Source organism: Nocardiopsis nanhaiensis, from assembly GCF_054778635.1.
The window spans coordinates 1-55,411 of the sequence record NZ_BAAGZJ010000052.1; the positions used below are offsets into that span (position 1 = coordinate 1).

At 69.5% G+C, this 55,411-nt stretch carries 47 protein-coding genes and 2 pseudogenes; 18 read left to right on the forward strand and 31 right to left on the reverse strand.

The features are described from left to right. Positions 1 to 263 precede the first annotated feature (263 nt). The 5 genes from ACYVD1_RS22390 to moeZ form a co-directional block, all read right to left on the reverse strand. Positions 264 to 3,707 (reverse strand): ATP-dependent helicase, encoded by a 3,444-nt coding sequence (locus ACYVD1_RS22390; RefSeq protein WP_460776207.1) that lies wholly within the window; start codon positions 3,705 to 3,707, stop codon positions 264 to 266. Next, positions 3,700 to 6,840, reverse strand: coding sequence for an ATP-dependent helicase (locus ACYVD1_RS22395; RefSeq protein WP_460776318.1), 3,141 nt, complete (start codon positions 6,838 to 6,840; stop codon positions 3,700 to 3,702). Before ACYVD1_RS22395 ends, ACYVD1_RS22390 begins: the two co-directional genes overlap by 8 nt. A gap of 62 nt (positions 6,841 to 6,902) precedes the next feature. After that, complete coding sequence (locus tag ACYVD1_RS22400) at positions 6,903 to 7,304, reverse strand: MGMT family protein (protein ID WP_460776209.1); 402 nt, start codon at positions 7,302 to 7,304, stop codon at positions 6,903 to 6,905. A 291-nt stretch (positions 7,305 to 7,595) separates the two neighbouring features. Then, positions 7,596 to 7,991, reverse strand: coding sequence for a hypothetical protein (locus ACYVD1_RS22405; protein WP_460776212.1), 396 nt, complete (start codon positions 7,989 to 7,991; stop codon positions 7,596 to 7,598). Between the two features lie 194 nt (positions 7,992 to 8,185). Beyond that, positions 8,186 to 9,349, reverse strand: coding sequence for an adenylyltransferase/sulfurtransferase MoeZ (gene moeZ / locus ACYVD1_RS22410; RefSeq protein ID WP_460776215.1), 1,164 nt, complete (start codon positions 9,347 to 9,349; stop codon positions 8,186 to 8,188). A 270-nt stretch (positions 9,350 to 9,619) separates the two neighbouring features. Between moeZ and ACYVD1_RS22415 the strand changes: the two genes are divergently transcribed. The 3 genes from ACYVD1_RS22415 to ACYVD1_RS22425 all read left to right on the forward strand — a co-directional run bounded on the left by ACYVD1_RS22415 (position 9,620) and on the right by ACYVD1_RS22425 (position 11,890). After that, on the forward strand, positions 9,620 to 9,850 hold the full coding sequence (locus tag ACYVD1_RS22415) for a hypothetical protein (RefSeq protein WP_460776217.1): 231 nt from the start codon (positions 9,620 to 9,622) through the stop codon (positions 9,848 to 9,850). 263 nt (positions 9,851 to 10,113) lie between these two features. After that, positions 10,114 to 10,761, forward strand: a complete 648-nt coding sequence (locus ACYVD1_RS22420; RefSeq protein WP_460776221.1) for a TetR/AcrR family transcriptional regulator — start codon at positions 10,114 to 10,116, stop codon at positions 10,759 to 10,761. 316 nt (positions 10,762 to 11,077) lie between these two features. Beyond that, positions 11,078 to 11,890 (forward strand): mechanosensitive ion channel family protein, encoded by an 813-nt coding sequence (locus ACYVD1_RS22425; RefSeq protein WP_460776223.1) that lies wholly within the window; start codon positions 11,078 to 11,080, stop codon positions 11,888 to 11,890. A 147-nt stretch (positions 11,891 to 12,037) separates the two neighbouring features. Here ACYVD1_RS22425 and ACYVD1_RS22430 read toward each other — a convergent pair whose 3' ends face one another. From ACYVD1_RS22430 to ACYVD1_RS22440, 3 genes are all read right to left on the reverse strand, one after another. Next, positions 12,038 to 12,280, reverse strand: a complete 243-nt coding sequence (locus ACYVD1_RS22430; protein WP_460746638.1) for a hypothetical protein — start codon at positions 12,278 to 12,280, stop codon at positions 12,038 to 12,040. Positions 12,281 to 12,547: 267 nt separating this feature from the next. Beyond that, positions 12,548 to 12,859, reverse strand: a complete 312-nt coding sequence (locus ACYVD1_RS22435; RefSeq protein ID WP_460746282.1) for a DUF6401 family natural product biosynthesis protein — start codon at positions 12,857 to 12,859, stop codon at positions 12,548 to 12,550. Between the two features lie 172 nt (positions 12,860 to 13,031). Next, a complete protein-coding gene (locus ACYVD1_RS22440; RefSeq protein WP_460776227.1) occupies positions 13,032 to 13,727 on the reverse strand; it encodes a ferritin-like fold-containing protein in 696 nt (231 codons plus the stop codon). 592 nt (positions 13,728 to 14,319) lie between these two features. Here ACYVD1_RS22440 and ACYVD1_RS22445 point away from each other — a divergent pair. Next, a complete protein-coding gene (locus ACYVD1_RS22445) occupies positions 14,320 to 15,846 on the forward strand; it encodes a DEAD/DEAH box helicase (RefSeq protein ID WP_460776230.1) in 1,527 nt (508 codons plus the stop codon). Positions 15,847 to 15,925: 79 nt separating this feature from the next. Next, positions 15,926 to 16,834, forward strand: coding sequence for an alpha/beta fold hydrolase (locus tag ACYVD1_RS22450; protein ID WP_460776233.1), 909 nt, complete (start codon positions 15,926 to 15,928; stop codon positions 16,832 to 16,834). A gap of 313 nt (positions 16,835 to 17,147) precedes the next feature. Here ACYVD1_RS22450 and ACYVD1_RS22455 read toward each other — a convergent pair whose 3' ends face one another. From ACYVD1_RS22455 to ACYVD1_RS22490, 8 genes are all read right to left on the reverse strand, one after another. After that, on the reverse strand, positions 17,148 to 18,062 hold the full coding sequence (locus ACYVD1_RS22455; RefSeq protein WP_460776236.1) for an MBL fold metallo-hydrolase: 915 nt from the start codon (positions 18,060 to 18,062) through the stop codon (positions 17,148 to 17,150). A gap of 107 nt (positions 18,063 to 18,169) precedes the next feature. Then, positions 18,170 to 19,045, reverse strand: a complete 876-nt coding sequence (locus ACYVD1_RS22460) for a PHP domain-containing protein (RefSeq protein WP_460776238.1) — start codon at positions 19,043 to 19,045, stop codon at positions 18,170 to 18,172. Positions 19,046 to 19,106: 61 nt separating this feature from the next. After that, entirely contained in the window at positions 19,107 to 19,772 is a 666-nt protein-coding gene (locus ACYVD1_RS22465) for a DUF6758 family protein (RefSeq protein WP_460776241.1), read from the reverse strand. Positions 19,773 to 19,896: 124 nt separating this feature from the next. Further along, a complete protein-coding gene (gene typA / locus ACYVD1_RS22470; protein WP_460776243.1) occupies positions 19,897 to 21,789 on the reverse strand; it encodes a translational GTPase TypA in 1,893 nt (630 codons plus the stop codon). A gap of 168 nt (positions 21,790 to 21,957) precedes the next feature. Next, a complete protein-coding gene (locus tag ACYVD1_RS22475) occupies positions 21,958 to 22,386 on the reverse strand; it encodes a (deoxy)nucleoside triphosphate pyrophosphohydrolase (RefSeq protein ID WP_460776246.1) in 429 nt (142 codons plus the stop codon). Positions 22,387 to 22,731: 345 nt separating this feature from the next. Next, a complete protein-coding gene (gene recD2 / locus ACYVD1_RS22480) occupies positions 22,732 to 24,981 on the reverse strand; it encodes an SF1B family DNA helicase RecD2 (RefSeq protein ID WP_460776249.1) in 2,250 nt (749 codons plus the stop codon). Between the two features lie 18 nt (positions 24,982 to 24,999). Beyond that, complete coding sequence (locus ACYVD1_RS22485) at positions 25,000 to 25,401, reverse strand: MmcQ/YjbR family DNA-binding protein (protein WP_460776251.1); 402 nt, start codon at positions 25,399 to 25,401, stop codon at positions 25,000 to 25,002. Positions 25,402 to 25,497: 96 nt separating this feature from the next. Further along, entirely contained in the window at positions 25,498 to 25,965 is a 468-nt protein-coding gene (locus tag ACYVD1_RS22490) for a hypothetical protein (protein WP_460776254.1), read from the reverse strand. Positions 25,966 to 26,133: 168 nt separating this feature from the next. On the opposite strand from ACYVD1_RS22490, the gene ACYVD1_RS22495 reads away from it, so the two are divergent. Then, on the forward strand, positions 26,134 to 27,183 hold the full coding sequence (locus ACYVD1_RS22495; protein ID WP_460776257.1) for a serine/threonine-protein kinase: 1,050 nt from the start codon (positions 26,134 to 26,136) through the stop codon (positions 27,181 to 27,183). 40 nt (positions 27,184 to 27,223) lie between these two features. Here the strand turns inward: ACYVD1_RS22495 and ACYVD1_RS22500 are convergent, their stop codons facing one another. Next, entirely contained in the window at positions 27,224 to 27,781 is a 558-nt protein-coding gene (locus tag ACYVD1_RS22500) for a hypothetical protein (RefSeq protein ID WP_460776259.1), read from the reverse strand. A 311-nt stretch (positions 27,782 to 28,092) separates the two neighbouring features. On the opposite strand from ACYVD1_RS22500, the gene ACYVD1_RS22505 reads away from it, so the two are divergent. After that, complete coding sequence (locus ACYVD1_RS22505; RefSeq protein ID WP_460776263.1) at positions 28,093 to 30,204, forward strand: bifunctional metallophosphatase/5'-nucleotidase; 2,112 nt, start codon at positions 28,093 to 28,095, stop codon at positions 30,202 to 30,204. A 135-nt stretch (positions 30,205 to 30,339) separates the two neighbouring features. Here ACYVD1_RS22505 and ACYVD1_RS22510 read toward each other — a convergent pair whose 3' ends face one another. Together ACYVD1_RS22510 and ACYVD1_RS22515 are read right to left on the reverse strand one after the other, a co-directional pair. Then, positions 30,340 to 30,792 (reverse strand): hypothetical protein, encoded by a 453-nt coding sequence (locus ACYVD1_RS22510; RefSeq protein WP_460776267.1) that lies wholly within the window; start codon positions 30,790 to 30,792, stop codon positions 30,340 to 30,342. Between the two features lie 182 nt (positions 30,793 to 30,974). Continuing rightward, positions 30,975 to 31,553: a hypothetical protein gene (locus ACYVD1_RS22515; protein ID WP_460776270.1), complete on the reverse strand. Its 579-nt coding sequence runs from the start codon at positions 31,551 to 31,553 to the stop codon at positions 30,975 to 30,977. Between the two features lie 364 nt (positions 31,554 to 31,917). Here ACYVD1_RS22515 and ACYVD1_RS22520 point away from each other — a divergent pair, with 364 nt between their 5' ends. Continuing rightward, on the forward strand, positions 31,918 to 32,586 hold the full coding sequence (locus ACYVD1_RS22520; RefSeq protein WP_026128827.1) for a response regulator transcription factor: 669 nt from the start codon (positions 31,918 to 31,920) through the stop codon (positions 32,584 to 32,586). A gap of 64 nt (positions 32,587 to 32,650) precedes the next feature. Beyond that, complete coding sequence (locus ACYVD1_RS22525; protein ID WP_460776273.1) at positions 32,651 to 33,937, forward strand: sensor histidine kinase; 1,287 nt, start codon at positions 32,651 to 32,653, stop codon at positions 33,935 to 33,937. Between the two features lie 25 nt (positions 33,938 to 33,962). Here ACYVD1_RS22525 and ACYVD1_RS22530 read toward each other — a convergent pair whose 3' ends face one another. The 3 genes from ACYVD1_RS22530 to wecB all read right to left on the reverse strand — a co-directional run bounded on the left by ACYVD1_RS22530 (position 33,963) and on the right by wecB (position 39,341). After that, positions 33,963 to 36,158 (reverse strand): glycosyltransferase, encoded by a 2,196-nt coding sequence (locus ACYVD1_RS22530; RefSeq protein WP_460776321.1) that lies wholly within the window; start codon positions 36,156 to 36,158, stop codon positions 33,963 to 33,965. A gap of 82 nt (positions 36,159 to 36,240) precedes the next feature. After that, the gene (locus tag ACYVD1_RS22535) at positions 36,241 to 37,992 is read right to left on the reverse strand and encodes a hypothetical protein (protein ID WP_460776278.1); all 1,752 of its coding nucleotides are present in this window, start codon (positions 37,990 to 37,992) and stop codon (positions 36,241 to 36,243) included. 239 nt (positions 37,993 to 38,231) lie between these two features. Further along, the gene (gene wecB / locus ACYVD1_RS22540; protein WP_460776281.1) at positions 38,232 to 39,341 is read right to left on the reverse strand and encodes a non-hydrolyzing UDP-N-acetylglucosamine 2-epimerase; all 1,110 of its coding nucleotides are present in this window, start codon (positions 39,339 to 39,341) and stop codon (positions 38,232 to 38,234) included. A 248-nt stretch (positions 39,342 to 39,589) separates the two neighbouring features. On the opposite strand from wecB, the gene ACYVD1_RS22545 reads away from it, so the two are divergent. From ACYVD1_RS22545 to ACYVD1_RS22570, 6 genes are all read left to right on the forward strand, one after another. Beyond that, positions 39,590 to 41,338, forward strand: coding sequence for a glycosyltransferase family 4 protein (locus ACYVD1_RS22545; RefSeq protein ID WP_460776283.1), 1,749 nt, complete (start codon positions 39,590 to 39,592; stop codon positions 41,336 to 41,338). A gap of 101 nt (positions 41,339 to 41,439) precedes the next feature. After that, positions 41,440 to 42,810 carry a nucleotide sugar dehydrogenase gene (locus tag ACYVD1_RS22550; protein ID WP_460776285.1) on the forward strand — a complete coding sequence of 457 codons (1,371 nt, stop codon included), beginning with the start codon at positions 41,440 to 41,442 and terminating at the stop codon, positions 42,808 to 42,810. Positions 42,811 to 43,091: 281 nt separating this feature from the next. Beyond that, positions 43,092 to 44,294 (forward strand): glycosyltransferase, encoded by a 1,203-nt coding sequence (locus ACYVD1_RS22555; RefSeq protein WP_460776288.1) that lies wholly within the window; start codon positions 43,092 to 43,094, stop codon positions 44,292 to 44,294. Between the two features lie 109 nt (positions 44,295 to 44,403). Continuing rightward, positions 44,404 to 45,009, forward strand: a complete 606-nt coding sequence (locus ACYVD1_RS22560) for a malonic semialdehyde reductase (protein ID WP_460776291.1) — start codon at positions 44,404 to 44,406, stop codon at positions 45,007 to 45,009. Positions 45,010 to 45,180: 171 nt separating this feature from the next. Further along, positions 45,181 to 45,405, forward strand: coding sequence for a hypothetical protein (locus ACYVD1_RS22565; protein WP_460776294.1), 225 nt, complete (start codon positions 45,181 to 45,183; stop codon positions 45,403 to 45,405). Further along, a complete protein-coding gene (locus ACYVD1_RS22570; RefSeq protein WP_460776297.1) occupies positions 45,402 to 45,749 on the forward strand; it encodes a hypothetical protein in 348 nt (115 codons plus the stop codon). Before ACYVD1_RS22565 ends, ACYVD1_RS22570 begins: the two co-directional genes overlap by 4 nt. Before the next feature lie 56 nt (positions 45,750 to 45,805). On the opposite strand, the gene ACYVD1_RS22575 is transcribed toward ACYVD1_RS22570, so the two are convergent. The 9 genes and pseudogenes from ACYVD1_RS22575 to ACYVD1_RS22615 all read right to left on the reverse strand — a co-directional run bounded on the left by ACYVD1_RS22575 (position 45,806) and on the right by ACYVD1_RS22615 (position 53,384). Continuing rightward, positions 45,806 to 46,123, reverse strand: coding sequence for a hypothetical protein (locus tag ACYVD1_RS22575; RefSeq protein WP_460776300.1), 318 nt, complete (start codon positions 46,121 to 46,123; stop codon positions 45,806 to 45,808). Between the two features lie 41 nt (positions 46,124 to 46,164). Continuing rightward, positions 46,165 to 46,995, reverse strand: a complete 831-nt coding sequence (locus ACYVD1_RS22580) for a glycosyltransferase family 2 protein (protein WP_460776323.1) — start codon at positions 46,993 to 46,995, stop codon at positions 46,165 to 46,167. Positions 46,996 to 47,290: 295 nt separating this feature from the next. Then, on the reverse strand, positions 47,291 to 48,061 hold the full coding sequence (locus tag ACYVD1_RS22585) for a CDP-alcohol phosphatidyltransferase family protein (protein WP_460746363.1): 771 nt from the start codon (positions 48,059 to 48,061) through the stop codon (positions 47,291 to 47,293). Then, positions 48,039 to 49,088: an iron-containing alcohol dehydrogenase family protein gene (locus ACYVD1_RS22590; protein WP_460746365.1), complete on the reverse strand. Its 1,050-nt coding sequence runs from the start codon at positions 49,086 to 49,088 to the stop codon at positions 48,039 to 48,041. The genes ACYVD1_RS22585 and ACYVD1_RS22590 overlap by 23 nt, the downstream gene beginning before the upstream one ends. Before the next feature lie 5 nt (positions 49,089 to 49,093). Beyond that, the gene (locus tag ACYVD1_RS22595) at positions 49,094 to 49,825 is read right to left on the reverse strand and encodes a phosphocholine cytidylyltransferase family protein (RefSeq protein ID WP_460776304.1); all 732 of its coding nucleotides are present in this window, start codon (positions 49,823 to 49,825) and stop codon (positions 49,094 to 49,096) included. Between the two features lie 33 nt (positions 49,826 to 49,858). After that, positions 49,859 to 50,623, reverse strand: a complete 765-nt coding sequence (locus tag ACYVD1_RS22600) for a DUF5941 domain-containing protein (RefSeq protein ID WP_460776306.1) — start codon at positions 50,621 to 50,623, stop codon at positions 49,859 to 49,861. Next, entirely contained in the window at positions 50,620 to 51,348 is a 729-nt protein-coding gene (locus ACYVD1_RS22605; RefSeq protein ID WP_460776309.1) for a hypothetical protein, read from the reverse strand. The genes ACYVD1_RS22600 and ACYVD1_RS22605 overlap by 4 nt, the downstream gene beginning before the upstream one ends. Before the next feature lie 237 nt (positions 51,349 to 51,585). After that, positions 51,586 to 52,341 (reverse strand): annotated as a pseudogene (locus tag ACYVD1_RS22610) (ABC transporter ATP-binding protein); the annotation flags it as partial. A gap of 197 nt (positions 52,342 to 52,538) precedes the next feature. Further along, on the reverse strand, positions 52,539 to 53,384 hold the full coding sequence (locus tag ACYVD1_RS22615; RefSeq protein ID WP_460746371.1) for an ABC transporter permease: 846 nt from the start codon (positions 53,382 to 53,384) through the stop codon (positions 52,539 to 52,541). A gap of 371 nt (positions 53,385 to 53,755) precedes the next feature. Between ACYVD1_RS22615 and ACYVD1_RS22620 the strand changes: the two genes are divergently transcribed. The 3 genes and pseudogenes from ACYVD1_RS22620 to ACYVD1_RS22630 form a co-directional block, all read left to right on the forward strand. Continuing rightward, positions 53,756 to 54,508 (forward strand): IspD/TarI family cytidylyltransferase, encoded by a 753-nt coding sequence (locus ACYVD1_RS22620; RefSeq protein WP_460776313.1) that lies wholly within the window; start codon positions 53,756 to 53,758, stop codon positions 54,506 to 54,508. Beyond that, complete coding sequence (locus tag ACYVD1_RS22625; protein WP_460776315.1) at positions 54,505 to 55,275, forward strand: glycerophosphodiester phosphodiesterase; 771 nt, start codon at positions 54,505 to 54,507, stop codon at positions 55,273 to 55,275. The genes ACYVD1_RS22620 and ACYVD1_RS22625 overlap by 4 nt, the downstream gene beginning before the upstream one ends. Positions 55,276 to 55,319: 44 nt before the next feature. Beyond that, positions 55,320 to 55,411, forward strand: a pseudogene (locus ACYVD1_RS22630) (IS982 family transposase); the annotation flags it as partial.

Sequence of the window (55,411 nt, forward strand, 5' to 3'; positions counted from 1 at the left end):
GAGCGGGTCAAGGTGGAGCGCCGTTGACGCGCGAAGCGCTCGATGGCGACGACCTTGAGGCGCGCAGCGGAGACGGCCACAATCGGGCGGCGGGAAAGGAGGGAACCCCACCCCGAAAGGCAACCCCCACCAGAGCAGGCAACCCCGAACGCCCCAGACTGTCCCGAGCCTGGTCCCAGAGCACAGAGCACCACCCCCTGACCACAGCGGCTCGTCCTCCTCTCCCCCCTCTTACCTTCACCTCACTTACCTTCACCCTTGACTCAGTCCGGTTCGGGAACACCGGTGATCAGCGCGGCCAGCCCTTCGGCGTCCAGCAGGTCGGCGGGGCGCACGGTCTCCCCCGCCCTGACGTAGTGGAAAGCGGCCCGGACCTCCCCCAGCGGCACCCCGGCGAGGTCGGCCCAGGCCAGACGGTAGGCCGCGAGCTGCACGCCCACAGCGCGGCGTTCGGCGTCGTTTCCGGGTGGGCGACCGGTCTTCCAGTCCACGACGTCGTAGCGCCCAGTGTCCCCGTCGTGGAAGACAGCGTCCATACGCCCCCGGATCAGCCGGTCCCCGATGACCGTCTCGAAAGGCACCTCCACCTCGACCGGTACGAGGGCACCCCACTCGCTCTGTTCGAACATCCGCTGGAGTTCGGTCAGGTCCTGGTCCTCCCCCGCCGTGTCGTCGGCGGCCCCGGGCAGCTCGTCGAGCAGCGCGGCGTTCTGGCCGAAGCGCTGTTCGAGCCAGGCATGGAAAGCCGTGCCTCGGCGCGTGTGCGGCGCCGGCGGTCTCGGCAGGGGCCGTCGGATCTGGCGGGCCAGGGCGGACGGATCACGGGCCAGCCACACCATGGACGAGACCGACAGGTGGTCCGGCAGTTCGACCTGGATCGGGCCTTCCCCGGGCCCCGATGCGGCGCGCTCGCGGTGCGCGAGGAGCAGCTCGGTGTCCCGTTCCCAGCCTTGGAGGCGACGGCGCAGGCGCTCGGGTGGCGCGGTCGGCCCGACTGAATCACCGGCGCGGATCCGGGCCCGGGCACGCTCGACCCGCTCGGCCCCGGCGAGGATCTGGGCGCGGCGACCGTCCGGCTCGGCCCCCTCAACGGGGTCGGCTTCCCGAGGGCTCCCATCGGTGCTCTCAAGACGCTCTCCGGACTCCAACGCGGGCAGCTCGGCTGGCGGCCACACGGCGGAGGACTCCTCCTCATCGTGCGGGTTGGTGTCCTCCGGGTCCGGCGCAGGGGCCCACCGGACGACGGTCCCGGCGCCGTTGTCGCAGGCCGCGCGGACGTCCTCCAGGAACTCGGACGGACCACGCGGCGTGGTCCCCGTCCGGCCCCACCAGTGGCCGGTGCAGACCAGCGCGTAGGAGGCCCGCGTGACCGCGACATAGGCCAAGCGGCGCTCCTCCATCAGGTGGCGGGCGTCCTCGGCCGCCCTGAACTCGGCGATCGACTCCTTGTCGACCCCCTTGAGTTCGGGCAGGCTCCGGCGGTCCCCGCGCAACCGGTACGGCAGCAGGTGGTCGGCCTTCACCCAGGCGTGGGCGTCCCGCGGCTTGGCCGGGAACAGCGGCGCCTTCTTCCCCGCGCTGACCCCGGGAACGATGACGACCGGCCACTCCAGCCCTTTGGCGCCGTGCATGGTCATGAGCTTGACGCTGTCGGAGCCGCCCACCCGCTCTCCCGGGCTGAGCGCGCTCTCGTTCTCCTCAGCGGCATTGAGGTAGCCCAGGAAACTCCCGAGGCTGGGATCCTCGCTGTTGCCGACGAAGCGGACGGCGTGGTCGACGAAGGCGTCGAGGTCGGCCCGGGCCGACAGTGGATCGCGGTGGGTGCGCGAGCCCACCTCGATGTCGAGTCCCAGCATGCGCTCGATCTCGGTGATGAGGTCGGGCAGGGGCTGGCCGACGAGCTTGCGTAGGGAACGCAGTTCCTCGGCGAGGCGGCCCAGGCGCTCATAGGCGGCCTCGGAGTAGTTCCCGGCCGGGCCCGGATCGTCGACTGCGTCCACGAGACTGCCGCTCTCGGCGGTCAGATCGAGGACGGTCCGGCGCAGGAGGTCGTCGGTCGCCTCCGGGTCCTCTTCGGGTGCGGGGCCGGTGAGGTCGCGGCGGGTGTGCCGGGCGAGTTCGCTGGCCCGGGATCCAAGGGCCGCCAGGTCCCTCGGACCCATCCGCCATCGCGGCCCGGTGAGCAGGCGGGCCAGCTCGTTCCCCGCCGAGGCGTCGTGCACCACGCGCAGGGTGGCAATGATGTCGCGGACCTCGGGGACGAGCATGAGCCCGCCCAGCCCCACGACCTCCACGGGAATGTCGAGCGCTTCCAGGGCCTCCCGCAGCGGCGGGAACTGGGAGCGCTTTCGGCACAGGATCGCGATGTCACCCGGGCTGACCGCGCCGTCGGAGGCTCCGCCTGACTCGCCTTCGGGCCAGGCCTGGAAGTCGGGGGCGAACACCGGCCCCCCGGGGTCGTCGGCGGTGGCCCTGACCAGGCGCCGGACCTGGTCGGCGATCCACGCCGCCTCCTCGGTCTCCGTGGTGAACAGTGCGGCCAGCGCGGTGCCCCTGCCCCGCCGGGACGGCCCCGGGTGCAGGACGGGCACGTCGGTGGCCTCGGCGCGCAGCGGCTCGGAGATCCGTTCGGCGACGTCGAGGACGCGCTGGCCGTTGCGGAAGCTGATGGACAGCCGACGGACCGGGGCGGGCCGTCCCGGCGCGACCGGGAAATCCGTGGGGAATCCGGTGAGGTTGGCGGCGATCGCGCCGCGCCACCCGTAGATGGACTGGCAGGGGTCGCCGACGGCGGTGACGGGGTGCCCGTCACCGAACAGGTGCCGGAGCAGCTCCAGCTGCGCGTGGCTGGTGTCCTGGTACTCGTCCAGAAGCACCACGCGGAAGCGGCCGCGCTCGATCAGGCTGGCCTCGGGGTGCCGCTGGGCGATACGGGCGGCCAACGCCATCTGATCGCCGAAGTCCATCGCCTCACGCATGTGCTTGGCGTGGCTGTACCGGTCGATCAGCGGGAGGAACTCCTCCCTGCGCCGCTGGGTCTCGACCAGGTCCCGGGTCTCCTTGGTGGGTTTGCGGGTCATCCGGTCCAGCTCGCCCTGGATCCACTTGCCGATACCGCGCACCTCGTCGGTACTGCTGAGGTGGTCGGCGATCTGCCCGGACAGGTCCAGGATCCTCCGGGTAACAGTGTCCGCACCGACGTTGACGTGCTCCATTGGGCCGTCGTACTCACCGACGATGCGTGCGGCCAGCTGCCAGGACTGGCCTTCGCTGAGCAGCCGCGAGGTGGGCTCGACCGCTTCACGCAGGGCGTGGTCGGCGACGATGCGTCCGGCGTAGGCGTTGTAGGTGGAGACGGTGGGTTCGCCGTCCAGCAGCTCCTCGGGGAACAGCTCGGTCTCGCGCAGCTGCTCCAGGCGCTTTCGGACGCGGTCGGCGAGCTCCGCGGTGGCCTTGCGGGTGAAGGTCAGGCCGAGGACCTGCTCGGGCCGGACGTGCCCGTTGGCGACCAGCCAGACCACGCGGGAGGCCATGGTCTCGCTCTTTCCCGAACCGGCCCCGGCGATGACCACGCCGGGTTCCAGCGGCGCGGAGATGACCTGGGCCTGCTCCGACGTGGGTTCGGGCCGTTTGAGGAGGCGGGCGAGCTCAGCGGGGCTGAGGCGCGGCCCGAGGTTCTCCGGTGTCTCGTGGATGGGTTCAGACATGTCGGCCCTCGTCCTGGACCGGGCAGCATGCGCGTACCGCGCACGAGTTGCATCCGGTGTTGCGGGTGGCGGCGAACCGGGCTCCGGCCATACCGGTGGCGACCTCGCGCACGAGGGTCTGCGCCCACTCGGGATCGGGGTCCTCGCCCAACGGGGGCTGGACCTGTTCGCGCGCCTTCTTGCTGAGTGACGCCTTACCGACCTGGACGAGTTCGGCGCCGCCGGGATCGGCCAGGCCGAGCTTGGCGAAGGCACCCTTGAGCACGGCCATCTGGTAGACGCCCAGCTGGGGGTGGCGGCCCAGGTCGTCGGCCTTCATGCCGCCAGTCTTGATGTCCACCACCACGGCACGGCCCCGGTCGTCGCGTTCGAGGCGGTCGACGCGGCCGGTGATCTCGATGCCGCCGACATCCACCTTGAATCCCTCCTCGGTGACGACCAGCTCGCGCTCGTTGGCGGTGTCCCAGTCCAGGAGTTTGCGGACCATCTCGTCGGCGCGGTCGCGCTGCTTGTCCGACTGCCAGGGACCGCCGAAGTCCAGGTCGGCCCAGATCTCGTCCATCCGTGTCTCGATTTCCCCGGCGGTGCTGCCCTGAGCAACCAGGACCGCCACGGCGTGCACCACGGTGCCCAACGCTGAGGCGGAGTCCCCGGAGGAGGCGCCGGCGGCACGCTCCAGCAGCCAGCGGAGCTCGCAGTTGGTGAAGCTCTCCACCTGCGAGGGCGACACCCGGATGGTGTCCTCCTCGTCGGAGAGCGGTCGCGCGTCGGTGAAGGGTGTGAGCGCGTACCACTCGGCGGGGTCGGCGCCCCGGACACCGTCCTGCGCGAGGCGCGCCAGGTGGGCCGCGGCCGCGTCGAGCAGCGGCTCGGGCGCGTCGGGGTCGGTGACCACCGAGCGCAGGTCGGCGACGAGTGCCGGCAGGGAGAGCCAGCGGCGGCCGGTACTGATCGGCTCCGGGGCGCCCGCGCCCGTCTCGTTGAGGAACCGGGAGGGGCGCTCGTCGGTGTCGTCACCCCCCACACAGGTGACGTAGAGGGTGCGGCGGGCCCGGGTGAGGGCCACGTAGAAGAGCCGGCGCTCCTCGTCCAGGAGCTTGGAGGCCAGAGCGGCACCGAAGGTGTCCGCCGAGTGGCTCCGGGCGTCGACGAGCTCCTCGACCCCGAGCAGGGAACCACGCAAGCGCAGGTCGGGCCACTCGCCTTCCTGGACCCCGGCGACCACCACCAGTCCCCATTCCAGTCCCTTGGATCGGTGCGCGGTGAGGATCCGCACCGCCTCGCCTTCGGGGGCGCGTTCAGCGAGGCTGTCACCGGGGATCTCCTGGGCCGCCAGGTCATCGAGGAAACCGCCGGGGCTGCCGGGCGGCAGGCGGTCGCAGTAGCGGGCGGCACTTTCGAACAGGGCCACGACGGCGTCAAGGTCGCGATCGGCCGCGGCTCCGCGGCGGCCCCCGTCCTGGCTGGAGCGCAGGAGGCGGTCGGCGAGGCCGCTGTCGCGCCACAGCTCCCACAGCACCTGCTCCGCGTCGGCGCCCTTCGCGGTGAGGTCGCGCACGGTCCGCAGGGCCTTGGCCACCCGGTTCGCGGGCGCGGCGACCGCCGGGTCGACCAGAGTGAGCTCGCGCGGGTCGCGCAGCGCGTCCACCAAGAGCCGGGCGGAGGGGCGGTAACCCGGGTCCGCGCCTTCCTCCGCGTCGCCGGCACGGTCCAGGTCCAAACGGCGCAGGGCACGCACCAGGCGGCGCAGCCGGACGGTGTCGGCCTCACCGAACGGGCTCATGAGGAGCTCGCGCGCGGAGTCGTCGTCCAGGTCCTCGGGGCGCAGGCCGTAGCGCACGAGCCCCAGCAGGGGGCGGACGATGGGTTCGGCGGCGACGGGGAGGTCGTCCGAGCCCACGACCACCGGCACCGAGGCCGCGGTGAGAGCTCTCCGAAGAACGGGGAGCTGGCGGCTGGAGGAGCGCACCAGAACCGCCATGTCCGACCACGGGACACCGTCGACCAGGTGGGCGCGGCGCAGGGTGTCCGCGATGACCGCGGCCTCCTGGGTGGCGCTCTCAGCCATCAGGACGTGCACCTCACCGTCGGGGACGCCTTCGGCCGGGGTGAGGTCGCGGTGGGCGTTGACCTGGCCGCTCGCGGAGGAGACGGCGGGCAGGCGGCGGGTGAGGCCGCGCGAGGCCGCGAGCAGGGCCGATCCGCTGCGGCGGCAGGTACGCAGGGCCACGACCGGTGCGTCGGCGCGCTCGACCGTGGGGAAGCGGTTGGGGAAGTCGAGGATGTTGTGGACCTCGGCGCCGCGGAAGGCGTAGATGGACTGGTCGGGGTCGCCGACCGCGACGAGGTCGCGGCCGTCCCCGGCCAGGGCGCGCAGGAGTTCCTCCTGGGCCGGGTCGGTGTCCTGGTACTCGTCCACGAACACCACCTCGTGGGCGGCCCGCTCGCGTTCCTGCGTCTCGGGGTCGGCGAGCATGTTCGAAGCTACGCGCACCAGCTCGGCGTAGTTGAGTGTGGGGACCGGAGCGATGTCGAAGCGGCCGTTCATGCGGGCGAGAAACCCCGCGGCGGCGGTCCAGTCGTCGCGGCCGCGCTCATGGCCCAGTTCAGCCAGCTGTTCGGGGCCGAGCCCGCGTTCCTGGGCCCGCATGAGGAAGTCGCGCAGCTCCTCGGCGAAGCCGCGGGTCTCCAGCGCCGGGCGCAACCGTTCGGGCCACCCGTGCGCGCCGTCCCGGGACTCCCAGGACAGCAGTTCGCGCACCTCCATGAGCTGTTCGGGGCCGGAGAGCAGCCGGGGCGGCAGGTCGCCCATGCGTTGGAACTCGCGCCGGATGAGGGCGTACGCGTAGCTGTGGAAGGTCAGCGCGAGGGGCTCGCGGGTGGTGCGCCGCAGGCGGGCGGTGATCCGCTCGCGCAGTTCCTGGGCGGCCTTTCGGCTGAAGGTGAGCACCAGGACACGCGAGGGGTCGACGCCCCGGTTCTCGATGCGGTCGACGACGGCCTCGACGATGGTGGTGGTCTTGCCGGTCCCGGGGCCCGCCAGCACGAGGAGCGGCCCGCCCGGGTGGTCGACCACGCGCTGCTGGTTCTCGTCCAGCACCGGCGGCGGCTGCACCTGGTGGGCGCGCCGCACTAGGCGGTACGGGGATGTGTTCACGTCACCAGTTCACCAGAGGTGGATGACTATCCCGGACGTCACCGGACGTCAGGGGAGGGGACGGACTGCTCTTCAGCCTCAGCTTCCCCGTCCCATCGGGCTTCGCGCATGTCCACACGGTCACTGCGCGGGCGCATCGGGGTGCCCTCGGACGCGTAGTGGGATCGGGCACGGACGAGGTGCCCCTCTGCGGGGCGGCCGTCCGCGCGCACCACCCGCCACCAAGGAACCGCACCGCCCCATCGGGACATGACCGCGCCCACCTGCCGCGGCCCGCCGCGGCCCACGTACTCGGCGATGTCGCCGTAGCTCATCACCCGGCCCGGCGGGATCCGCTCCACCACGGAGAGGACCTCCTCTGTGTAGTCGTCGACGGAGTCGTCGACGACCTCCGCCGGGTGCTCGCCGCCGGACTCGCGGGGGTGTGGTTCCTCAGGCATACAGCGAAGCCTAGGGCGTGTTCGGTGGATGCTGCGCGTCGCGAGCGGCGTATCCAGTGGTGCTGGCACAAGGCCGAAGAAGGAGTTCCCCTACTGTGCGCTGCCTCGCAAGCTCGGCAGCATCGCACAGCGGGGGCCCGCCCGGGTTTGGCTGTCGACTGAGAGATGCGCAGTGCAAGTGCCGCTGGGGCGACGCGCAGCAGGGTATGTGTCCGCCGAACACGCCCTAGGGCCCGGTAACGACGAAGCCGCCCCGTGTGGCGAGGGCGGCTCCGGTGTGCGGGTGGACAGTCAGGGAGTCCGCGAGGACACCCCCATGCTGTGGGTGGTCCATGCCGACTCGGGGTCGCGCTTGCGGGCCTGGTTGGCCATGGCCAACCCGACCAGGCCCAACAGGGCGATGGCACCGCCGCCGACCCACGCGGACAGTGCGGCCTCGAAGATGTGGGTGAACCCCAGGAGCCACGGCAGCGCGAAGATCAGCGCTCCCGCGGCGAAGACCCCGGCCTCGCTCGACACCGCCCCCGGGCGGGTCAGTGAGACCCCGGCGGCGAGGATGGCCACCAACCCGAGGATGAAGAAGACTCCCCCGGAGAAGCCGAGCATCCCGTGCCAGATCCAGCTGAACCCCACGGCGAGCCCGAGTACGACCGCGGCCCAGTCCGCCCAGCGTCCCTTCTCACGCATAACGCCACCTCCTTGCGGCGGGGACGCGCGCCGGTGGTCGGCGCCGCGACCCGTGAGTGACATCTACCCACTTCGGACCGCGGATAGGGGTCAGCGCGGAAAGCACCCGGGCGGAAATGACGGACGGCGCCGGGAAACCCGACGCCGTCCGCAAGGTCCGACCACTCCCGCTCAGGCGGGCAGCCGTACCGCCCCTAGTAGGTGGGCAGCTCCGGGTCGACCTGGTTGACCCAGGCCAGGACGCCGCCGCCCACGTGGACGGCGTCGGAGAACCCGGCGTCCTTGACCGCGGCCAGGGCCTCGGCAGAACGCACACCCGACTTGCAGTGCAGGATGACGCGCTTGTCCTGCGGCAGCTGCTCGAAGGCCTTGCCGTTGAGGAACTCACCCTTGGGGATGAGCGTCGCCCCGGGGATGTTGACGATCTCGTACTCGTTCTTCTCCCGGACGTCGACGAGGAAGACCTCGTCGGCCTTCTTGTCCAGGAGCTCCTTGAGCTCCGGGGCCGTGATGGTCGAGTCCGCGGCGGCCTCGGTGGCCTCCTCGGACACGGCGCCGCAGAAGGCCTCGTAGTCGATGAGCTCGGTGACCGGCTCGGTGTCCGGGTCCTTGCGGACCTTGACCTCGCGCCAGGACATCTCGAGGGCGTCGAAGATGAGGAGGCGGCCGACCAGCGGGTCACCGATACCGGTGATCAGCTTGATGGCCTCGTTGACCATCACCGAACCGACCGAAGCGCACAGCACGCCCAGGACGCCGCCCTCGGCGCAGGAGGGGACCATTCCGGGCGGCGGGGGCTCGGGGTATAGGTCGCGGTACTGCGGACCGTACTCGTTCCAGAAGACGCTGATCTGGCCGTCGAAGCGGTAGATCGAACCCCACACGTAGGGCTTGTTCAGGATGACGGCCGCGTCGTTGACCAGGTAACGGGTTGCGAAGTTGTCGGTGCCGTCCAGGATCAGGTCGTAGTCGGCGAGGATCTCCAACGCGTTGTCCGACTCGAGGCGCTCCAGGTGCAGGATCACCTCCGTGTTGGGGTTCACCTCCTTGATGCTGTCCCGGGCGGACTCGGCCTTGGGTCGGTCGACGTCACTCTGGCCATGGATGATCTGGCGCTGGAGGTTCGACTCGTCGACGACGTCGAAGTCGATGATGCCGAGCGTTCCCACACCCGCGGCGGCGAGGTAGAGCAGGGCCGGGGAACCGAGACCGCCCGCGCCAACGACCAGCACCTTGGCGTTCTTGAGGCGCTTCTGGCCGACCATGCCCACGTCGGGGATGATCAGGTGACGCGAGTAGCGGCGCACCTCGTCCACGGTCAGCTCGGCGGCTGGTTCGACCAGCGGCGGCAGCGACACGGTGACTCCTCATGAATGTTCGGGTCGCTTCGCGTCCACCCGCGAGGGGGCTGTGGCATCGCGCGAAGCTGCTTTCACTTATACCCAACCTAACGGGTGGGGTTTTCCATTCCCACCCCGGGGAGGCATGACCCGTATCGCTTTGCCGGGCCACCCCGACCTCCTCAACCACGGTGGACCGCGGGTTCATTCCGCACAGGTTCCCGGCCGCTGGAACACCTCGGGGGTACTCTCACTCATACGTTCCGCGACAACGCTAGGGAGGACCCCGTGGCATCTTCCGATCACAGTGCGGACAGTCGGCGCACCGGCCCGCAGGACGAGGACCCGGCCACTGCCGTCCCCGAGGCGGACGCGGCCGAACAGCGCACCGCGGCGAGCGACGACGGCCGTGAGGACTGGGTGGACGAGGCCTCCGCGGACGTGTTCGACCAGGCCAGCGAGGCGGACGTCATCGAGCAGGCACGCGAGGTCGGCTCGGACGACGACGAGCGCCGCTGAGCACCCCGCAGTGTGAACGCGGGCCGTGTGTATTCGGCTCTTCGACACCCGTTCCCTGCCCCTTCCCACCTGCGCGGCAGGTTTTCGGCCACGGCCTTCGGGGACCAGCGTTCACGTCATGCTGCCCACACTGAACTTACGCAGGAGTAAGATGGGAAAAAAGCTGCGGGCGCGCCCCAGAGCCACAGCGTCCGCCAGCGTTAGCCACGCAGATGTCCGGTGAATGGCGTGCATCTGCCATGCCGAGTTCGGAGGGTGTGGGTGTGACAGCTCCTTCAGACGCCCGCGCCCGGGGCACCCGTTTGCCCCGGGTCAGGCGCCGCCGCCAACTCCTGGCCGCAGCTCAGGAGGTTTTCGTCGCCCGCGGGTACCACGCTGCGGCGATGGATGAGATCGCGGACCGCGCGGGTGTCAGCAAACCGGTCCTGTACCAGCACTTTCCCGGGAAGCTGGAGCTCTACCTGGCCCTCTTGGAGGAACACTCCGAGGCCCTGGTCGAGAAACAGCGCGAGGCTTTGGAGAGCACCGACGACAACCGCCAGCGGGTCGCCGCCAGTTTCCAGGCGTACTTCGACTTCGTCGCGGGCGACGGTGAGGCGTTCCGGTTGGTCTTCGAGTCCGACCTGCGCAACCTGCCCGCTGTACGGGAGAAGAGCGAGCAGACGTTCCAACGCTGCGCCGAGCTGATCGGCAAGGTGATCAGCCAGGACACCAGCATCTCCGACGAGGAGTCGCACCTGCTGAGCATCGCTCTGGTCGGTATGGCCGAGACCAGCGCCAGGTACTGGCTGAACAACCACGGCTCGGTGCCCCAGCAGGCGGCCGAGCAGCTGGTGGCCAGGCTGGCTTGGCGCGGGCTCGCCGGCTGGGACCTCACCCGGGCGGCCGATGAGGCCGAGTCCCAGGACTGACACCGCGGGAGACCGGATCTCCCCGCGAACACGCCCCCCGGTGGCGCGAGAGCGCCGCCGGGGGTTTTACTTTTCCTTTACCTCTCCCTCTCAGGGAACCGCGAATTATCTCGACTAATGCCAACAAACTACACCACACCGAGTCAATTATTTCTCAAATATTCGGCAATTACCACCGCCGCTGAGCGCCACAAGGTTCGAAATCCATTCTCCGGGTAGTGCGAAACTGAGAAGTACCGCGCTTCTCTTCGCCGTATCCGCTCGTCGCCGTTCACCGGCGCACATGGCGGAACTAGCGATTCGGGGGTGAAGACGTATGGACATCGGTCAGGGCCTGATGGACGCCTGGCAGTCGATCGTGGGTTTCGCGCCACTGCTGCTCGGCTTCCTGGTGATCCTGGTTCTGGGCTGGATCATCGCCTGGTTCGTGGGCAAGGCGGTCGGCAAGGGCCTGCACAGCGTCGGACTGGACCGCGCACTGCACCGCGGTGGTGTGGGCGAGTACTTCGAGCGCGGCCGCTGGGGAGCCAGTGAGCTGTGCGGGAAGATCATCTACTACGTCGGACTGTTGTTCGTGCTGACGTTCGCGTTCAACGTCTTCGGACCGAACCCGGTCAGCACACTGCTCTCCGATGTCATCGCCTGGATTCCACACGGCATCGTGGCGCTCGTGATCGTCGTCGTGGCGGCCATGATCGCCAAGGCCGCCCGGGATCTCATCACGGGGGCTCTGGGCGGACTGTCCTACGGACGCGTCCTGGCCAACGTGGCCGCCGTGGCCGTCCTGGCCCTTGGTGCCATCGCGGCGCTGAACCAGATTGGCGTGGCCATGACCGTCACCATGCCGGTGCTGATCGCGGCGCTGGCCACGGTGGGCGGCATCCTGGTCGTCGGTGTCGGCGGCGGTCTGATCAAGCCGATGCAGTCCCGCTGGTCGCACTGGCTTGAGGTGGCCGAGCGCGAGACCGGCCGGATCGGTGACGAGAGCAGCTACCAGGCCGGCCGGGACGCCGCGATGAGCCGTCCGGGTACCGAGGCCAAGGAAGAGCGCGCAACCGACGAGGGAGCCAAGGAGGAGGCCTCCAGCCTGCCAGGACAGCGCGGCCGGGGCGGCGGGGCCACCTCGTAGCCGAGCGGCCGCCGACGGGCCGCCTCAGGCGGCGTCAGCGCCTTGAGGTGCGAGTCCCCGGAGGCGGGAACGGAACAGACGGAGTAAGAAGAGAGGGCGGGGCCGTGCGGCCTCGCCCTCGTCGTGTGTCGCCTCTGCGACATCCCGTCACAGAAACTCCGAGTCGCGCGCTTCCAGCCGCGCGAGGTGTTCAACGCGTCGAAACCCGAGCACGACGGTGGCGATCATCGGGAGGAAAGCCAACCAGAAGACAATGCTTCCGGGCCCGGTGAACACCATCGACGCGAGTGCGACGACGAAGATCAGTGCGAAAAGCGCGAAGTCGACGCGATCCTGATGGATCAGGACGCCGACCGGTGGGCGCGCCGCCCCGTGCCGACCGCTCCTCATTCGCATTCCTTTCTCGCGGCTCGTCCGTCCGCTCCGCATGTCACGGTGACCGGGATCCGCCTGAGACCTGACAACACCGCGAATCCCACGTTGCATTCCGCAGGGCCCTGGTTCCACCAAGGCGAGCCGGGCCGGGGTAGGCCGCTGTGGAGTCACCGGTACGTTTCAGCCTACGCCCAGTAACGGCTTTTCGCCGGAGAACCGGTGGGGCGATGAGCGCGAGGAGGCTCGCGTCGTAGATCACACCCGCCTGCGGACGTCACCAACCTAGCGGACGAAACCGCGGTCCTTCGCCAAGCGGCAGATCGAGAGAATACGAAGGGTCTCCCAGTCGTAGTCCGCGTCCTCGGAGTCCCAGCCCCGCTCGAGGCAGCCGTCGAGGAAGCCGTGGAGGTAAGTTCCGAGACTGTTCGCGGTGAGCTCGGCGCCGCCGGAGACGATGGCTTCGCACACCTGTGCGGCGTGCTGGTCCAGTTCAGCGCCCATCCAGGGTTCGACCGGACCGTCGAGGGGGCCGATCTTGTGGAAGTCACGGGTGAGTCCGGCCAGCGGGTGGCGCACGGAGGTCCCACGGGGCATGGAAGTACCTACTCGCGTGGTCAGGAGACGGGGAACTCCATCGACTCTATGTGGACCTGACCAATGGATCGTAACGAATGTGTTGGAAATTACCCGCCCTTGACCAAGCGGGACAAAGGAACGGTCAAGCGCCCGGAGGACTCCAGAGTCTCCCAAAGGGGCGGATCCGGCCCTACTCGGCCAGCCCCATGGCGGACAGGCGGGCCGCATGGCCCTCCGTGAGCGAGGCGAACATGCGGCTGACCGCGGCGAGGTCGCCAAGCCCCGAGTCGCCCGCACCCTCGTCGGCCCTCACCTGCGTGTCCCGGGCGAGGAGCGCGGCCAGCTGCGGCCGCTCCACCGCCACCGATTGGGCCTGGCTCAGCGCCTCACCGACCAGGCGTCGCGCCCACAGGGACAGCCGACCGGCCAGTTTGGGGTCCTCGTCCAGGGCGGCACGCACCTGGCCGGCGACGAATTCGGCCCGGCTGGTCTCGGCGAGCACGTCCACGACGAGCGAACGGGTGCCCTCGTCGGCCAACTCACCGACCTTGCGATAGAAGTCACCCGCGATGCCGTCACCGACATAAGTCTTGACCAGGCTCTCCAACCAGCTCTGCGGCTCGGTGCGCTCGTGCCAGGCGTCCAGCGGCGTAACGAAGGGCGCCATCGCCTCTTCCGGATCGACGCCGAGCTCCACCAGACGATCACGAAGTGCCTGGTAATGGCTCTGTTCGGTGGCGGCCAGGCCGGCCAGCTGCCCCTTGGTCCGCAGCGAGGGCGCCAGTCCGGCGTCGTCGGCGAGGCGGAAGAAGGAACCGAGTTCGGCATAGGCGAGCAGTCCGAGCAGATCGATCACGCCGACGTCGGCGGAGGGCCCATTGGTCATGCCCGCCAGGGTATCGCCAGGCCCTTCCGGCCCCAACCTGGACTAAACGGAGTTCACGAGCGGTTGTACGCCTCGGGGGCGGGTAGGTCTCCGCCGTCCACAGCCGGTGGGCAGCTATGTCCACCAGGCGAACCAACAGCTAGACTCAGCGTGATGACCGGCGTGTGCTTATCCAGCGCCGCGTCCTGCGCCCCGCGACGCGGGCCCTTCCGCGAGCGTGTTCCGGCGCCGTGGACCCGGGCGCCAGGAGATGCCAGCCGGACGCCACGACGTGTCCTCACGATCAGTGCGGCGTGAGGGAGCAACGGCCCACGCGCCCAGCTACGCACCGCACACGACAACCAGCGGATGGATCCGAGACATCGCGATCAGGGCACCCCCCGGACCGCACGGATCCAGTCGGCAGCGCCACCGGGATCCCCCGTCAAAACGGGGGCCGGGTGAGCCGCGCCCTCCGCGGCGGCCAGAAACCGACCGCGACCGCACCCTGCCGCGGCCACGAACAACGCTGCGGCCCGCCCAGATGGAGGCTTGAGCCCTGAGCAGCACAGATGAGACAACGACACCCCGAACCACGTTTCGTGGCCTCGGTGTGAGCCCTGAGATCGCCGACGCCCTCGAGGCGGAGGGGATCGTCGAACCCTTTCCGATCCAGGAACTAGCCCTGCCGATCGCGCTTTCCGGAAACGACATCATCGGTCAGGCCCGGACCGGTACCGGCAAGACCCTCGCCTTCGGGCTTCCTCTTCTCCAGGAGGCCCAGACGAACCCGGGTACGTCCAAGCGGCCCCGCGTCCTCGTCGTGGTCCCGACCCGCGAACTGGCCATCCAGGTGGCCGCGGACCTGACCACAGCGAGCAAGCGCAGCGGCAGCCGCATCCTGACCGTCTACGGCGGTCGTTCCTACGAGCCCCAGATCAACGGCCTCAAGGAGGGCGTCGACGTCGTCGTCGGTACCCCCGGCCGCCTCCTCGACCTGGAGAACCAGAAGCACCTGCGCCTGGACGGGATCACCGCGGTGGTCCTGGACGAGGCCGACAAGATGCTCGACCTGGGTTTCCTCCCCGACATCGAGCGCATCCTCACCAAGATCCCCACCGAGCGCCAGGTGATGCTGTTCTCGGCAACCATGCCGAGTGAGATCGTCACACTCTCCAGGAACTACCTGCGGCAGCCCACCCACGTCCGGGCCGGCGACGACGACGAGATCGATGGCTCGACCATCACCAACCTGATCTCGCAGCATGCCTTCCGCACCCACCAGATGGACAAGCCGGAGATGCTCGCCCGCCTCCTCCAGTCCGAGGAGCACGGCCAGAGCATGGTCTTCTGCCAGACCAAGCGCGCCTGCGACCGCGTGGCCGGCGACCTCAAGAACCGTGGTTTCGCGGCCGCGGCCGTCCACGGCGACCTGGGGCAGAGCCAGCGCGAGCGGGCTCTGCGCGCCTTCCGCAACGGCAAGATCAACATCCTGGTCGCCACCGATGTGGCCGCCCGCGGCCTCGACGTGGACGACGTGACCCACGTGGTCAACTACGAGACCCCCGAGGACGAGAAGACCTACACGCACCGCATCGGCCGGACCGGCCGCGCGGGGCGCACGGGCACCGCGGTCACCTTCGTGGACTGGCAGGAGATGCCGCGCTGGAAGCTGATCAACGGCGCGCTCGACCTGGGATGCCACGAGCCCGAGGAGACCTACTCCACCTCACCGCACTTCTTCGAGTCCCTGAGCATTCCCAAGGGGACCAAGGGCAAGCTCGCTGTGGAGAAGCGCGGCGAGCACGCCGGACTGGAAGCCGAAGAGGTCGAGGACATCGGCGACACCGGCCAGCAGCGGGTCGGCGGTGGCGGTGGCCGGCGAGGCCGCGGTGACCGCAAGGAGCGCGGTGAGCGGGGCGGTCGACGCGGTGGCAACGGCCGCAACCGTTCCCGCAAGCGGACCCGCGGCGGTGAGAGCACCGCCAAGTCCGGGAGTTCAGCGGACAAGGCCGCGGTGACGTCCTCCGAACGCCCGGCGGACGGGGCCGAGAAGTCCTCCGATGGAGAGGGCGCCCGCAGGATCCGACGCCGTCGCCGCACCCGTGGCGGTGTGCGCCGGGACCCCGAGAACACATGACACCCGTCGGGTCCTCCGGACCAGTAGGCCGAAGACGCCCAAGGGCGAGTTCGCCGAAGATGGCCTAGGGTGGCCCGACGTGAGTACACCTGAATTCCTCGAACTGCCGCCGGGTGTGCGGCGCACGGATCTGCGATTGTCGTACGGTCCGGTTGCCGCACTTCGGGCCCGGCCCACGTCCGGCGGCACGGAGTTGGCCCCTGCTGTCCTGGTGCACGGTTTCAGCGGCAGCAAGGAGGACTTCATCGCCCTCCTTCAGAGCCTGGCCCAGGCCGGGCGGGAGGTGGTCGCGATCGACCTGCCCGGCACCTATGGTTCGCCGGGCCCCGAAACACTCACCCCGCCGCCCGGAGTGGAACTTCCGGACTACCGCATCTCCTCTCTGGGAGGCGTCGTCTCCGAGGTTCTGGACCTGGTCGGCAGCGGCGGCCCCGTCCACCTGGTGGGGCACTCCTTCGGCGGGCTGGTCTCCCGTGATGCGGCGCTGAGCGAGAAGTCGCCGCTGGCCTCCCTCACCCTGATGTGCTCCGGCCCCGGGGCGTTGAGCGGTGCGCGCGCGGCGCGGACCCGCAACCTCATCGCCGGGATCTCGATGTCCCCCACCGCCGAGCGGCTCCGTGAGCTGTGGGACGAACACTTCGAGCCCGAGGCCCGGCAGCGTTCGCATCGGCCCGAGGTCGTCGACTTCCTCCGCGAGCGGTTCCTCTCCAGCAGCGCCGTGGGCCTCATGCGCATGGCCGAAGACCTCCTGGGCACCACGGACCGGGTCGCCGAACTGGCCGCGGTGGACCTTCCCAAGCTGGTGCTCTACGGGGAGAACGACGACGCCTGGCCGCTGGCGGACCAGGACGACATGGCCAAGCGCCTCAACGCCAAGCGGTTGGTCGTGCCAGGCGCGGGCCACTCCCCCAATGTGGAGGCGCCGGAGACCACCTCGAGCGCGCTGACCGCATTCTGGAACGAGACCGAGTCGGTCGGCAGGCGCTAGGGCATGTTCAGCGGACACATACCCTGCTGCGCGTCGCCCCAGCGGCACTTGCACTGCGCATCTCTCAGTCGACAGCCAAACCCGGGCGGGCCCCCGCTGTGCGATGCTGCCGAGCTTGCGAGGCAGCGCACAGTAGGGGAACTCCTTCTTCGGCCTTGTGCCAGCACCACTGGATACGCCGCTCCGTAGCGGGCAAGCCCCGACTGACGCGGCACTTGCCGATCTCGGCCGGCACACCCGCAGCCCTCAAGCACCGCGTGCCGCCGCCCTTTGCGGGGCGACGGCACGGATGCGCGTGGTTCCGGGGCTCGGCTCAGACCCAGGAGTCGAAGTTGCGCCCTTCGGCCTCCACCGTGGTGGAGGGGCCGCGGTCGGGAAGCACCCGGGTGGTCGGCGGCAGGGACAGCAGGTTCTCGCCGATGGAGGCGAGCTGAGTCGTGTAGTCGAGGTAGGTGTTGCCGACCATGCCGGGCTCACCCTTGCGCAGGGTGTCACCGCTGAAGACGACGCCGAGCTGACTGATGTAGTAGCCGATGGTGCCGGTAGCGGTCCCGGGCAGGGCCAGGATATCGACGTGCAGGTCACCGATGTCCAGGGCGCCCTCGCCCTCAACCTCGATCTCAGGGCGGTGCTCCGCGCCGTGGATACGGCGCCAGGCGCGCATCTCACGGGGGTGCAGGGCGATGTCGGCCTCGGCCTCCTCGGCGATGGTGAGCGCCGCCTCGATGTGCGGGCTGTACGCGTTGGTGCAGGCCACGAGGTAGACCTCGCGGTCGCCGACGGCCTTCATGATCGCCTCGGCGTCGTGGGCGGGGTCGATCACCACGACGCCGTCCTTGTCCGCCTCGACGATCCACGTGTTGCTGATGATGTCGTGCTTCTCGCCGTCGAACTCGAAGGTTCCGGCGGTGCGTACGCGAGTGATGCCGTCGGCGTCGGGGCCGGAGACACCGACTTCCTCGACCTCGTCGTCCTCGTCCTCCGTGTCAGCCTTCGCGGAGTCCGCGTCAGCCTTCTCCTCGGCGTCGTCGGAGGCCTCGCCCTCGCTGGCTTCGGCGTCCTTCTCGGCGTCCTCTGCGGACTCCGTGCCCTTGGCGCCTGAGTCCTCGGCCGCAGTCTCGGTCTCGACCTCGTCGGTGTCGGTCTCCTCCGTGCCGTCCGCGACCTCCGCAGCGGAATCGGTGGCCTCCTGGCCGTCCTGCTTCTTCGACTTCCGCTTCCAGAACACGTCGTCAGACCTTTCGTCCAGGTATGGGTGGTAAAACGCTGCGACCATTGTCGCGTCCGCGCGCAGTGGTCCGTACCGTACCGAACCTCAAGGGGTACGGGGACCGCTCACCCCTTGACCAGAGGGGCACCCGTGGCGGGTGCCACGAGCTCGTCGAAGGCCTCCGGGGACGTTGTCCGGCAGCCCAGCCGGTGGCCGGTGAGGGCGCCGTGGTCGTCACTGGACCCGGTCACCACCACTCCCAGCTCAGCGGCGACCCCGCCCCAGAACTTGCGTTGGGGCCGGTTGTGCGAGGGGTGGTCGGCCTCGATCCCGCCGAGACCGGCCTCGGCCATTCGTTCGGCCAGCTCCACGGGGACGGCACCGTTGGTGGCGCCCTCGGCACGTCCCGGATGCGCCAGCGAACACACGCCGCCCGCCGCCCGCACCAGTTTCACGGCGCGGACCGGGTCGATCGCGTACCGCGCCGCGTAGGCCGGTCCGCCGGAACCGATCCAGCGGTCGAAGGCGTCCTGTACGTCCTTGGCCGCTCCCGCCTCCACGACGGCGCGCGCCAGGTGGGGGCGGCCGATGGTGTTGGCGTCGGCGTACTCGTCCCGACCGGCCCCGGCGATCTGGAGCACGCGCTCCCAGGTCACGTCGACGCCGTGCTCCTGGAGTTTGCACACCATTTCCTCGGCACGGGAGGCACGGTCGGAGCGGACCCTGCGCAGTTCCGCGTCGAGCCCCGGGGAGTCCGGATCGAACAGGTAGCAGACCAGGTGGACGCTGGACCCCTGGTAGGCGCAGGACAACTCCATCCCGGGAACAAGAGTGAAGTGGGGAGGGAGGTGTCTGGCGGCCTCTTCGATCCCCCCGACGGTGTCGTGGTCGGTCAGTGCGAGTACGTCGAGTCCGGCAGCGACCGCGTACTCGATGACCTCGGCGGGGGCATCGGTGCCGTCGGAGACCGAGCTGTGGGAGTGCAGGTCGATACGTGTCACCGGGCGATTGTACGTAAGTCGAGCCGGACCCGAGCGGTATGGGCAGCCCGGACCCGCCAAGTCAGCCCGATGCGTCCGCGGGAGCGAGGACCCGGTCGAGGAAAGGACTGAGTGCCCCGTACGGCGGTTCGAGGGCGACACCGCCGTCCCTGATGTCGCGCAGGTCCCGCAGTGAGTTCACCTCGCACATGAGCATGCCGGTGTCGGCGGAGGCGAAGACGAACCACAGCCAGTGCGCGAGCGCCTCTCCGGCGTAGCCTGCGCGGTCAGGCCCGACGTCCAGGTTCCACAGCGCCACCTCGTGCCCGTCGAACCGCACTTTGGCGTCGGGCGGCCCGGAGTCGAACCCCGCGCCGGGGTCGGGGCCCGCCAGTCCGGCGAGGCGTGCGCCGAGACCGATGCCCGGGTCCTCCGCGACGACGACGACCTCGCCGACCCCGCCGAGCGGGTTCGGACCGGACAGGGCCACGGCCGTGGCCAGGGCTCCGCTGCGTTCGTCGCCGACGTCGGCGAATCCGGTGACCACCCAGCCCGTCGGCAGCGGCCAGGGGACCCACACGGGGACATTGGCCTGCGGTAGGAGGGCTTCGAGCGAGGCAGAGCCCGGGGCACGGACCCCTTGGAGGGGCGCCACAGGTCCGTGGGCGTCACACTGCCAGGCGCTCGTCCACAACCCCGGAGGTTGCACGGAGCGCCCACAACGTGGACACGAGGGCTCGGGTTTCATGTTCTTGGGGTGTACCCGAGAGGTGTTCGGCGAAAACGCGGGGTGGGCGGTCACGATCGTGCTCCGCCCACCCCGGGGTGCCCTGGAGGGACCTGGCCCTTCCTGGACCACCTGCTGCCGTTGGCTACTGCTTCTGGCGCTTCTTGTTCGCCGCGATCCGGCCGCGCTCCTTCTGGTCCAGGATGACCTTGCGGATGCGGATGTTCTCGGGCGTCACCTCGACGCACTCGTCCTCGCGGCAGAACTCCAAAGCCTGCTCGAGGGAGAGCTTGCGCGGCGGCACCAGGCGGACCAGCTCGTCGCCGGTGGCCGAACGCATGTTGGTGAGCTTCTTCTCCTTGGTGATGTTGATGTCCATGTCGTCGGAGCGGGAGTTCTCGCCGACGATCATGCCCTCGTACACCTCGGTGGTCGGCTCGACGAAAAGCGTGCCGCGCTCCTGCAGGTTGAACATCGCGAACGCGACGGCCGCACCGGCGCGGTCGGCGACCAGGGAACCGTTCTGGCGGGTGCGCAGGTCACCGAACCACGGCTCGAACTTCTCGAACACGTGGTGGGCGATACCGGTACCGCGGGTCTCGGTGAGGAACTCGGTGCGGAAACCGATGAGGCCGCGGGAGGGCACCAGCCAGTCCATCCGCACCCAGCCGGTGCCGTGGTTGACCATGTTCTCCATGCGGCCCTTGCGGACGCTGAGCACCTGGGTGATGGCGCCCATGTAGTCCTCGGGCGCGTCCACGGTGAGCCGCTCGACCGGCTCGTGCACCTTACCGTCGATGATCCGGGTGACCACCTGCGGCTTGCCGACGGTCAGCTCGTAGCCCTCGCGGCGCATCTGCTCGACCAGGATGGCCAGCGCCAGCTCGCCGCGGCCCTGCACCTCCCAGGTGTCCGGGCGCTCGGTGGGCAGCACGCGCAGGGAGACGTTGCCGATGAGCTCCCGCTCCAGGCGGTCCTTGACCAGGCGGGCCGTGACCTTGGCGCCCTTGACCTTGCCGACCAGCGGCGAGGTGTTGGTACCGACGGTCATGGAGATGGCGGGCTCGTCGACCGTGATGAGCGGCAGCGCGACCGGGTTCTCGGGGTCGGCGAGGGTCTCGCCGATCATGATGTCCTCGATACCGGCGATGGCCGCGATGTCACCGGGCCCGGCCACCTCGGCGGGCTTGCGCTCCAACCCCTCGGTCATGAGGAGTTCGGTGATCTTGACCTGCTGGATACTGCCGTCGGTGCGCATCCACGCAACCTGCTGCCCCTTGCGGAGCTCGCCCTGCTGGACGCGGACCAGCGCCAGACGGCCGAGGAACGGGGAAGCGTCGAGGTTGGTGACGTGGGCCTGCAGGGAACCGTTGGGGACGTACTCGGGGGCCGGGACGGTGTCCAGGATGGTGCTGAACAGCGGGACGAGGTTGTCGTTCTCGGGCACCGCACCGTTTTCGGGGCGCTCCAGGGAGGCCTTGCCGTCCCGGGCGCACGTGTAGACGATCGGGAACTCGATCTGCGACTCGTCGGCGTCCAGGTCCATGAACAGCTCGTAGGTGTCGTCCACGACCTCGGCGATCCGGCTGTCGGGCCGGTCGACCTTGTTGATGACGAGGATGACGGGGAGCTTGGCCTGGAGGGCCTTGCGGAGCACGAAGCGGGTCTGCGGGAGCGGGCCCTCGCTGGCGTCGACGAGCAGGACGACACCGTCGACCATCGAAAGGCCGCGTTCGACCTCACCGCCGAAGTCGGCGTGGCCGGGGGTGTCGATGATGTTGATGACGACGTCGTCGCCCTCGGGCGTGGTGTAGTGGACCGCCGTGTTCTTCGCGAGAATGGTGATGCCCTTCTCGCGCTCCAAGTCGTTGGAGTCCATCACACGTTCGTCGACGTCTTGGTTCTCCCGGAACACTCCGGACTGCCAGAGCATGGCGTCAACGAGGGTCGTCTTGCCGTGGTCGACGTGAGCCACGATGGCGACGTTGCGCAGGTCGCTGCGGCGGGCGGAGCCCTCGACGGGCGTAGCGCTGGGCATGGGAAAGTCTCGATCTCCTGTACTGGGTAGAGACCGCAGAGTGCCACGGCCCGTTGCCAGTTTATGCGGTCATAGTGGTCTGGTTGGGAAACGTACAGGTCACCCCGGTTACCTTCATCACTCCGAAGTGCCCGGAAAGCCGGTGTCCCGTGTCCCTGAAAGCACGCCTCAAGCGGTGCTGGTGTGCGCTCCGAGCAGTGTGGTGAGCGGCCCCAGGAAGGGGACGTCAGCGGGCATCCAGTCGAGTTCGCCCAGCCCCCCGGAATCCACCCAGCGCAGTGCCAGGTGTTCCAGGGGGCGTGGTTCACCCTCCAGGAGTTCCGCCCCCAGCAGCCGCAGGACGACCGGCCGGGAGCGCCGTGCCGCGACCTCCGGTAGTGGAACGTCGTCCCCGATCGGTTCCAGGGCCCGGACGGTGACGCCCAGTTCCTCCCGGCACTCGCGGACGAGCGCTTCGGCCGGGGCCTCCCCCGGCTCGGCCTTTCCGCCGGGGAACTCCCACCGGCCGCGCTGGGCCTTGGGTTGGGCGCGCTGGGCGGCCAGGACGCATCCGTCCCGAATGATCGCGGCACCCACCACTATCAGAGTCTGTCGCACGAGATAACAGCCTAGGGCCTGCCGCGTGTGCCCTGACGACTCGGGACCGGACCGCCGCGATGCCCAGGAGTATCGATAGCCCCGGGTGCCAGCCCGATCCGGCCGGCACCCGGGCTGCCGCCGCTCTCCGGGGGGGGTGAAAGAGCGCCAGCATCCTGATTGGTCCCGCTGTCACCTGGGCGTACCGAGCACGGAGCGGAAAACCTCACTTGGGAAGATTCTCGCGAGGGAAGCAAGGTGACTGAACGAGAGCCTATGCACAAGGGACGGCCCGTGGGGCGGAATCCGCGAACGTCTCCGTACTTTTCGTGGGCCGAATCGGGCTTTTCGTGCGCATGGGGACGATCAGACGAGGGATTCGTGACGTTCGGCCAGGGGGCGGCGCAAACGGTGGGCGAGCCCGGTGTGCCTCCGGCCGGAGGAGGCGTTGCGGACCGCCTGGGCCAGGGCACGGCGGGACCCGACCAGAACGACCATCTTCTTCGCCCGGGTGATCGCGGTGTAGAGCAGGTTGCGCTGCAGCATCATCCAGGCGGACGTGGTGACGGGGACGACCACCGCCGGGTACTCGCTGCCCTGCGAGCGGTGCACCGTGATGGCGTAGGCGTGGGTGAGCTCGTCGAGTTCGGCGAAGTCGTAGCCGATCTCCTCGTCCTCGTCGGTACGCACCGACACTTCCTGGGCGACGGAGTCGATCCCGGTGACCACGCCGAGCGTGCCGTTGAAGACCCCGCTCTCCCCCTTCTCGTAGTTGTTGCGGATCTGGGTGACCTTGTCGCCCACCCGGAAGACCCGCCCGCCGAACCTGCGCTCCTGGATGTGCTCCGCCGGCGGGGTCACGGCTGTCTGGAGGGCGGAGTTGAGGTTGGTCGCCCCGGCGGGCCCGCCCTTCATCGGGGTCAGCACCTGCACGTCGCGGCGCGGGTCGAGGCCGAAGCGGCGGGGGATGCGCCGGGCGACCACGTCGACGGTCATCTGGGCGGCGTCCTCGGCATCGTCGCAGGGGAACAGGAAGAAGTCGGACATCCCCTGGAGGTGCGGCGGCTCCCCCTGGTTGACCCGGTGCGCGTTGGTGACCACGCCGGACTGCTGGGCCTGGCGGAACACGTGGGTCAGGCGCACGTTGGGGATGGGCGAGCCCTCCTCCAACAGGTCGCGCAGGACCTGCCCCGCCCCCACCGACGGAAGCTGGTCGACGTCACCGACGAACAGCAGGTGGGCCCCGGGCGGGACGGCTTTGACCAGCTTGTTGGCGAGGATCAGGTCCAGCATGGAGGCCTCGTCGACCACGAGGAGATCGCAGTCCAGAGGGTTGTCCCGGTCGTGCGAGGCGTCCCCGCCCGGACGCAGTTCGAGGAGGCGGTGCACCGTGGAGGCCTCGAAGCCGGTGAGTTCGGTGAGGCGCTTGGCCGCGCGCCCGGTCGGGGCGGCCAGGATGATCTTGGCGTCCTTGGCCATCGCCATGGTGACGATGGAGGAGACCGTGAAGGACTTACCGCAGCCCGGGCCGCCGGTGAGCACGCACACCTTCTGGGCGAGGGCCTCGCGGACCGCTCGCTGCTGGGCCTCGGCGAGCGAGGCACCGGTGCGCCGGTTGAGCCACTCCAACGCCAGGGGCCAGTCGACGTCGGCGAAGGCGGGCAGGCGTTCCTCCGGTGTCTCGAGCAGTGAGCGCAGACCGGAGGCCAGACCCAGCTCGGCACGGTGGAAGGGGAGCAGGTAGACGGCGCGGACGGGTTCCCCTTCGGGGCCGGGGACGGTCTCCCGTGCGACGCCCTCCTCGGCCACGAGCTCGGCGATGCACTCGATGACCAGCCCCGACTCCACCTGGAGGATCTTCACGGCTGCGGAGATGAGCCGTTCCTCGGGGAGGTAGCAGTGCCCGTCGTTGCTGGACTCCGACAGGGTGAACTGGATACCGGCCATGACCCGCTGTGGACTGTCGTGCGGGATGCCGACCGCTTGGGCGATGGTGTCGGCGGTCTTGAAGCCGATCCCCCACACGTCCGAGGCCAGCCGGTAGGGCTCCTTCTGGACCACCTCGATCGAGGCGTCGCCGTACTTCTTGTAGATGCGCACCGCCAGCGAGGTGGTGACCTCCACGCCCTGGAGGAAGACCATGACCTCCTTGATGGCCTTCTGTTCCTCCCATGCGTCAGCGATGAGCTTGGTGCGTTTGGGGCCCAGTCCGGGGACCTCGATGAGGCGTTCGGCCTCCTCTTCGATGACCTCCAGGGCCTCGGTACCGAAGTGCTCGACGATCCGCTCGGCCATCTTCGGCCCGATCCCCTTGATCAGCCCGGAGCCGAGGTAGCGGCGGATGCCCTGGACCGTGGCGGGCAGCACGGTCGTGTAGTCGTCCACGTGGAACTGTCGGCCGTACTGGGGGTGGGAGCCCCAGCGGCCGCGCAGCCGCAGCGCCTCGCCCGGCTGGACGCCCAGGAGGGAGCCCACCACCGTGAGCAGGTCGCCGCCCCGCCCGGTGTCGACCTTGGCCACGGTGTAGCCGGTCTCCTCGTTGGCATAGGTGAGGCGTTCCAGGACCCCTTGGACCACGGCCTGTTGAGGAGGGGTCGGCTTGGTTGTGGTGGACATGGGTACCTGCGTCCTTTCTCAGGCCTCGGCGCCGATCTCCGGGGTCTGCTCCTCCAGGACGGCGAGCACCCGGTCCCGGTCCGCCCGGCGCAGGCTGCGCGCGACCAGGACGTAGGAGTGCCTGAGCATCTCTACGAGCTCGTCTCCGGGAACGGTGCCGTCCAGCAACACGGAGTTCCAGTGCCGCTTGTTCATGTGCCAGCCGGGGGTGACCGCGGGGAACTGGTGGCGCAGCTCCAGAGCCAGTTCTGGGTCGCACTTGAGGTTCACCGTCTCGGGGCCGCCGTCGGAGCCGCCGGTGAGCAGGGCGAACATCTTCTGCCGCGCGACCTTGTACACGAGGATGCCGGGGCCGAAGGGCTCGCTCTCCTCCGCCTCCGGGAACCACAGGGCCGCGTCGATGAACTGCTCCGGTTTCATGGTCCTCCCCCTCTGGTGTCACCTCTGACCCTGCCAGAGGACACCGACCTTCGGGGGCCTCGTCCACCGGCCTGTGTACAACCCGCATGAATCTACTCAGCCGCCGCCGTCCGCCGCCCGTTTCGATCGTCCGACGAGCGAGAAGACGAGTACGGGCAGGAGCCAGCCCAGGAACAGCAACGCCGCGAAGGCAAGGATGTACGCAAGACTGCGCATCTCCACGAACTGGGACAGGAATGCCAGCCCCAGGGCCGGAACCAACAGTGCCACGAACATCCAGAAGGTGGCCCACCCGCTCAGCACCTCCCCGCGCGGAGCCTGAGCAGGGCCTACCCGCCCTTCCTCCGTGACCACGGCGAACAGGTCCCGTCCGCGCCATGTGAGCACGAGTTGCCCGTCGACCGGGTCTTCCGCCAGAAACTCGCGGATCAGGCCTCGACGGGTGGCGTGGTCGGTGGCGGCAGGAACGAACTCCCCCGACGGGAGCCGTGTCGCCCCCCTCACCGCGCCGTGCATGGCGGGGGTCACGTCGACGGTGGTCCAGTCGGCGAGCACGAACTTCACGTGGGGGGTCCTCAAAGACGTGGCCTGTACGGTCCGCACGCCAACCCTATGCCCGGTTTCTCCTGGTCTTCCGAGAGCCGGGCGCCCGAACCGCGGAGGATCGGTTGCACAGAGGGGCCCGGAGATAGACTTCGCCTCAACCGTCCACCTCTTCCGGTCGGAGGGCCCTTGAAGGCACGCGGCGTCCGCAGACTCGCTCCGCTGGAGCCCGGAGATCCGCGCGAGATCGGCGGGCACCGGGTGCGGGGGCGGGTGGGTTCGGGCGGCATGGGCACCGTGTACGCCGCGGAGTCACCCGGGGTGCACGGCTACCTGGCGGTGAAGGTCGTCCACCCGGAGCAGTCCTCCGACCACCGGTTCCGGGAACGGTTCGCACACGAGGCCCGGCTGCTGTCCAAGGTCAACAGTCCGTCGGTAGCCCGCTTCGTTCGGGCCGACGTGGGCTCCGAACGGCCGTGGATGATCACCGAGTACGTGCCGGGGCCCACTCTGCGCTACCACGTGGAGCGTTTCGGGCGGCTGCGCGGCGGCATGCTCCTCGGGTTCGCCGCCGGTATCGCCGAGGCCCTGCGGGCGATCCATGCCGCGGGGGTGGTGCACCGCGACCTCAAACCGGGCAACGTGGTGCTCTCCGTTCAGGGGCCCAAGCTGCTGGACTTTGGGATCGCACACGCGGTGGAGGACCCCGACCCCACGAAGTGGATCCGGCTGCGGAAAATGCGCCGTGCCTACCGGGACCTCGGGCTCCCCTCACCGGAGGCCCTGCCCGACGAACGCGTCGCCCAGCAGCGCGACAAGTTGGGCACACCCGGGTGGATCAGCCCCGAGCAGTACCGCGGCCAGCCGACGACGCAGCGGTCCGACGTGTTCCTGTGGGGCGCGACGGTCGCCTTCGCCTCAACCGCGCACGACCCGTTCGGGACGGCCGCCCCGGAGGAGATGTCCCGCCGGGTGGTGTCCGAGGAGCCCGACGTCCAGCACCTGCCACACGGCTTGGGAGAGCTGGTGGCGGCGGCGATGCGCAAGGATGCGAACGACCGGCCCGACTCCGAGGAGCTCCTCCGCGCGGTTCTCGCTCTGGAGGGGCAGACGGGCCAGGAGGACGGGAGCGTACGGGGACTCCTGGAGCGCCAGTGGACCAAGGTCGCGGTTCGGGTGCCCCGGCCGCCGAGGGAGGGCCGACTCTTCGGCCGCACCTCCGGGGAGGAACCGGCGTGAGGTGTCCAGAGCGCGCTTCTCCGGGGCCGACCCAGTCGACTTAGAGCAAGCCGTAGTGCGCTCGGCTCTCCTTGTCCCACATGAAGGCCATCATCGCGACGGTGAAGCCCAGCGGGACGATCGCGAGCAGGTCACCGGAGAACAGGTTCCATCCAAGGAGCAGGCCGGCCAGCCCTTGGAACACCATGGTGCCCCAGTAGACGCCCACGGTGCGACGGGGCAGACGTGCGGCGAGGAAGGTGGAGAAGATCCCGTACAGCCCGGTCACCAGCGCCATGGAGAGCATGAGCGAACGCATGGTCTCGGCGTCGAGGGCCAGGTCGACGTCCTGCTCGGCGGCGACCGCGGCCTGTTCGTCCAGGACCTCGGTCATCGCCTCGTTCGGCACGCTCATGCCCATGATGAAGAGCAGGGAGAGCAGCAGGCCGCAGGCACCGCCGATGAACATCAGGGTGCGGACCGTGGAGACCTTCTTGGGCATGGGCGCGTCGGGCCGCTGTGCCTCGAAGCTCGCGTTGAAGTCGGGCATTCCTCGCTGGGAGGGAACGCCGCCCTGTCCCGAGTTGGGGTCGTACGGGTCCTGGCCAGAGGGAAACACGAACGTCCTCCGAGGGAATCGAGCCGACTTTCAGTCCATGGTAGGGGCGCGTGGAGCTAAGGGCACCGGGCCGACGGGGGCGGAACCGGAACCCGAACCAAAAACCAACACACTGGGCAACAGAATCCGTGAAAATATTACCCTGAGTTATATTCAGCAGTCGGCAACCTCCGCGCACACTGGAGGTTCTGCAAATCGTAACCCCGGGGCCCGTGCCCGAACACCTCACCCCGTCTAGGGTGAACGAACTCCGATCTCACCCGCCTCACGGCGGTGTCCCCGCCAGATCCCCCAAAGGAGTCACAGCAGACATGTCCAGACTCGTGCGCACATCCGGCGCACTGATCCTGACAGGCGCGCTGGTGGTACCTTTCGCACCCGCAGCCAGCGCCTCCGCGCCCACGGACACCCCCGACGGTGACGCGGCCTTCACCCTCACCCTCCTGCACGGGAACGACCCCGAGTCCGCACTCCTGAACGCCCCCGCCGATCCGGACTTCGGCGGGGCCGCGCGGTACACGACCCTGCTCAACGAGCTGCGCGACGCCGAGAACGCCGGTGACGAGGCCGAGGACGGCGAGGCCGGGGAACACGGCGTGGTCGCCGTCAACTCCGGCGACATGTACCTTCCCGGGCCGGAGTTCGCCGCCTCGCAGGAGGACGGCGCGCCCTTCTACGACGCGATCGCCACCTCCCACGCGGAGTACGACGCGATCTCGATGGGCAACCACGAGTTCGACTTGGGCCCCGACCTGTACGCCGAGTTCATCGGCGAGCTGCCCGAGGAGACCACGGTTGTCGCCGCCAACGTGGACGTCTCGGGCGAGCCCGAGCTGGCCGCGCTGGAAGAGGAAGAGCGCATCGCCCCGAGCTCCGTCGTGGAGATGGAGGGGCACGACGTCGGCATCGTCGGTGCGCTCTACCCGCCCCTGCACACCATCTCGAGCCCGCGCGACGTGGTGGTGGACGAGGTCGTCGGCCCGGTCCAGGCCGAGGTCGACCGGCTGGCCGAGGAAGACATCGACAAGATCATCATGATCTCCCACCTCCAGGACATCACCTACGAGGAGGAGGTGGCCCAGGAGCTGACCGGCATCGACGCCATGGTCTCCGGCGGCGGCCACGAGGTGATGGCCAACCCCGACGACCCGCTGGTGCCCGACGACGAGGTCAGCGTGCACCCGGACACCGGCGAAGAGCTGTCCTACCCGCTGTGGGTGGACAACGCCGACGGGGTCGAGGTGCCGATCGTCACCGCCGGTTCGGACTACAAGTACGTCGGCCGACTGGTGATGAACTTCGACGACAACGGCGACCTCCACTCCATCGGCGACCGTTCCGGACCGGTACGGGTGTCCGGTACCGGCGACGACGCCGTCGAGCCGCACACCGATGTCGACACCGAGGTGGCCAAGCCCGTCGCCGACTACGTGGAAGAGCTCGCCGAGACCGAGGTGGCGCAGAGCGAGGTCGGCCTGGACGGCCGCAACCCGAGTGTGCGCAGCGAGGAGACCAACCTGGGCAGTCTGCTGGCCGACGCGCTCGTGGACACCGGTGTACGCAACGCCGAGGAGTACGAGGTTCCGGAGCCCCAGATCGGTATCCAGAACGGCGGCGGCATCCGCAACGACTCGGTGATCCCAGCCGGCCCGGTCACCGCGCTGGACACCTACTCGATCGCCGCCTTCGCCAACCAGGTCGCGGTGGTCCCGGAGGTCCCGCGCACACAGGTCAAGGAACTGCTGGAGCACGGTGTCTCCGCCATTCCCACCTCCGACGGCCGCTTCATGCAGGTGGCCGGGGTCAACTTCGCCTACGAGCCCGACAACACCGCCCAAGAGGTCAGCGAGGACGGCGAGGTGCTCACCGAAGGCGAGCGGGTGCGCCACGCGGTCCTGCACGACGGCACCGTGATCGTCGAGGACGGCGAGGTCGTGGACGGCGATGACATCACGATCGCGACCAACGACTTCTCCGCCGGCGGCGGGGACATGTACCCCTTCCGCGACGCCGACTTCACCGTGGTGGGCTCCACCTACCAGGGCGCCCTGGAGCAGTTCCTCACCGACACCCTCAGCGGTGTCGTGAGCGCCGAGGACTACCCCGAGGGCGGTGCCGGTCGCATCGTAGTCGGCGACGAGGCCACCGACCCGCCCGGCAACGGCGGCGGTTCGCCCACCGACCCGCCGGAGTCCCCGGACCCGACCGACGAACCGACCGATGGTCCGAGCGACCCGGACGACCAGAAGCCCGGCCGCCCCGGTGAGGAGGACGAGGACAAGGGCGGTGCCCTGCCGGTCACCGGTGGTGCCCTGACCGGTCTGATCATCGCCGCCGTGGTGGCCGTCGGCGCCGGTGGCAGCGCGCTCTACCTGAGCCGCAAGCGCAAGCCAGTGACCGGCCTCGGGGAGGTCGGCGCCTGATCCCGCCGAACGGCCGCCCGGCCACCGGGTGACCGGACCGGACACGGAAAGCGGGCCCGTCCGAGTTCTCGGACGGGCCCGCTTCGCGTCCCGGCACCTGTCCCTTGTCCCTCCGCGGTCCTCGCGCCGACCGCCTCAGCAGCGCGGCAGCCCTTCGACCGGCTGCCAGGGCTCGGCCACCCGGAAGGCCGTGGCGCTGACGAAGACGTCCCGGTTCCCGGTCTCGTCGTCGGTCAGCGCCCACCAGGTCGAGTACCCCTCGCCGTCGGAGTGGGGCTCACCCTCCACCTGGCAGAAGAAGGCATGCCTCCCGGCCCGGAGCCAGCCGCCCGTGGGGTACTGGCTTTCCTGCGACCAGTAGGTGCGGGCATCGCGCCAGGTGGAGTAGTACTGGCGGGGCGAATAGCTCGACGGCCCGGTCTCAGGCGGGTCGCCCACAGTCTCCGCCGGACCGGCCACCGCCGCCCCGGCGGGTGTCGCGGCCGTTCCCGGCAGGCTCAGGGCCACGGCCGTCGCCAGTGCGCCCACCCCCGCTCCCCAACGCCCGGACTTCGGCTGCGTCCCGCCCATGCCACTGCGCCGCGCCATCGCCGCTCCTCGTATGCCCCGCCCTGGTCCAAGGTCCGGGAAGAGTGGATAGGTCCGGTGGGAATCGCAGGCTCTAAAGCCCGTCAACCACCACCAACACCCCCATCATCACTCAGGGTGGCCCATAGCTTTCGCAACGACGCGGCGGTGCCGGGCGCCCGGTACGGGTCCCGTGCGGAGACTCAGCAGTCGACGATCCCATCGACTTCACCGGCCATGGTGTCGCGGTCCGCCTGGTCCATGCCGCCTTCCTCGAACCAGACGAGCACGACGTGGCAGGCGTCCTGGGCGTCCACCGCGTCACCCTCCCCCTCGTCCGCCTGGTTCCGGATCCCCATGGCGAGGGTCTCGGCCAGGAAGGAGTCCTCGAAGGTGACCACGCGCACCAGGTTGGTGTGCACGGCACCCGTGCAGACGAAGAGCGGGTCGTCCTCGTCCTCCTCGCACACCTCGCCGGTCATGTCGGCGCCCGCTTGGAGGTCGTCGTACTCGTCTCGCAGCTCCGTCACGACCTCCTCGGCCGTCAAGAGCGGCTCGTCCGGGTCCTCAGCGGGCGGATCGGTCGGCTCCTCGGTGAGGTCTGGGGAGGGCACTTCCGGAGGGCTCGGCGGCTCCTCGGGAGTGGGGCTTTCGGCGGGCTCTTCGGAGGGCTCCTGTGCGGCGGGCTCGGGCCCCGGCTCCTCCGCGATCCGGGCCGTCAGCATGCCTCCCACGGCGAGCCCTCCGCCGAGGAACGAGGCACCCCCCAGCACGGCGATCACGCAGAGCACCGCGACCAGCCCGGTCCCGTACCGCCCCTGCGGACGAGGCTCCTGTGGCCCCTGGGGAGGCTGTGGCCCGTGGGACCACTGTTGTCCCTGAGATGGAAGCCCGAATTCACCGCCGGGGCTGGGGTTGGGGTTCACTACGGACTCCTCTTGAAATCCAGGGAAGGAGGACGGACCCACGGATCGCGGGCTCCCAACCACCCACCTTCCCAGTTTCACCAAGAACGTGCAAAGAAAAGGCCGAAGATGGCCAATCGCACCATTTGACCGTTATGTGATTAGCGCATTTTCGGCCAACCTTGGTGTATCCGGCGCGCATAATAGGGAAATGCGCCACCCGGGACCTACGATCGGCATCATGACCTGCGTTTTGCTGGCCGAAGACGATGTCTCGATCTCCGAGCCCCTCGCGCGCGCACTCCGACGCGAGGGCTACACGGTAGACGTGACAGTCAACGGCATTGAGACACTCGACCGCGCCCGTGCGGGAGACATCGACCTCATGGTCCTGGATCTCGGGCTACCCGAAATGGACGGCCTTGAGGTGGCACGTCGGCTCCGCGCCGAGGGTCACGGAACGCCGATCCTCATTCTCACCGCCCGCGCCGACGAGGTCGACACCGTCGTCGGCCTCGACGCGGGTGCCGACGACTACGTGACCAAACCCTTCAGGCTCGCCGAGCTCCTGGCCAGGGTCCGGGCGCTCCTGCGCCGCGGCGGGGCCGAGGTCCCGGTGGTCCACGGGGTCCGGATCGACAACGACTCGCGCCGGGCCTGGCTGGGCGACCGGGAGCTCCAGCTGACCACCAAGGAGTTCGACCTGCTGCGCGTGCTCGTACGCGACGCGGGCAAAGTGGTCACCAGGGAGCAGATCATGCGGGAGGTGTGGGACACCAACTGGTGGGGCTCCACCAAGACCCTGGACATGCACATTTCGTGGCTACGCCGCAAACTGGGCGACGACGCGAACCAACCGTCCTACATCACGACCGTCCGGGGTGTGGGCTTCCGGTTCGAACGAGACTGACACGACCTTGGGTTCGACGCGCTTTCCGGTCGACCGCCACGGGGTCGGACGGACGTGAGGTGACATGCGCAGGCGGATGGTTTTCTCCACCCTGGTGGTGACCGTCATCGCAGTCATGCTGCTTGGGCTGCCTCTGGGTGCGCTGACCTACAAGCTGGTGCACGACGAGAGCAACCGCCAGCTGGAGGGCGAGGCCGAGCTGATCGGCTCCGAGAGCGACACCATGCTCGAACTCCACAACGGCCTGGACCTGGCCGAGTTCGACGAGGAACACCCGGATCGGTTCGTCCGCATCACGCCCGCGGACGGACCGACGGCGATGACCGCGGGGAACCCGTCCTTGAATCCCGAGACCGCGGACTCACCAAGCCTGCTGAAAGCCTCGGTGACCACGGGAAACGGCACGCGGGTCGAGGTGTGGGCGAGCGCGGAGACCGTACAGGAGAGCGTGGTCCGGGCGTGGCTGGGAATCGCCTCGCTGTCCCTGCTCGCGATCGGGGTCGCCGTGGGCCTGTCGATGTTCCAGGCCCGCAGACTCACTCTCCCACTGGTGGACCTCGCCGCCACCGCCGAACGGCTGGGCTCCGGGGTGACGACACCATGGGGCCATCGCTACGGCATCCCGGAGGCCGACCGTGTCGCCGAGGTGCTGGACCGCAGCGCCGAACGCATCGCCGGGCTGATCGCCACCGAACGCCATTTCGCGACCGACGCCTCGCACCAGCTCCGCACACCGCTGACCGCGCTCACCATGCGGTTGGAGGAGATCATCGCGGAGTCGAACAACCCGGACGTCGTCCGGGAGGAGGGCGAGGCCGCCCTCGCCCAGACCGAGCGCCTCGTGGAAACCGTTGAGAGCCTGCTCGGCCGCGCCCGAAAGAGCCAGAACCCCGAGGTGGAGGCGGTGGAGCTCGACCCGCTGCTCAACCACCTCCAGGCCGAGTGGTCGCCCGTCTTCCACCGGGAACGGCGCAGGCTCTTGGTCACGGGCGACGCGGGACTGACCGCGATGACCGTCCCCACCGACCTCGCCCAGATCCTCGCGACCCTGGTGGAGAACGCCTACAAACACGGAGCCGGGACGGTGACCATCCGCCGCCTCGACACCGGACAGTCCGTCCGCGTAGAGGTCAGCGACGAGGGCGAGGGAGTCCCCGAGCACCTGTCCGGAAGGATCTTCGAACGCGAGGTGAGCGGGGGCGGCGGCACCGGCCTCGGCCTGGCCCTCGCCCGGCACATCGCCGAGTCCGAGGGGGCCCGGATCGAGCTGGTGCAGACCAGGCCGACCACCTTCGCGCTGTTCCTGCCCGCCGGAGCGGGAGGCCTGTCGAAGATGACCGGCCCCGTATGACGGCCGACCGGCCCTCCGGAACCGGTCAGCCTCCCGCTCCGGCGTGGGCACTGGTACTCCCCGTCAGCGCTGGGGTCTCCCCTCTGACCACGAGGTCGCTCCACAGGCCCCGGACCCGCTCCAGGCTGTAAGCCCCGACGACCTCGGCGCGCGCCCGGTCGCTCTCCTGCCCGAACCCGCCTCCGGACACCGTGGCGTGGATCGCCTCGGCCATGGCGACGGGGTTGTCGTGGATCCAGTGCGGGTCGTAGATGGTGTCGGCACCCGGCCACGGCAGCAGCGCCGGGACCCCGCCAGAGGCCGCACACTCCGCGGGTGCGAGGTGGAAGGACTCGTCGTCACTGGTGGAGATCACGAAACCCACCCTCCGAAGCCAGGTGGCCACGTCCGGGCCGAACCCGTCGAAGACCACACCCGAGGCGAGCGCCTCGTCGCGCTGGATCCGGCGGTAGACGCGCTCGAAGTAGGCACGCTCCTCAGGCCGGTTCCAGATCCACCAGTACTCCCACGGCTGTTTGCTCTTGACCGACAGCGTGTAGCGGGGGTCCAGGCGGCGCAGCTCGGACAGGACGTCCAGTCCTCGGTCGAGGCGCTTGCGCGACGGCGCGATCCCGATCATGCCCAGCGAGTACTCGGCCCCGGCGAGCTTGGGCCGGTCGAGCTGCCGGTCATCCACCCAGTTGGGCAGTACGACCACCTTCTCGGCGGGCCAACCGGTGATCTCACGGGTGAGGTCGGCGTAGTGCGGACTCACACACACGATCGCGTCGACCTTGCCGATGTCCAGGCGGCGCGGCCACTCGGCGTACAGCTCGAAACGGTGCAGTCGGACGATCAGCCGCTGGTCGGGGCGCTTCCACTTGGCGTAGAAGAGGGCGTTGGGGCCGCACCACTCGCAGATGACCACGTCGGCCCAGGAGGCGAGCTCCCGTGACCGGTACTGGTCGTGGGTGCTCAGCCCTTCCCACTGGTCGATGCGCACGTCGAGACCGGGCAGGGAGTCCAGGTATTCGGCGAGGCGCGTGAAGAACTTGAGGTCGTGACCGGCGATGACGACCTTGAGTGGGCGGTCAGGGCTGGTCCCGGTCGGCGTCGGCGGGAGCGCCTCGCGCAGGTAGCCGCGCAGGCGTTCGGCGGCCCGCTCCAGGCTGTGGTCGGCCGCGGCGGAGCGGCAGCGATCAGCGGCCTCGGCGTAGACGGCGCGGTCGGTGTAGGCGCGAGCGACCACGGCCGCCACGGAAGAGGCGTCCTCCCCCGCGAACAGCGGGTAGTCGGAGCCGAGCAGCGCCTCGTGCATGGGGGTGCGGTTGAGCACCACGGGCAACCCGAGTGCGCCCAGCTCCAGGACCTTGGTGGAGAGTTCGAGGCTGGCGTCCATGGCGGGGTCGCGCCACGACAGCCCGAAATCGCACTCGGCCGACTGTCGGAGCGCGTCGGCCCGCGCCATACCGCCGCGCCAGTCCACGTGCTGTGTGCTCTCCAAGGCCCTATGCATGCGCTTGGCCCAGTCAGCCGGTTCGGCGTGGATCTTGTCGCCGATCATCACGAGTTCCGAATCCACTCCGAGGCGGTGCAGCTCCTCGGGGAGTTCGGTCATCTCCAGGGTGTTCCAGCGGGGCGCGAACTTGCCCGTGTAGGCCAGCCGGGTGCGGGCGTGCACCTGGCCGTCCGCCTCGACACCGGGCGGCACCACCACGACCGGCGGGAACAGGACCGAGCGTCCGCACGCGGCGGGCACCGTCGACTCCAGGAAGGCCCGCAGCTCCTCGGTCTGGCAGAGGACGAAGCGGGAGGCCAGGGCGATCTCGGTGAGCTCGGCCGTGGCCGTGGCGGTCAGTTGGCCGACGCTGTGGGGGAAGTCGGTGAGGTAGGTCCACAGGCGCCCCGACAGGGACTCCTCCTGGGCGGCCAGCCCGGCGAGGCGGCTGCCCCGCACGACCACGAGGTCGAAGGGCTTGCGGGCGTGCAGCCGACCCATCAGCTCCACCGCCTGCTCGGGTGTGAGGCCGCGCGGCCCGAGGTCGGCGAGCATGCGGTCCTCGTAGGGCCGCACCACCCGGATCCCCGGAGTCTCGGTGAGGGGTGACGTGAGCCGGTCGGTCCGCACCGGCGCCTTCAGCAGCAGGGTGACCTCGCATCCGGCCGCGGCCAGGGCCTGTGCCATCGACTGCGCCCAGACCGCCGAACCGTCGATGATGTTGAGGTCCACGTCGCCGTACAAGAGTGCGCGCGGAGGAGCTGTGCTCACGTTCTTCCCTTCGGATACTGGTGGGTTGCCCGTGCTGGGGCGTGTTCGGTGGGGTTCACCCGAGAGCACCGGTCGGGGCTTCAGCGCGGGTGGAGTCCCCGCTGTCGCCTTCGGTACCGGACCCGTGGTCCGGGCCCAGGGCGAGGAGCCTGGCGCCACGCCGGTTCCACTCCGCTGGGTGCCAGCCGCGCCGTAGGAGACGGGTCCGGACCAGCTCCGGGGTGACGGAGGTGACGAACACGTACTGGCGGCCACCCGTGTCACGGTCGAAGAAACCCCGCTCCCCCGCTTCGGCGAGGGTGCCGCCACCCTCCGTCGCGGTGTCAGGGGTGCCGACGGCGTCGGCGTCGGAGCACTCGGCCGCGCAGGCGAGGTCGGCCAACCGGTGTCGGCCGACCGGCCCGGTCCACAGGTGTGCCCAGCGCGAGGTGGCGCGTTCGGCGAGGTCCGCCCAGTGGTCCGGTGCCGTCCCCGTGGCGGGGTCCCCGTCGTCCCGGGTGAGCTCCTCCGGGGTGTCGGGGGCGGTCGCGTGGATCGTGCGCACGGTGACGCCCTCGGCTCGCAGCCGTTGGACGCCGGGGAGCCGGGCGGCGGTGTCGGGCACCACCAGTTCCGCGGGGCGCAGGCGGGAGTCCAGGAGGTCCTCGGCGAGGTGGTCGGCCTCGTCGGCTGATCCGGGATCGGCGAGGACGGCCACACCGCGACCGCTCAGCGGCAACTCGGTACCGGACGTCCCGGCCGCGAAGTCGAGGCCGTCCAGGAGCGCCGCGAGGCGGACCGGGGTGGCGTCCTCGAGGAACACTCCGCGGAGCATGGCGCGTACCTCGTGGGCCGCGGGCTCGGCGGCACGCAGGCGGGGAACGGTGACCGCCAGGTCCTCGGTGCCGGGAACGGGGACCGCGGGGAGCGGGACCACTCGGGTGCCGCAGGCCCAGGCGCGCCGGTGCAGGCGCGGGGCGTCGTGCCCGGATTCCGGGACCACCACGACGTTGGCGGCGCGCATGGCATCCGGGAGTTTCGGCGAGTCGGCGTCGACCACACCCACACCCAGGTTCACCAGGACTTCGGGGACCGGGGTGTCACGCGATGTGCGGACGAACACGGCCTCCGGGCCGGAGACGAGGTCGGCAGCGACCGGGTTGAACAGGTGCAGCGGCACGCCTGCGTCGCCCTTGTGCACGCGGTCGAAGCCGAGTTGGCGCAGGGCGGGCGGGGCGGGGGCGTCGTCGAGGAGAACCGTGGGGATGCCGCGTGCTGCGGCCGATTCCAGGACCCAGTGCAGCGCTCGGGTGCGGTCGACGGCGGCGGGGTCGCCGACGTGGGCCCAAGTGGATCCCGGGGCGGCCGCCGACGCGGACACCAGGAGGAGGTCCACGTCCACACCGTCCATGACGATCTGGGCGTCGTGCGGCCGGAGGGGTACCGAGCGCAGATAGGGGTCGATCGCGGCCCGGACGGAGGGCCCGACGACGGTGGCCGCGACGAGGAGGTCCTCGCGGCCGCCGCTGAGCCCGGTGAGGAGTCGGGCTTCCTGGCGGTCCGCGTCGAACGAGCGCACGGGTTCGGCCCTGCGGCCAGCGGCGTGGTTGGTGCTTCCGCTGCGGCGCCAGAGCCGGAAGAGGTCACGGGGGAGCCTGACCAGGGAGCGCCCGGGGCGCTTCGCGGCGGCGGTGAGTGCGCGGCCCACCTGGAGAGAGGTGGAGCCCTCGAGCGCGGCGAGGCGCGCCTGCGCCTCCTGGAGCTGGGCCTCGCGCTCGGCCAGTGCCTGCCGAATCTGTTCCGTCTGGCTCTGATCACGCCGTTTCACGGTCTGCCACCTTGCGCTCGGTTCGGGAAACCACAGGGTCCTTCGGTTGGTAGGCGCCCAGGGGTAAGGGGCGCGCGGTTCGGCGTGTGCCGGGCCTGGTCCGGATCCCCAGGGCCAACCGGGCGGCGGGGCCCGAGGGGTATCCGGGTTCGCACGTGGTGTGCGCGGGGTTCGAGCGTGCGGTGTTACTGCGTGCTGCACTGCTGCGGGTGGGGTCGGTGCGTGCGGGGTTCATGGAATCACCTGGACCACTGTGTGAGGACTGAGGCGATGCGCTCGCCGGAACGCCCGTCCCAGAGGGGCGGGACGTCGCCGATCCGTTCCGCGGTGCGGCCGTCCAGGACCTTGCTGAGGGTCGGCAGGAGGTCGGCGTCGGTGATCAGCTGGTTGGTGCCGTGGGTGACGGTGATCGGCCGTTCGGTGTTGGGGCGCAGGGTCAGGCAGGGAACGCCGAGGACGGTGGTCTCCTCCTGGACTCCGCCGGAGTCGGTGACCACGGCCGAGGCGCCGCGGGTGAGCGCGACGAAGTCGAGGTAGCCAAGCGGTTCGAGGAGGCGGACGCGCGGGTGGTTGCCCAGCCCAGCACGGTCGAAGGCCTCCTTGCCACGGGGGTGCACGGGCATGACCACGTCGGTGAGGTCGGCGATCTCGTGCAGGCGCTCGGTCAGGCGCGCGACGTTGGCGGGATCGTCGACGTTGGCGGGCCGGTGCAGGGTGGCCGCCACGTAGCTCTCGGGCAGGTCGAGGCGGGTGCGCAGCGCGTCGGCGTCGAAGCGGTCGAGGTTGCCCAGGAGCGTGTCGATCATCGGGTTGCCGACGAGGTGGACGCGGCCCGGGGAGACGCCCTCAGCCGCCAGATGGCCGACGGCCTCGGGGCTGGTCGCGAAACACAGGTCGCTGAGCTGGTCGGTGACCCGGCGGTTGATCTCCTCCGGCATGGTGTTGTCGAAGGAGCGCAGGCCCGCCTCGACGTGTGCGACCGGGATACCGAGCTTGGCGGCGACCAGGGCCGCGGCCACGGTGGAGTTGACGTCGCCGTAGACCACGACCATTCCGGGGGCGGCCCGGGTGAACTCCCGTTCGAGCCCGACCATGAGCGCGGCGGTCTGCGCGGCGTGCGAGCCGGAACCGACACCGAGGTCGATGTCGGGGGTGGGGAGGCCGAGATCGCGGAAGAAGACGGCGGACATGCGGTCGTCGTAGTGCTGACCAGTGTGCAGGACCGTCTGGTGGGCGCCGCGGCCCCGCAGCGCGGAGACGACCGGGGCGGCCTTCACGAAGTTGGGGCGGGCGCCGACCACGTGCACGATCCCGGTGTCCTGGCTGCCAAGAGGGGCGTTGGTTGCCACGGCTGTTTCCTTCTGGTTCCGATGCGATGAGTGCTGTGCTGGTGTGTCGTGGGCGAGCGCCGACGGTGACGAAACGGGCTTTTCCGGCGGATGGGCGCGGCGGTGGGTTTCCTTGCCCCAGTCGTCCCGTCCGTGTCGCCGTGGTGTCACCATCCGGCCACGTCCACATGGTTGTGTGACTGACCGTGCATGACACCCAGACTCCCGAACCCCGTGATCCGCGTCCGCGTGCCCTCTGGCCACGGGCGGTGACGTTCACCGCTTCCTTGGCCTGGCACCAGCTGCGCTCCGACCCCGCCCGGCTGCCGTTGCTGGCGCCTCGGCTTATGCCCGGCCCGATGCGGAACGCGGCGCGTGCCGTGGCCCGACGCTCGGGTGCCCTGCCCCGCGCCTACGCCCTGTGGGACCAGGGGCGGCGCGAGGAGGCACGCGAGGTACTGCTGTCCGCCGCGCCGGGCTCGTCGGCCCGCCGCACGGGTCGCCTGGTCGCCGCGGCCTTGGCCGCCGGAGACGCGGAGACCGCGCGCGAACTGGTCGAACGTATCCCGCCGGGGCCCCACAGGACCACCGCGGAGCACCGGACGGCCCTGGCGACGGGGCGCGCCGTCCCCGCGGCCCCGTCCGTTTCGCCTGACCATCACGGAATCACGTTAACCCGCGGTGCCCGAACGCGGCCTGACGACACGGTGAACGCTCAGCGACCGGCGGACACGGGCTCCGGTCACTGGCGCGTGGCGACCGATCCCGGGCAGCCCGGGGCAGGCCTCCGAGTCCTGCACCTGGTCACCAACGCGCTGCCGCACACCAACGCCGGCTACACCCAGCGCACCCACCGCATCGCGGTCGCGCAGCGGGAGGCGGGGATGGACGTGCACGCGGTTACCCGGGCCGGGTACCCGCTCACCAAGGGCGTACCGGACCCGCGCACCCTCGTGCGCGTGGACGGGGTGCCGTACCACCGCCTCATCCCTTGGAAGGCTCCCGCCAACCACGCCGACGAGCTGGAATCAGGGCTCAGGTTGGCTTCGAAGCTGGTGGAGGCGGTGCGCCCGGACGTACTCCACGCGGCGAGCAACCACCACAACGCGCGGCTGGCCCTGGAACTGGGGCGCCTCCACGGGCTGCCCGTGGTCTACGAGGTACGCGGTTTCCTGGAGGAGTCCTGGCTGTCCCGGGACCCCTCCCGCGGCGTCGGCGACGCCTTCTACCGAGCTGAACGGGCCAACGAGACCGAGTGCATGCTCGCCGCCGACCTGGTGGTGACGCTGGGCGAGGCCATGCGCGCCGACATCGAGGCCCGAGGGGTGCCCAGGGAACGTCTGCTGGTCGTGCCCAACGCCGTGGACCCCTCGTTCTTGGAGCCCCTCCCCTCCGGATCGGCGGTCCGCGAGGAGTTGGGCATCGGCCCGGACGAGTTCGTCGCGGGCACCACCACGAGCTGCTTCGGTTACGAAGGTTTGGACGTGCTCTTGGAGGCCGTGGCCCTCCTGCGGGAACGCGGCGAACCGGCCCATGCCCTGGTGGTCGGGGACGGGCCGGAACTCCCCGCACTACGGGAGCGGGCGGAGCGGCTGGGGCTGTCCGGAGCAGCCCACTTCCCGGGCAGGGTGCCCGCCGACCGGGTCCGACACCACCACGCCGCCTTGGACGTCTTCGCGGTCCCCCGCCGTGACGACCGGGTCTGCCGGTTGGTCACACCTTTGAAGCCCGTGGAGGCCATGGCTGGAGGACTCCCTGTCGTCGCGAGTGACCTTCCCGCTCTGCGAGAGATCGTGGAACCCGGGGTGACCGGTGAGTTAATTCCGGCGGGCGAATCGGCACGTCTAGCTGATGTGCTCACAAAACTCGCCTACAGTCATCAAAAGCGGATGTCCTACGGCCAAGCAGGTCAAAGCCGTGTTGGCGCGGACCGTACCTGGGCCGAGGCCGTATACCGCTACAACCAGGCGTATCGGGTTCTCATTCGAAAAATGTCCGAACCAGGCCAGAACCCGTAACAGGGGGCAACGTCTGTCTACACTCGGACGTCCAGCACTCTGAATGGCTGTCCTCGACCATTTACGCCCGTTCACCTATTGAATGCGAGTGTGACCACAAAGTGGATGCCGCAGCCTCCAACCCAGCCACTGTCCCCGAACAGAGCTCCGGCTCAGCCAGTGACCTCGTCGTCCTCGGCCTCGGATACGTCGGTCTGCCCCTGGCGGCCGCCGCCGCGTCGTCCGGGCTGAGGGTGACCGGCTTCGATGTCAGCACGCACGTGGTCGACGGCCTGAACAAGGCCTCGTCACACATCGACGACCTGTCGTCGGAAGACGTGAGCGCGATGCTGGGCCAGGGGTTCACCGCGACCACGGACCCGGCGTGTGTGACCAAGGCGCGCACCATCGTCATCTGTGTGCCCACGCCCCTGTCGCCGGAGGGAGGGCCGGACCTCGGTGCGGTCACCTCCGCGGCCAAGGCCATCGCCGCCCACCTGTCCCCCGGGACACTGGTGATCCTGGAGTCCACCACCTACCCGGGTACCACCGAGGAGGTCGTGCGTCCGCTCCTGGAGGAGTCCGGCCTGGTCGCCGGAGCCGACTTCCACCTGGCGTTCTCGCCGGAGCGGATCGACCCGGGCAACCCCACCTTCGGTGTGGCCAACACGCCCAAGGTCGTCGGCGGCCTGACTCCGGAGTGCGGGGAGGCAGCCGGTGCCTTCTACGAGAACTTCGTGAAGACGGTGGTCCGAGCGCGCGGAACCCGCGAGGCCGAGATGGCCAAGCTGCTCGAGAACACTTACCGGCACGTCAACATCGCCCTGGTGAACGAGATGGCCGTCTTCTGCCAGGAGTTGGGCATCGACCTGTGGGACTCGATCTCCGCGGCGGCGACCAAGCCGTTCGGCTTCCAGGCCTTCTACCCGGGGCCGGGGGTGGGCGGCCACTGCATCCCGATCGACCCGAACTACCTCTCCTACAAGGTCAAGACCCTCGGCTACCCCTTCCGGTTCGTCGAGCTGGCCCAGGAGATCAACGGCCGGATGCCCGCGTACGTGACCCAGCGCGCCCAGGAGTTGCTCAACGACTCCGGTCTGGCGCTCTCCCGTTCCAAGGTCCTGCTGCTGGGGGTGACCTACAAGGCCGACATCGCCGACCAGCGCGAGTCGCCCGCCCGACCGGTGGCCCGCAAGCTCGCCGCCAAAGGCGCCACCCTGACCTACCACGACGTGCACGTGGAGTCCTGGCAGGTGGACGGGGTGGACATACCGCGTTCCACCGACCTCGACCAGGCGCTAGCCGAAGCCGACCTCACCATCCTGCTGACCGACCACACCGACTACCGGCCCAAACGCCTCATCGAGTACGCGCGGCTGCTCCTGGATACGCGAGGCGTCCTCAGGCGCTCCGAACCGGACTCCGACGCCGTCACCGAAGTCCCGGCTCAGGTCCGCCGCCAGGTCCAGCGCGAGGGAATCGAGGTCCTGTAAGGATCCAGATCCGGTAAGGAGCCGGACCACTCAGGCGAAGAGCCCCCTTCACAGGACCGGGGCAAGGCACGCCCACCCGGGCGCCAGGCGGCGTTCGGCGGCGTGCCTTCGTGCGTTCACCAACACCCAACCGAAGGTTCACCCGAATCACCCCGCGTGTCCACCCGGCTTTCCTCAGCGTGTTTCCGCAGGTGAATACCGTGTCGTGCAGCTGATACCGCCTCGTAGCGGCGGATCATCGCAGTAGACCGAACAACCGGTGACACGCGTAGGTGATCTCGATGCACGCACTTGTGGCCACGATTGTGCACCACCCAGAGGATGCCCGGATCCTGCACCGCCAGATTCGGTCCTTGGTGGACGCAGGGCACACGGTGACCTACGTCGCCCCGTTCCGGGAGTGCGGTGTAACCCCCTGGGACGAGATCCGCTCGGTTGACGTGCCGCGCGCCTCCGGCCGCGACCGGCTCGCGTCGATCCGTGCTGCCCGCGCGATCCTGGCCCGGCTCGCGCCCGAAGCGGACCTGCTGCTCTTCCACGATCCCGAACTCCTGTTGGCGCTGCCCGCCAAACGCCCGGTGACCGTTTGGGACATCCACGAGGACACGGCCTCCGCCCTGCTCACCAAACCGTGGGTGCCCCGTCCGCTACGGAAGCCGCTCGGCAGCGTGGTGCGCGGCTTCGAGCGCCGCGCCGAACGCAAGATGCACCTGCTGCTGGCGGAGGAGGGCTACCGCGCCAGGTTCCGCGCGGAACACATGGTGGTGCCCAACACCACCGAGGTACCTGACAGACCACACCGCGAGCCCGGTGACGACCGGGTCGTCTACCTGGGGCACGTCTCACGGGCGCGGGGCGCCGAGGACCTCGTCGAGATGGGCCGCGAGCTGCGCGACCACGGTGTCCGCCTGGAGGTCATCGGCGGCGCCGACCACGGGGTCCGCCCTCTGCTGCGCGAAGCCCACCAGGAGAACGCCCTGCACTGGTACGGCTTCGTCCCGAACGACCGCGCCCTGCGCATGGCGTCCGGAGCCCTGGCCGGAATCAGCCTCCTGCACGACACCGACAACTACCGGCATTCCCTGCCCACGAAGGTGGTGGAGTACATGGCCCATGGCCTGCCGGTGGTCACCACCCCCAACCCCTTGGCCGAGGCGCTGGTGTCCAAGCGCCCGGAGGGGCGGACCGGAACGGTCGTGCCCTTCGAGGACCCGTCGGCCGCCGCGCGGGCCGTGTTGGAGCTGCGCCGCGACGAGCGCACCCGCCTCGAGTACGCCCGGAACGGCCACCGGATCGCGCAGGTGTCGTTCCACTGGCCGGTCCAGGCGCGGCTGTTCGTGAAGCGGCTGGAGGAGTGGGTGGCTGAGGCGAGCGAGCCGAGCTCCCTCTTCCAGCGGCGGCGCACGTCCGGCCAGCGGGTCCCGCGGCAGCGCTCCCCTCGGCCGATCCGGCCGTCCCAGGCCGCCGCGCACCCGGCTCAGTGAACGAACTCACACATCGTTGCTCATAGAAATATCTTCCCAGTCAACTATGTTGTGCCCGGTGCCGCTTCGCACGGCACTTCCCTACCCACAAGCACGGCCGAGGTACGACATGACTGACAACCTGGTCCTGGACAAGGACACGCAGGACCTGCTGTTCCGCAGTGCCCGCACCGCCAACACCTTCACCGACGAGCCGGTGACCGACGAGCAGATGCGTGCCATCTACGACCTGGTCAAGTACGGCCCCACGGCGATGAACAACCAGCCGCTGCGCGTCACCGTCGTCCGCTCCCCCGAGGCCCGCGAGCGCCTGGTGAAGCACATGGCCGGCAACAACGCCCCCAAGACCTCCACGGCCCCGCTCGCCCTGGTCCTCTCGGCGGACAGCTCCTTCCACGAGCACTTCCCCACGACCTTCCCCGTCGTGCCGGACGCCCGCGAGAACTTCGCGGGCATGCCGGTCGAGGCCCGTGAGTCCATGGCCCTGCAGAACGCGCTCCTACAGGTCGGCTACCTGATCGTCGGTGTCCGCGCGGCCGGCCTGGCCGCCGGCCCGATGAGCGGCTTCGACGCCGAGGGCGTCCGCAACGAGTTCTTCGGCGAGGGCTCCACCCAGACCCCGCTCGTCGTCATGAACGTCGGCAAGCCCGGCCCCGACGCGTGGTTCGACCGCCTGGAGCGGCTGGAGTACGACGTGGCCGTCACTGAAGTCTGATCCACACCCACGAGGGGGCGGGCGCCGTAAGGCGCCCGCCCTCTGCCGTAAGTCCCGGTTTTCCCCAAACCTCCGACCTCCGGCTTCCCGACGCCGTACCGTCTGTTCTACGCTTGGGCTGTCCCAGTCCCGGCGTCGACATCCGGACACGCTGAACAGCTGGGATACCGCATGGTTCGACCACGCCACCCCGACAAGGACCTGGAATCGGTACTCAAGGGTGCGGAGTCCAGAGGATGGCGTGTCGAACGCAGGAAGAAGTACTACAAGATGTACTGCACCTGCGGGGACAAGCACTTCAAGACCGTTAAGCTCTCACCCTCAGGGGCGAACTACCTGAAAGATCTCCTCGGTCAGCTGCGACGAGCCACTTGCTGGGAGGAACAGGACCGGTGAACACCCACCATTTGGCAGTCGACCTGTCGTTCGAAAGCCGCAACGGCACCACCACCGACAGTGACTTCGACGCCTTCGCCGACCGTTTCATCGACGAGCTGGACAACCTCCAGGAGTGCGACCCGGGCATCATCGACCCCGACGTGGTCGGCAGCCTGGCCCAGCGAACCCTCGGCGTGACGATGGGCGTACGTGCCGACAGCCGGGAAGACGCTATCCGGTTGTTCTCCGCGAATGTCCGCGCGGCACTCCACGCGGCCGAATGCGGGACGCCCACCTGGCCGCACTTCGTACCGACCACGCAGACACCTGAGGTCCGCCCCGTGGACGCCGCGACCGGCTGAGGCACCCGTTCAGCTGCTGAAGAGGGGGCGGGTGCCGCACGGTGTCTGCCCCCTCCTCAGTGCTGGGGGTTCTGCGGCCCCGGGCCCTGGGGGCCGGGAGGCTGCGGCGCCTGCGGTTGGCCGGGCGGCTGCTCGGGCGGCGGGTACTGGCCGGGGTGGCCCTGGTGCGGCGGCTGGTTGTACCCGTGCGGCGGCTGCTGGCCGGGGTGCGTCTGGGGGTACTGGCCCTGCGACGGGTACTGGCCGTATTTGTCCTGGCCCGCGTGCGGCCCGGACTGCTTCTTCCTCGTGGACACGATCACGAGCGTCACCACGAGGCCGATGATGATCAGGAGCAGGAACAGGAAGATCAGGAGGATCGGACCGGTGAACATAATGGACGAACACTCTCCTTGGGGACGGGGACACCCCGAGGTTAGATCACCGGGGGACGCCCTGCTCGCGTCATGCGCCAAGCGGTGCGCCAGCTGATGGGAGTGCGGCGTCCCGGGTCCTCGCGCCAGCCCTCGCGGAAACCGGCGAACCACGACTTCAGCGCGGCACGGTCGCGCTCGCGCATCACGGTCAGCCCCACCCAGGTGCCCAAGTAGGCGAAGGCCAGGGGCCACGGCAGGTTGCGGCGGGCCAGCCACACCCGGTTGCGGGCGTTGAGCCGGTAGAAGTTCTCGTGCCTGGTGGGCGCCACCGCGGGGTGGTACATCACGGCGTCGGCGTCGTACTCGATGGTGTAGCCGGCGTCCATGATGCGCCAGGCCAGATCGGTCTCCTCGTGGGCGTAGAAGAACTCTCCAGGGAGCCCGCCGCCCTCGTCGAAAGCCGTCCGGCGGACCGCACTGGCCCCGCCGAGGAAGGTGGTGACCCGGCTCGACTTCCGGGAGTCGCCGACACGCAGCCGGGGTACGTGGCGCCGCTGGTCCGGGCCGCCGTCGGGGTCGGCGATACGGAAGGACAGGGCGCCCAGCGCGGGGTCGTCCGCGAAGCGCTCGCGTACGTGGCGGGCGAGGTCCATGGAGCGGTACCAGCCGTCGTCGTCCAGGAACAGGACGACATCGCCCTTGGTGGCGCGCACGCCGTGGTTACGGCCCTCGGGGATGCCCACGTTCTCCGGAAGGGGCACGGTGCTGACGCCCTCTGGGAGTTCGGGCAGCTCGGCGCCGTTGCTGACGACGACCACCTCGACGTCGGCGCCCTCCTGCTCGAACACACTGGTGATCGCGCGCCGCAGCTCGGCCGGGCGGGTGCCCATGGTGAGGAGGACACAGGACAGGGTGGGTTTTCCGGTACCGGGCACCTGGGAACTGCTCCGTTCCGCTCGGGGCACCTGGGAGTCCTCCGTCGCGGACGTTCCGGAGCCTGGTGAGGGCGGGATCACGGGTGTGGCCATGGTTGCGACCGTTCAGTGGACGAAGTGCGGCTGACAGGTGGACACACGTCAACCATCGCAGAAACAGACTAACGAAAGAATAAAAGAGAAGTGTACGGAGCCGTGAACGGGGTATCGTCCACGGCTCCGTACGTGGCGCCGAATTGTTCTGGGCGCGTTACTCGAGGCGCCGGGAGGCGAGCACGCTCACGAAGTGCGCGAAGCTCATCAGCACCGCTACGGCGGCACAGGCCACGACCAGGATCCGGGTGGCCACCAGGTCCCCCAGGAACAAGTCGGCGACGGCCGCCACCACCACGATGAGGGACAGTTCGACCGCTTGGATGAGGCGGTGCACCTTCAGCGCGGAGGCCAGCCTCCGAGCCAGGCTCAGCCCGGACGAACGGGGCTTCATGGCCTCGTCCGTGATCTTCTCCGGCAGGCCCGCCTTGGCGCGGGCGACCACCACGTTGTCGGTCTCGGCCTTGATCAGCACGACACCCAGCGCGGCCGTCATGCCCAGGATGACCCAGCCGCCCGACTCGAACTCGCCCTGGGCGCGGATGCCCAGACCGATCAGCAGGGCGACCTCGGACACGTAGTGGCCGATGCGGTCCAGGTAGATACCGGCCACGCTGGTGCGGCCCGTGTACCGGGCCACCTCACCGTCGGAGCAGTCCAACAAGAGGTAGATCTGCACGAACACGGCGGCGAGGATCGCCGACCAGAGCCCGCCGAATGCCACGATGACCCCGGCAAGCACGCCGAACACCATCATCAGGTACGTGATGGGGTTCGGCGGCACGCGCAGACGCACGAAGAAGGTCGTCAGATACGGGGATATGTCCCGCATGTAGAGACGGCCGGCCCAGTGCTCCTCGTTGACGCGCTCCTTGATCCCCGCGGGCTGGCCGCCCGCGCGGACCTCAGCGACCGACGGCTTCGACATAGTCCGCGACACTCCGCCCGATCTCGTCCTCGGAGAGGTTCAGGTGTTCAAGGATGGTGAACCGGCCCGGACGGGTGCCCGGGGCGTGCGCCACGGCCCGCGCGAACGACGCCTGGTCGAGGCCGACGTCTTCCGGCACGATGGGCAGGTTGTGCCGGAGCAGGCAGGAGCGGATCTCCTCCAGTCGCGCCTGCGGCCAGTCCAGGTGCTTGACCCGCAGGTAGGACGCGTACAGGGCGCCCAGGCCGGCGAGCTCTCCGTGGTTGCTGGTCCCCGGGTAGAGCTGGGTGACGGCGTGCAGGATCTCGTGGCAGGCGCCACTGGCCGGACGGCTGGACCCTGCGACCGTCATGGCCATGCCGGACAGCACCAGCCCCTCGGCCAGGACCTTGAGGAAGCCGTCGGACTCGATCGAGTCCGGGCGGTGCAGTACCGCCTCGGCCGCGACCCGCGCGAAGGTGACCGCCATGCCGTCCACCTGCTCGCCGTTCACCCGCCCCGCCAGGTCCCAGTCCTCGATGGCCGAGATGTTGCTGACCACGTCACCGACCCCGGACCGGACCAGGTGCGCGGGGGCCGCCTGGACGTAGTCGACGTCGATGACCACCGCGAGGGGCATGGTGACACCGATCGACGGCTTTCCGCCCTCATGCTCCAAGGAGCTCACGGGGGAGGCGATGCCGTCGTGGGCCAGGTTCGTGGCCACGGCCACCATGGGGATGCCCGCCATGGTCGCGGCGAACTTGGTGACGTCGATGGTCTTGCCGCCGCCGACACCGGCCACGGCTTCGTAGGCGCCGGAACGCAGCTTCTTACCCAGTTCGTCCGCCGCGTCGACGGTGCCTTCGTCGACCTGGAAGATCTCGCACTGGGGCAGGTCCAGGTCGGCGACGATCTGCGCGCCCTGCCCCGGCCCCACCGCGACAGCGATGCGGCCCTCGGTGGCGATGCGGCTGTCGGCCAGCACCGTTCCGAGCGAGGCGATGGCCCCCCGACGCACGTCGATCGTCAGGGGTGAGGGCAGCATTCGGGCTAGTAGTGGCACGCGATCTCCCTTGCCTTGGCCAGGTCGTCGTGGTCGTCGACCTCGACCCAGTCCACCTTGCCGATGGGGGCGACGGAGAGCTTCTCGCCGCGGCGGACGAGCTCTTGGTAGCCGTCCTCGTAGTACAGCTGCGGGTCGCGCTCCCAGGTGGCCTTCAGGGCGTCGGCCAGGCGCGGTGCGAGCGAGCCCTCGATGAGGGTGGCGCCGATGTACTCGCCGGCGGCGGAGGCCGGGTCCATCAGCTTGGTGATGTTCTGGATGTGACCACCCTCGTCGAGGGTGACCTTCATCTCCTCTTCAGCGAGGTTTTTCACGTTGTCCACCGCGAGGAGCAGTTCCGGTCCCCGGGCGGCGAGTAGCGTTTCCTCGATGCTCACCGGGTGCACGGTGTCACCGTTGACAAGGAGGACGCCCTCGGAGAAGAACTCACGTGCGGTCCAGAGCGAGTATGCGTTGTTCCACTCCTCGGCCTTGTCGTTGTAGCTGAGGGTGAGCTTCACGCCGTGGCGCTCCTCCATCGCCTCCTTGCGCTCCTCCACCGCCTCGGCGCGGTAACCGACCACGACGACGACGTCGGTGAGCCCCGCGGCGGCCAGGTTGCGCAGCGAGATGTCCATGATGGTCGTCTCGCCGTCGACTGGCACGAGGGCCTTGGGCAAGGTGTCGGTGTAGGGACGCAGACGGCGCCCCGCGCCTGCGGCGAGAACCATTCCGAGCATGAGGGCGTGTTCCTCCTTAGTTCGAGGAGGCCTTCACGCCTCCCCGTTCGTTCCGGTGGCCGGTCGGCCCCCGTCGTCGTTTCGGGCGATCGGTCGATCCCCCTGGACGGCGGCGCCACTTCCTGTCGCGGCGGCGCTGACCCGCACGTCGGTCACCGGTGTGGCGCTCCAGGTGCGTACGGCCTCGCGCACGAGCAGGATCGCCAGGTACCCGGCGAGTATGCCGTAGGCGGCGGTGAGCGCGGAAAACGCGCCCCCGACCGCGATGACGAGCATGCGTCCGTCCCATCCGAGAGCGGCGCGTCGCAGCCACGCAGGCCGGTTCACCCCGACCGACGGACGTGCGACATCGTCGCGGTGGTGGCAGACGACTGCTACCAAGAGTACGAACACCAGGGGACCGGGTACACCGGACGCGAGTCCCACCACCGCCAGGAAGCTGTACTCGGCAACGCGCAGCAGCGGGGGTACGAGCCAGTCGTACCGTCCGTGGTGGGGGTGGCCCGAGGCCAATCCGGACAGTAGCAGGGCAGCGACCGGTGCGAACAGGGTAATGCCTGTCAGCTCTCCCCCGCTCCCCCCGGTCAGCACCAGGATGATCACGGTCCCGGCCACGGCTGTGAGCAGCGGCGGAGCCACCCCGGGGACGAGTCTGCCCAGCAAATTCCCGATATGACTGTCATCACGGAGGGAGCGCAGGTCGGGAACGGCGGGCGCGAGCCGCTCGCGCGGTCGCCCGGGTTCGCCTGCCGACCCGTCCGTCGGTTCCCCCGCCGACGCATTCGCCGACCCGCTCATCGGCGAGCACCGCGGGAGGACGGGTCCACGAGCTCTCCGGTGACCGCCACCGCACAGCCGACGATGAGGCTGACGAAGGCCAGCCTCGCGTCCCATACGGTCACCGTGACGGCGATCACGAGAAAGCGGATCGGCTGGCCGAAGACCATGACCTGGCGGGCGAGGAGGGGCATCGGAACGGCATCGGCGCGACCGGAGCTCTCCGCTTGGGCCTGGTCGAGGGCAGGGGCTTGGCCGGGGGCTGGGGCTTGTGCGGGCCGCTGCGGCGCCGTGAGCCCTTCAGCTCGCCGCTGCGCGGGCACGATCAGGGGCTTCGGCCCCGAGGCCGCCGGCGGGGCCGAGCGGGCCACCAAGAGGGTGTCACGCAGGGCCAAGGCGATCAGTGCCCCGGCCGCCCAGCCCCAGGCGCTGGCCGACCCCGCGGCAGCCGCGCCGAAGGCGAGCCCCACGTAGACGGCGTACTCCCTGAGCTGGGCCGCCATGGACACGGTCCACAGGGTGAGCGCGTCCCGCCGGTTGGCCCGCATCTTGGCCCTGACCGCGTCACAGAACAGGACCAGTCCGAGCAGGACCGACCCGGCGACGGCACCCACGAGGTCGGCCCGGCTGAACCAGACGGCCGCGGCGACGGCCAGCAGGACGGCGATGCGCGTCACCCCCGTCCGAGTGACGTACCTGCGCTCCAACATCCGCGCGACCGTCCGCGCCACTGTGCCGTTGGCCATGCCCGTACCCTCCCAGTTTCAACTGAGAGTCACCGTGTCCCACCCTCTGTATGCAATCAACCACTGACACGCGTATGGGGATCGGTACCCCGATTTGGTTGCTCTGAGGGCCTTTCGGACAGGCCCAGACAACAAAGAGCGCACCACCGGAACAGTCCGGGATGCGCACTTCGCTCGGGGTTGCCCCGCCAGTAGTCCGGGGTACCCCCGCCAGTGGTTCGGGACGGCACCGTCCGGTCAGGCGGTCTGGCCGCCGTCGTTGCCCCCGTCGTTCTTCTCGCCGTCCTTCTTCTGGCCGTCGGCCTTCTTCGTCTCGGTGTCCGCTTCGAGGTCCTTCTGTTCCGACTCGACCTTCTTCTCGGCCGCTTCGGCGCGCTTCTTCTTCGCCGCGTCCTTCTTCTTGCGCTCCTCGATCTCCACCTTCGTGTCCTCGTTGTACGCGGCCAGGGCGGAGTCGATGTCGGTGTCCAGGGCCAGCGTGCCACCCTTGACGTAGAGGCCGCGGTTGCAGAAGCGGCGCAGGTCCTTCTCGTTGTGGGAGACCAGGACCATCGTGCGGTCGTTGGCCAGCATCCGGTCGATGGCCTCGTAGCTCTTGCGCTTGAAGGCCTTGTCGCCCACCGCGAGCACCTCGTCGACCAGCATGATCGGGTGCTCCAACTGGGAGATGAGCGCGAAGCCCAGACGCACCTTCATGCCGCTGGAGTAGTGCCGGATCGGGGTGTCGACGAACTTCGGCTTGATCTCCGCGAAGTCGACGATCTCGTCGAAGCGCTCGTCGATCATCTTCTCGGTCATGCCGTGCAGGGAGCCGACCAGGTACACGTTCTCCCGGCCGGTCAGGTTGTCGTTGAACCCGGCGCGCAACTCCAGGAGCGGCGCGACCTTGCCGTGCACGCTGACCTTGCCCTCGTCCGGGATGAGTACCCCGGCGATCAGCTTGAGCAGCGTCGACTTGCCGGTGCCGTTCTTACCCACGATGCCCACGCAGTCGCCCTTGGCGATGTCGAAGGACACGTCGCGCAGAGGCCAGAAATCGTCGCCCTCGGCGTTGGGGTCGCGCTTGTTGCCGTGGATGAACATCTCACGGAGACTGCGCTTGCGTCGGCGGTTCACGGCGAATTTCACACCGAGGCCCTTGGCCTCGATGACCGGACCGCTGGTGACCGCGGCCTCATAGGTGGACGCCATCACAACTCCTTCAGTACGGACGTCTCCAGACGGCGGAACGTCCAGTATCCGATGACGAGCATCAGGATCGAACCGACCACCGCCGAGGTCAACGCGAGGGGACTCGGCGTTAGTTCCTCGAATCCAGCGAACCAGATAGCGCGGTGCATCTGGAAGATACCCATCAGCGGATTGAGCTCGTAGAGGTTCTTCGCCCATTCAGGGGCGTTGGACTGAAGCACCATCGCGGCCGGGAACAGGATCGCGGACCCGTAGAACAACAGGCGGGTCAGGATACGCGTCAGTCGCTCGATGTCCCGGAGCAACACGTTCACCGCGGACAGGAACAAGGTGATGCCCAGGCCGAACATGAACGTCAGCACGATCGCCAGCGGCAGCCAGACGAACATGCCCTCCCAGGAGAACTGGCCGCCAAGGGCGAACACGAAGATCAGCAGAACCGGCCAGGTGAGCAGGTACTCGATGAACTTGGTGCCGACGGTGGCCATGGGAAAGATCTCCCGCGGCACCTTCATCGTGGTGATCAGCTTCGCGTGCGTGATCATCGCACGGGGCGCCTCGCTGAGGATCGCTCCGAAAGTGGTCCAAGGCAGGATGCCCGCGACGAGGTAGAGGATGAAGCCGCCGTAGGGCTGTGCGTCCTCAGGTATGCCCCGGTCCGCGTTGAGAACGACGCCGAAGACGAAGTAGTACACCAACGTCAGCGCGAGGGGTTCCAACATCGTCCAGGCGTAACCCAGCACGGACTGCTGGTACTTGACCTTCAGGTCGCGCCGGACCAGGAGGCCGACGACCTTCCGGTGCTCCCAGACGGCCAGCGTCCTTGACGCCACCGCCACCTCCAAGGTTTGAGATCGTCCGGTTCACGGTGTGCCGGACAGTCGCGTCTACGAACTCGCCTGCGCGCACCAGCCGTCTACGCGGTCCTACCCTCACCGGGGCCGGCACGGGGGCGTGTCCGGGTGACCAGGGGACGTCACGGACCGCGCCCGGCTCCACGACCGAATCAGAGGAGGTATGGACCGGGCACGCCTAACAGGCGTCCACAGGTTACCGCTGCATGGGACAGACCGTGCCAACCACGTGCCGCCCGTCCCGGATCCGGCTCGCCAACCCCTCCCCCGAACTCCGGACCGGCACCCGCTCCCCACCCGACGTCAGCCTCCTTCGGCTAGGGTCGGCCCCTGACGTCCAGCCTCAGGAAAGTTGGAGAGCAATGTCCACAGGTCCGCGGGTGATCGCGGCGGTTCTGGCCGGAGGGGTCGGCGCCCGCATGGGCGATGCCTCCCCCAAACAGCTGCTGCCGTTGGACGGCCGCCCCATCATCGAGCACTCGATCGCGGCCTTCGAAGCCAGCCCCGAGGTGGACGAGATCGTCGTGCTGATGGTGGACACCTGGATCGGCCGGGTCGAGGACATTGTCGCCGACGCCGGGTTCAGGAAGGTCACCAAGGTCATGCCGGGCGGTGCGACCAGGACGGACACCTCCTACGCTGCGCTGTCCGCGATGGCCTCGGCCGCGGATTCCGACCTCGCCCTGCTGCACGACGCCGCGCGCCCTCTGGTCCGGTCGGCAACGGTCGCGGCGTGCGTGTCAGTGCTCGGGGAGGCCGGAGCTGTGGGTGTGGCGGTGCCCAGCAGCGACACCGTCGTTCGAGTCGCACCGGGACGGACCGGCGGAGAGGCGGTCACCGCTACGCCGGACCGCTCCCAACTGCGCAGGATGCAGACCCCTCAGGGGTTCCGGTTGGGTGTGGCCAGGCGCGCCTACGAGCTTGCCATGGCCGATCCGGCTCTGGTGGCCACCGACGACTGCGGTGTGGTGCTGCGCTACCTGCCCGAAGAAGAGGTGCGGATCGTGCCCGGGGAGGAGAGCAACATCAAGGTCACCAACCCGGGCGACGTCGAGGTAGCCGAAACGCTGCTCCGGCGGAGCCGTGCGCCGCAGAAGGCGGGTGCGGGTTCGTGAGCGGGGTATTCGAGCCGACCGAGGTCATCGGGCACCGGGGTGCGGGCCGGGGTGTCGTGGACGGGACGACGGAGAACACCGAGGCCTCCTTCGAGTTGGCCGCGCGCACCGGAGCGGACTGGATCGAGATCGACGTGCGCCGCACCGCCGACGACCAACTGGTGCTCTTCCACAACGCCGCGCTGGACGACGGCCGCGCGGTCGTGGACTTGAGCGCGGCGGAGTGCCGGAAGGCGGGCCTGGTGGGACTGGAAGAGGGACTGGCCGCGATCCCCGACGGGATCGGACTGGACGTGGACGTCAAAACTGTGATGGAGGACACGGTGGACGCACCCGCGCGACGGACCGTCTCCCTCCTCCTTCCCTTCCTGCGCCGGGAGGCCAAGCGCCGCAGACTGTTCGTCTGCTCCTTCGACCCCGGACTGCTGTTGTCGGTCCGCGAGGGCGCCCCCGGGGTTCCGACGGCGTGGATGCCGTACGTGCGCAACCCGGCGGACTCCGCGATCGCCGGCGCCGCGGGCATGGGCTGCCCGGTGGTGGCGGTCGACGCCCGCGCGCTCGGTGTGACCGGCGACGGGCCGCGGCCCGGCCGCCGACCGCTGGACTTCACGGTGGAGGTGGCCCACCGGGCCGGGTTGGAGATCATCTCGTGGTGTCCGGACCCGGTGGACGCCGCGCGCTTCGCGGGGGCGGGGATGGACGCGGTCGTGGTGGACGACGTCCCGGGCGCGGTGGCGGCGCTCAAGGAGGACACCCAGGGCCCCTAGGGCATGTTCAGCGGACACAGCGAAGGGTGCCGCAGAGTCTTGGTGTGAAACGAGACCTGGACACCCTTCTGACCGCACTCTACGTCTTCTGCGACGACCACGTCGTCGAACCCCGCCATATCGGCCGACCGCCACG

Bases quoted from the DNA above. Each gene is read 5' to 3' on its own strand.
- ACYVD1_RS22555 (WP_460776288.1), top strand. From the start codon at position 43,092: ATGCACGCACTTGTGGCCACGATTGTGCACCACCCAGAGGATGCCCGG.
- ACYVD1_RS22430 (WP_460746638.1), bottom strand. From the start codon at position 12,280: ATGAGGAGCGGTCGGCACGGGGCGGCGCGCCCACCGGTCGGCGTCCTG.
- ACYVD1_RS22580 (WP_460776323.1), bottom strand. From the start codon at position 46,995: ATGGGCACCCGCCCGGCCGAGCTGCGGCGCGCGATCACCAGTGTGTTC.
- ACYVD1_RS22435 (WP_460746282.1), bottom strand. From the start codon at position 12,859: ATGCCCCGTGGGACCTCCGTGCGCCACCCGCTGGCCGGACTCACCCGT.
- ACYVD1_RS22575 (WP_460776300.1), bottom strand. From the start codon at position 46,123: ATGTTCACCGGTCCGATCCTCCTGATCTTCCTGTTCCTGCTCCTGATC.
- ACYVD1_RS22560 (WP_460776291.1), top strand. From the start codon at position 44,404: ATGACTGACAACCTGGTCCTGGACAAGGACACGCAGGACCTGCTGTTC.
- ACYVD1_RS22525 (WP_460776273.1), top strand. From the start codon at position 32,651: ATGCGCAGGCGGATGGTTTTCTCCACCCTGGTGGTGACCGTCATCGCA.
- typA (WP_460776243.1), bottom strand. From the start codon at position 21,789: ATGCCCAGCGCTACGCCCGTCGAGGGCTCCGCCCGCCGCAGCGACCTG.
- ACYVD1_RS22440 (WP_460776227.1), bottom strand. From the start codon at position 13,727: ATGACCAATGGGCCCTCCGCCGACGTCGGCGTGATCGATCTGCTCGGA.
- ACYVD1_RS22425 (WP_460776223.1), top strand. From the start codon at position 11,078: ATGGACATCGGTCAGGGCCTGATGGACGCCTGGCAGTCGATCGTGGGT.
- recD2 (WP_460776249.1), bottom strand. From the start codon at position 24,981: ATGTCCACCACAACCAAGCCGACCCCTCCTCAACAGGCCGTGGTCCAA.
- ACYVD1_RS22565 (WP_460776294.1), top strand. From the start codon at position 45,181: ATGGTTCGACCACGCCACCCCGACAAGGACCTGGAATCGGTACTCAAG.
- ACYVD1_RS22485 (WP_460776251.1), bottom strand. From the start codon at position 25,401: ATGAAACCGGAGCAGTTCATCGACGCGGCCCTGTGGTTCCCGGAGGCG.
- ACYVD1_RS22590 (WP_460746365.1), bottom strand. From the start codon at position 49,088: ATGCTGCCCTCACCCCTGACGATCGACGTGCGTCGGGGGGCCATCGCC.
- ACYVD1_RS22510 (WP_460776267.1), bottom strand. From the start codon at position 30,792: ATGGCGCGGCGCAGTGGCATGGGCGGGACGCAGCCGAAGTCCGGGCGT.
- ACYVD1_RS22585 (WP_460746363.1), bottom strand. From the start codon at position 48,061: ATGTCGAAGCCGTCGGTCGCTGAGGTCCGCGCGGGCGGCCAGCCCGCG.
- ACYVD1_RS22405 (WP_460776212.1), bottom strand. From the start codon at position 7,991: ATGCGTGAGAAGGGACGCTGGGCGGACTGGGCCGCGGTCGTACTCGGG.
- ACYVD1_RS22465 (WP_460776241.1), bottom strand. From the start codon at position 19,772: ATGAAACCCGAGCCCTCGTGTCCACGTTGTGGGCGCTCCGTGCAACCT.
- ACYVD1_RS22605 (WP_460776309.1), bottom strand. From the start codon at position 51,348: ATGGCCAACGGCACAGTGGCGCGGACGGTCGCGCGGATGTTGGAGCGC.
- ACYVD1_RS22390 (WP_460776207.1), bottom strand. From the start codon at position 3,707: ATGTCTGAACCCATCCACGAGACACCGGAGAACCTCGGGCCGCGCCTC.
- ACYVD1_RS22505 (WP_460776263.1), top strand. From the start codon at position 28,093: ATGTCCAGACTCGTGCGCACATCCGGCGCACTGATCCTGACAGGCGCG.
- ACYVD1_RS22595 (WP_460776304.1), bottom strand. From the start codon at position 49,825: ATGCTCGGAATGGTTCTCGCCGCAGGCGCGGGGCGCCGTCTGCGTCCC.
- ACYVD1_RS22400 (WP_460776209.1), bottom strand. From the start codon at position 7,304: ATGCCTGAGGAACCACACCCCCGCGAGTCCGGCGGCGAGCACCCGGCG.
- ACYVD1_RS22620 (WP_460776313.1), top strand. From the start codon at position 53,756: ATGTCCACAGGTCCGCGGGTGATCGCGGCGGTTCTGGCCGGAGGGGTC.
- ACYVD1_RS22520 (WP_026128827.1), top strand. From the start codon at position 31,918: ATGACCTGCGTTTTGCTGGCCGAAGACGATGTCTCGATCTCCGAGCCC.
- ACYVD1_RS22600 (WP_460776306.1), bottom strand. From the start codon at position 50,623: ATGAGCGGGTCGGCGAATGCGTCGGCGGGGGAACCGACGGACGGGTCG.